At 37.1% G+C, this 53,952-nt stretch carries 46 protein-coding genes, 1 tRNA gene and 3 riboswitches; of the genes, 10 read left to right on the forward strand and 37 right to left on the reverse strand.

Going from position 1 to position 53,952, the window contains the following annotated elements; translation table 11 throughout:
• Positions 1-373 precede the first annotated feature (373 nt).
• The 3 genes from ACKVQX_RS13910 to ACKVQX_RS13920 form a co-directional block, all read right to left on the reverse strand.
• Complete coding sequence (locus tag ACKVQX_RS13910) at positions 374-1,681, reverse strand: NCS2 family permease (protein ID WP_068450726.1); 1,308 nt, start codon at positions 1,679-1,681, stop codon at positions 374-376.
• 88 nt (positions 1,682-1,769) lie between these two features.
• A riboswitch (purine riboswitch) is annotated at positions 1,770-1,871 on the reverse strand.
• Positions 1,872-2,012: 141 nt separating this feature from the next.
• Positions 2,013-2,639 (reverse strand): pentapeptide repeat-containing protein, encoded by a 627-nt coding sequence (locus tag ACKVQX_RS13915; protein ID WP_087680576.1) that lies wholly within the window; start codon positions 2,637-2,639, stop codon positions 2,013-2,015.
• An 88-nt stretch (positions 2,640-2,727) separates the two neighbouring features.
• The gene (locus ACKVQX_RS13920) at positions 2,728-3,417 is read right to left on the reverse strand and encodes a LysM peptidoglycan-binding domain-containing protein (RefSeq protein WP_325922891.1); all 690 of its coding nucleotides are present in this window, start codon (positions 3,415-3,417) and stop codon (positions 2,728-2,730) included.
• A 390-nt stretch (positions 3,418-3,807) separates the two neighbouring features.
• Between ACKVQX_RS13920 and ACKVQX_RS13925 the strand changes: the two genes are divergently transcribed.
• Positions 3,808-5,205, forward strand: a complete 1,398-nt coding sequence (locus tag ACKVQX_RS13925; protein WP_409136430.1) for an aminotransferase class I/II-fold pyridoxal phosphate-dependent enzyme — start codon at positions 3,808-3,810, stop codon at positions 5,203-5,205.
• 163 nt (positions 5,206-5,368) lie between these two features.
• On the opposite strand, the gene ACKVQX_RS13930 is transcribed toward ACKVQX_RS13925, so the two are convergent.
• The 3 genes from ACKVQX_RS13930 to ACKVQX_RS13940 all read right to left on the reverse strand — a co-directional run bounded on the left by ACKVQX_RS13930 (position 5,369) and on the right by ACKVQX_RS13940 (position 8,184).
• Positions 5,369-6,706, reverse strand: coding sequence for a radical SAM/SPASM domain-containing protein (locus ACKVQX_RS13930; protein ID WP_068450716.1), 1,338 nt, complete (start codon positions 6,704-6,706; stop codon positions 5,369-5,371).
• Positions 6,707-6,979: 273 nt separating this feature from the next.
• Entirely contained in the window at positions 6,980-7,117 is a 138-nt protein-coding gene (locus ACKVQX_RS13935) for a hypothetical protein (RefSeq protein WP_165442702.1), read from the reverse strand.
• A 119-nt stretch (positions 7,118-7,236) separates the two neighbouring features.
• Positions 7,237-8,184 carry an arsenic resistance protein gene (locus ACKVQX_RS13940; protein ID WP_409136431.1) on the reverse strand — a complete coding sequence of 316 codons (948 nt, stop codon included), beginning with the start codon at positions 8,182-8,184 and terminating at the stop codon, positions 7,237-7,239.
• A 174-nt stretch (positions 8,185-8,358) separates the two neighbouring features.
• Between ACKVQX_RS13940 and ACKVQX_RS13945 the strand changes: the two genes are divergently transcribed.
• Positions 8,359-9,102 (forward strand): DUF3800 domain-containing protein, encoded by a 744-nt coding sequence (locus tag ACKVQX_RS13945; protein ID WP_409136432.1) that lies wholly within the window; start codon positions 8,359-8,361, stop codon positions 9,100-9,102.
• A 216-nt stretch (positions 9,103-9,318) separates the two neighbouring features.
• On the opposite strand, the gene ACKVQX_RS13950 is transcribed toward ACKVQX_RS13945, so the two are convergent.
• From ACKVQX_RS13950 to ACKVQX_RS14005, 12 genes are all read right to left on the reverse strand, one after another.
• Positions 9,319-9,921 (reverse strand): DUF4166 domain-containing protein, encoded by a 603-nt coding sequence (locus ACKVQX_RS13950; protein ID WP_121178165.1) that lies wholly within the window; start codon positions 9,919-9,921, stop codon positions 9,319-9,321.
• A gap of 392 nt (positions 9,922-10,313) precedes the next feature.
• Positions 10,314-11,846: a glutamine-hydrolyzing GMP synthase gene (gene guaA, locus ACKVQX_RS13955; protein WP_121178177.1), complete on the reverse strand. Its 1,533-nt coding sequence runs from the start codon at positions 11,844-11,846 to the stop codon at positions 10,314-10,316.
• 180 nt (positions 11,847-12,026) lie between these two features.
• Positions 12,027-12,128: riboswitch (purine riboswitch) on the reverse strand.
• 34 nt (positions 12,129-12,162) lie between these two features.
• Complete coding sequence (locus ACKVQX_RS13960) at positions 12,163-14,370, reverse strand: transglutaminase domain-containing protein (protein WP_285215480.1); 2,208 nt, start codon at positions 14,368-14,370, stop codon at positions 12,163-12,165.
• Entirely contained in the window at positions 14,360-15,577 is a 1,218-nt protein-coding gene (locus ACKVQX_RS13965) for a DUF58 domain-containing protein (RefSeq protein WP_409136433.1), read from the reverse strand. The genes ACKVQX_RS13960 and ACKVQX_RS13965 overlap by 11 nt, the downstream gene beginning before the upstream one ends.
• Positions 15,574-16,524: a MoxR family ATPase gene (locus ACKVQX_RS13970; RefSeq protein ID WP_068450683.1), complete on the reverse strand. Its 951-nt coding sequence runs from the start codon at positions 16,522-16,524 to the stop codon at positions 15,574-15,576. Before ACKVQX_RS13970 ends, ACKVQX_RS13965 begins: the two co-directional genes overlap by 4 nt.
• A gap of 188 nt (positions 16,525-16,712) precedes the next feature.
• Positions 16,713-17,414, reverse strand: a complete 702-nt coding sequence (locus tag ACKVQX_RS13975) for an ABC transporter ATP-binding protein (protein ID WP_068450681.1) — start codon at positions 17,412-17,414, stop codon at positions 16,713-16,715.
• Positions 17,411-18,220 carry an ABC transporter permease gene (locus ACKVQX_RS13980; RefSeq protein WP_068450679.1) on the reverse strand — a complete coding sequence of 270 codons (810 nt, stop codon included), beginning with the start codon at positions 18,218-18,220 and terminating at the stop codon, positions 17,411-17,413. Before ACKVQX_RS13980 ends, ACKVQX_RS13975 begins: the two co-directional genes overlap by 4 nt.
• A gap of 6 nt (positions 18,221-18,226) precedes the next feature.
• Positions 18,227-18,676 (reverse strand): nitrous oxide reductase accessory protein NosL, encoded by a 450-nt coding sequence (locus ACKVQX_RS13985; protein ID WP_068450678.1) that lies wholly within the window; start codon positions 18,674-18,676, stop codon positions 18,227-18,229.
• The gene (locus tag ACKVQX_RS13990) at positions 18,673-19,950 is read right to left on the reverse strand and encodes a nitrous oxide reductase family maturation protein NosD (RefSeq protein WP_068450677.1); all 1,278 of its coding nucleotides are present in this window, start codon (positions 19,948-19,950) and stop codon (positions 18,673-18,675) included. Before ACKVQX_RS13990 ends, ACKVQX_RS13985 begins: the two co-directional genes overlap by 4 nt.
• A gap of 68 nt (positions 19,951-20,018) precedes the next feature.
• Positions 20,019-20,657 carry a nitrous oxide reductase accessory protein NosL gene (locus ACKVQX_RS13995; protein WP_082701339.1) on the reverse strand — a complete coding sequence of 213 codons (639 nt, stop codon included), beginning with the start codon at positions 20,655-20,657 and terminating at the stop codon, positions 20,019-20,021.
• Positions 20,658-20,843: 186 nt separating this feature from the next.
• Complete coding sequence (gene nadE, locus ACKVQX_RS14000; RefSeq protein ID WP_087680602.1) at positions 20,844-21,668, reverse strand: ammonia-dependent NAD(+) synthetase; 825 nt, start codon at positions 21,666-21,668, stop codon at positions 20,844-20,846.
• Complete coding sequence (locus tag ACKVQX_RS14005; protein ID WP_068450674.1) at positions 21,665-23,152, reverse strand: nicotinate phosphoribosyltransferase; 1,488 nt, start codon at positions 23,150-23,152, stop codon at positions 21,665-21,667. The genes nadE and ACKVQX_RS14005 overlap by 4 nt, the downstream gene beginning before the upstream one ends.
• Positions 23,153-23,515: 363 nt before the next feature.
• Here ACKVQX_RS14005 and ACKVQX_RS14010 point away from each other — a divergent pair, with 363 nt between their 5' ends.
• Positions 23,516-24,079: a phosphoribosyltransferase family protein gene (locus ACKVQX_RS14010; RefSeq protein ID WP_068450672.1), complete on the forward strand. Its 564-nt coding sequence runs from the start codon at positions 23,516-23,518 to the stop codon at positions 24,077-24,079.
• A 48-nt stretch (positions 24,080-24,127) separates the two neighbouring features.
• Here ACKVQX_RS14010 and ACKVQX_RS14015 read toward each other — a convergent pair whose 3' ends face one another.
• The gene (locus ACKVQX_RS14015; RefSeq protein WP_285215483.1) at positions 24,128-24,601 is read right to left on the reverse strand and encodes a methylated-DNA--[protein]-cysteine S-methyltransferase; all 474 of its coding nucleotides are present in this window, start codon (positions 24,599-24,601) and stop codon (positions 24,128-24,130) included.
• A gap of 10 nt (positions 24,602-24,611) precedes the next feature.
• On the reverse strand, positions 24,612-25,169 hold the full coding sequence (locus ACKVQX_RS14020) for an Ada metal-binding domain-containing protein (RefSeq protein WP_068450667.1): 558 nt from the start codon (positions 25,167-25,169) through the stop codon (positions 24,612-24,614).
• Between the two features lie 77 nt (positions 25,170-25,246).
• Between ACKVQX_RS14020 and ACKVQX_RS14025 the strand changes: the two genes are divergently transcribed.
• From ACKVQX_RS14025 to ACKVQX_RS14035, 3 genes are all read left to right on the forward strand, one after another.
• A complete protein-coding gene (locus tag ACKVQX_RS14025) occupies positions 25,247-25,978 on the forward strand; it encodes a phosphate ABC transporter ATP-binding protein (RefSeq protein ID WP_068450665.1) in 732 nt (243 codons plus the stop codon).
• On the forward strand, positions 25,975-26,739 hold the full coding sequence (locus tag ACKVQX_RS14030) for an ABC transporter permease (protein WP_068450663.1): 765 nt from the start codon (positions 25,975-25,977) through the stop codon (positions 26,737-26,739). Before ACKVQX_RS14025 ends, ACKVQX_RS14030 begins: the two co-directional genes overlap by 4 nt.
• Before the next feature lie 364 nt (positions 26,740-27,103).
• Positions 27,104-28,075, forward strand: a complete 972-nt coding sequence (locus ACKVQX_RS14035; RefSeq protein ID WP_068450661.1) for a proline dehydrogenase family protein — start codon at positions 27,104-27,106, stop codon at positions 28,073-28,075.
• Positions 28,076-28,122: 47 nt separating this feature from the next.
• Here the strand turns inward: ACKVQX_RS14035 and ACKVQX_RS14040 are convergent, their stop codons facing one another.
• The 6 genes from ACKVQX_RS14040 to hemG all read right to left on the reverse strand — a co-directional run bounded on the left by ACKVQX_RS14040 (position 28,123) and on the right by hemG (position 37,749).
• Complete coding sequence (locus ACKVQX_RS14040; RefSeq protein WP_068450659.1) at positions 28,123-28,725, reverse strand: response regulator transcription factor; 603 nt, start codon at positions 28,723-28,725, stop codon at positions 28,123-28,125.
• 79 nt (positions 28,726-28,804) lie between these two features.
• Positions 28,805-29,845, reverse strand: coding sequence for a fatty acid desaturase (locus ACKVQX_RS14045; protein WP_068450657.1), 1,041 nt, complete (start codon positions 29,843-29,845; stop codon positions 28,805-28,807).
• 148 nt (positions 29,846-29,993) lie between these two features.
• The gene (gene metH / locus ACKVQX_RS14050; RefSeq protein ID WP_156422322.1) at positions 29,994-33,428 is read right to left on the reverse strand and encodes a methionine synthase; all 3,435 of its coding nucleotides are present in this window, start codon (positions 33,426-33,428) and stop codon (positions 29,994-29,996) included.
• Positions 33,409-35,265 (reverse strand): bifunctional homocysteine S-methyltransferase/methylenetetrahydrofolate reductase, encoded by a 1,857-nt coding sequence (locus ACKVQX_RS14055; RefSeq protein ID WP_087680608.1) that lies wholly within the window; start codon positions 35,263-35,265, stop codon positions 33,409-33,411. Before ACKVQX_RS14055 ends, metH begins: the two co-directional genes overlap by 20 nt.
• Positions 35,266-35,357: 92 nt before the next feature.
• A riboswitch (SAM riboswitch) is annotated at positions 35,358-35,466 on the reverse strand.
• Between the two features lie 185 nt (positions 35,467-35,651).
• A complete protein-coding gene (locus tag ACKVQX_RS14060; RefSeq protein ID WP_068450654.1) occupies positions 35,652-36,317 on the reverse strand; it encodes a class A sortase in 666 nt (221 codons plus the stop codon).
• 22 nt (positions 36,318-36,339) lie between these two features.
• On the reverse strand, positions 36,340-37,749 hold the full coding sequence (gene hemG, locus ACKVQX_RS14065; protein ID WP_068450652.1) for a protoporphyrinogen oxidase: 1,410 nt from the start codon (positions 37,747-37,749) through the stop codon (positions 36,340-36,342).
• 175 nt (positions 37,750-37,924) lie between these two features.
• Here hemG and ACKVQX_RS14070 point away from each other — a divergent pair, with 175 nt between their 5' ends.
• A complete protein-coding gene (locus ACKVQX_RS14070) occupies positions 37,925-39,949 on the forward strand; it encodes a Na+/H+ antiporter (RefSeq protein WP_087680609.1) in 2,025 nt (674 codons plus the stop codon).
• A 77-nt stretch (positions 39,950-40,026) separates the two neighbouring features.
• Here the strand turns inward: ACKVQX_RS14070 and ACKVQX_RS14075 are convergent, their stop codons facing one another.
• A complete protein-coding gene (locus ACKVQX_RS14075; protein WP_068450646.1) occupies positions 40,027-41,979 on the reverse strand; it encodes an acyltransferase family protein in 1,953 nt (650 codons plus the stop codon).
• A 307-nt stretch (positions 41,980-42,286) separates the two neighbouring features.
• Here ACKVQX_RS14075 and ACKVQX_RS14080 point away from each other — a divergent pair, with 307 nt between their 5' ends.
• Positions 42,287-43,384 (forward strand): N-acetylmuramoyl-L-alanine amidase, encoded by a 1,098-nt coding sequence (locus ACKVQX_RS14080; RefSeq protein WP_409136434.1) that lies wholly within the window; start codon positions 42,287-42,289, stop codon positions 43,382-43,384.
• Positions 43,385-43,480: 96 nt separating this feature from the next.
• On the opposite strand, the gene groL is transcribed toward ACKVQX_RS14080, so the two are convergent.
• Positions 43,481-45,109 (reverse strand): chaperonin GroEL, encoded by a 1,629-nt coding sequence (gene groL, locus ACKVQX_RS14085; RefSeq protein WP_068450641.1) that lies wholly within the window; start codon positions 45,107-45,109, stop codon positions 43,481-43,483.
• Between the two features lie 53 nt (positions 45,110-45,162).
• Positions 45,163-45,447, reverse strand: a complete 285-nt coding sequence (groES, locus tag ACKVQX_RS14090; protein WP_068450638.1) for a co-chaperone GroES — start codon at positions 45,445-45,447, stop codon at positions 45,163-45,165.
• 215 nt (positions 45,448-45,662) lie between these two features.
• Here groES and ACKVQX_RS14095 point away from each other — a divergent pair, with 215 nt between their 5' ends.
• Positions 45,663-46,394 carry a CPBP family intramembrane glutamic endopeptidase gene (locus tag ACKVQX_RS14095; RefSeq protein WP_068450636.1) on the forward strand — a complete coding sequence of 244 codons (732 nt, stop codon included), beginning with the start codon at positions 45,663-45,665 and terminating at the stop codon, positions 46,392-46,394.
• 78 nt (positions 46,395-46,472) lie between these two features.
• Here the strand turns inward: ACKVQX_RS14095 and tatC are convergent, their stop codons facing one another.
• From tatC to ACKVQX_RS14110, 3 genes are all read right to left on the reverse strand, one after another.
• The gene (gene tatC / locus ACKVQX_RS14100; RefSeq protein ID WP_068450634.1) at positions 46,473-47,225 is read right to left on the reverse strand and encodes a twin-arginine translocase subunit TatC; all 753 of its coding nucleotides are present in this window, start codon (positions 47,223-47,225) and stop codon (positions 46,473-46,475) included.
• Positions 47,226-47,237: 12 nt separating this feature from the next.
• Entirely contained in the window at positions 47,238-47,465 is a 228-nt protein-coding gene (locus tag ACKVQX_RS14105) for a twin-arginine translocase TatA/TatE family subunit (RefSeq protein WP_068450632.1), read from the reverse strand.
• 93 nt (positions 47,466-47,558) lie between these two features.
• Positions 47,559-48,194 carry a redox-sensing transcriptional repressor Rex gene (locus ACKVQX_RS14110; protein WP_068450630.1) on the reverse strand — a complete coding sequence of 212 codons (636 nt, stop codon included), beginning with the start codon at positions 48,192-48,194 and terminating at the stop codon, positions 47,559-47,561.
• Positions 48,195-48,295: 101 nt separating this feature from the next.
• Between ACKVQX_RS14110 and ACKVQX_RS14115 the strand changes: the two genes are divergently transcribed.
• The gene (locus tag ACKVQX_RS14115) at positions 48,296-50,239 is read left to right on the forward strand and encodes an ABC-F family ATP-binding cassette domain-containing protein (RefSeq protein WP_409136437.1); all 1,944 of its coding nucleotides are present in this window, start codon (positions 48,296-48,298) and stop codon (positions 50,237-50,239) included.
• 378 nt (positions 50,240-50,617) lie between these two features.
• On the opposite strand, the gene tsaD is transcribed toward ACKVQX_RS14115, so the two are convergent.
• The 5 genes from tsaD to ACKVQX_RS14140 form a co-directional block, all read right to left on the reverse strand.
• A complete protein-coding gene (gene tsaD, locus ACKVQX_RS14120; protein ID WP_336664008.1) occupies positions 50,618-51,643 on the reverse strand; it encodes a tRNA (adenosine(37)-N6)-threonylcarbamoyltransferase complex transferase subunit TsaD in 1,026 nt (341 codons plus the stop codon).
• Positions 51,643-52,086, reverse strand: a complete 444-nt coding sequence (gene rimI / locus ACKVQX_RS14125; RefSeq protein ID WP_409136435.1) for a ribosomal protein S18-alanine N-acetyltransferase — start codon at positions 52,084-52,086, stop codon at positions 51,643-51,645. The genes tsaD and rimI overlap by 1 nt, the downstream gene beginning before the upstream one ends.
• Positions 52,079-52,789: a tRNA (adenosine(37)-N6)-threonylcarbamoyltransferase complex dimerization subunit type 1 TsaB gene (gene tsaB, locus ACKVQX_RS14130; RefSeq protein ID WP_409136436.1), complete on the reverse strand. Its 711-nt coding sequence runs from the start codon at positions 52,787-52,789 to the stop codon at positions 52,079-52,081. The genes rimI and tsaB overlap by 8 nt, the downstream gene beginning before the upstream one ends.
• On the reverse strand, positions 52,786-53,238 hold the full coding sequence (tsaE, locus tag ACKVQX_RS14135; protein ID WP_121178251.1) for a tRNA (adenosine(37)-N6)-threonylcarbamoyltransferase complex ATPase subunit type 1 TsaE: 453 nt from the start codon (positions 53,236-53,238) through the stop codon (positions 52,786-52,788). The genes tsaB and tsaE overlap by 4 nt, the downstream gene beginning before the upstream one ends.
• 132 nt (positions 53,239-53,370) lie before the next feature.
• Positions 53,371-53,447: transfer RNA gene (locus tag ACKVQX_RS14140), tRNA-Asp, on the reverse strand.
• Between the last annotated feature and the right edge of the window lie 505 nt (positions 53,448-53,952).

Raw genomic sequence — 53,952 nt, forward strand, 5'->3', positions numbered from 1 at the left:
CCACTTAACGTGATAAGACTTGTTTGTGATTATCTTCTTGCTTGTTTAGTTTTCAAGGTTCATGTTATTTCGTCGTTTTCTTGTGACGACTTAAAATATCTTACCACATTTCCATTTAAGTTGTCAACAACTTTTTTTAAAATGTTTTTTAGTTATTTAAAGCGTCTTTGTTAGCGACTCTTAATATTATAAACGGTTGTTATTTATAAGTCAACAACTTTTTTTAAAAGTGAATTTCTTAAACATTACTGTTTGAAAAGCACTTGTATTACTATACCTCTATAACGAATAACTGTCAACAATTTATTTCAAATAAAAAAAGCTATTTAATTGATTCTTTTCTAAGAACCAACCAAATAGCTTTGTTGTTTAATTATCGTACCCAGATGAAGTAACTTAGGAAGACAAAGAATAAGATGTACATAATCCAGTGAACTTCTTTACGACGACCTGCTAATAACATTGTTAATGGATAGAAGATGAAACCAACCGCAATACCTGAGGCAATGCTATAACCTAAAGGCATCATTAGCATTGTTAAGAATGCTGGTACAGCAATTTCGAATTGATCCCACTCAATATTTTTCAATGAACTTACCATTAGAATACCTACAATAACTAGTGCTGGTGCTGTTACTGCCGATGTGATTACATCGAGTACTGGGAAAAAGAATAGTGATACTGCGAATAACGCTGCTGTTACTACTGCTGCAAAACCAGAACGCGCTCCTGCTGCCACACCTGCTGTTGACTCTACATAAGCAGTTGTTGTTGATGTACCTAATACTGAACCTACCGTTGTACCTAATGCATCTGCCATTAATGCACGACCTGCACGTGGTAACTTATTATTTTTCACAAGACCTGCTTTATCTGCTACAGCCATCAATGTACCAGCTGTATCAAAGAAGTCTACAAATAAGAATGTTAAAACAACTACTAAGAATTGAATATTTAATAGTGACGAGAAGTCATGTAAAATCGGGTCAAGTGCAACACCGAATGTTGGTGCGATACTTGGAATTGATGATACAACTGATTTTGGAACTTCGATTACGCCAGCAATCATACCAATAATTGTTGAAGCGATGATTGTAATAAAAATAGCTCCTGGAACTTTTTTAACCATTAAGATGACTGCAATGACAATTCCAACAACTGCAAGAAGTGTGTCACCTTTTGTAAAATCACCTAATGTAACAATCGTGTCTTTGTCTGCAACGACGATTCCCGCACCTTTTAAACCAACGAATGTAATGAATAAACCAATACCAGCTGATACCGCATATTTTAATTGAACTGGAATGGCATTAATAATTGTTTCACGAATGCCTGTTAATGAAAGAAGAATAAAAATAATACCTGAGAAGAATACACCTGTTAAACCTGTTTGCCATGGAATACCATATGCTCCTACTACAGCGAAAGCAAAGAATGCATTTAATCCCATACCTGGTGCTAATGCGATTGGATACTTCGCTAAAATACCCATAATAAGCGAACCGACAATCGCTGCTAATGCTGTTGCGACGAATACAGCTCCTTTATCAATTCCAGCTGCGGCTAAAATATTTGGGTTAACCGCCAATATGTATGCCATCGCTAAGAATGTTGTAACTCCACCAATGATTTCTCGGCGATAATTCGTGCCAAGTTCTTCAAATTGGAAATACTTTTTCATGATTAAATCCTCCGAATGTCGTCAAAAATAAAAAGTGCACAACTTTTAACAGTCGTACACTTACGATTCTATGTATCCATAGTATGAATAGAATAATCTATTCAATCGTAGTCAAGTCATTTACGGTAACTTGGTAGAAACTTCTGAGCCTTATTCTCAGTTTTATACGACGACGTTATTTAATTTACATTCATAATATAGCACTGTATTTTTCAATTTGCAATACTTTTTACGAACATTTTCAATAACTAATTAATAATAGTTCGTGAATAAAGTGTTTTCTGTCACTGTAAATCTCTTTATCTATAAAACGAATATCAAATTTTGTTATCTACTCAATTCGAATACCTAATAAAGAGGCTAATATTAATGCCTGTTCCATATTGACACGACAACCTTTCAAACGTTCTAAATCAACAGTCAAATGTGTGAATTGTGAAGATCGTAAATCAAGTGTAGTTAAATCTGTTTGCTGCATCTGTAAACCTGACAAGCGACATTGTTCAAATTGTAAAAATTGATGTGTCACTGCATAGAAATCAGATTGTTCCAAATCACATTGATTAAATAATACATGCTTTAACTTTGTTTCATTAAATAACGAAAAATTCATTTTGCACGATTCAAATGTTACGTCCCCCAAACTTGACCCTTGAAAAATCGTTCCAACTAATTTGCAACGTTCAAATACAACTCGGTGAATCGAAGACTTTGAAAAATCTACATTGGATAAGTCACAATTTTCAAATCGAACATCTAAAGCATTTAATCTTTTAATGGAACTATTATTCAAACGACAATCTCGTATGATGACTTGTACAAAGCGAAGATCGCAAGCTTCATCTTCTTCGAAGTTAATACTCTCTATTAAACACTGCTCTGCTTCCCACTCTTCTTGCGCTAAGATACGATCCCATGTTGTCTCTGTTAAATGTTGTGGTAATTTTGGTTCATTCATCTTATCATCCTCTCCTTTCTTATCACTTTACACTAAAAAAGAGGAACCGCAATTGCAGTCCCTCTTTAATTCACTGTTTTAAAAAATCTTAGTACCAGCCGTTTGCTAACCAGAATTGTTTTGCTTTTTCCCATGAACCATAACGTTGTTTCACATAGTTATCCGCTACACGTTCTTGGTTTGCTGGTGAGTAGTCACCGTTTAGGTAAGATTTATCTAATTGGTATTTACCAATATATTTACCTGTTGCGCTTCGTGCATCATATGAGTTGCTTGATTCCTTTTGTGCAATCCAAGCTTTCGCTGAAGATGATGAACCTTGATAAGATGATGCATTACTTGCTTTTTGTGTTGTTTGTGCTTTTTGTGTTGATTGATATGATTTTGTTTGTGTTTGCGCTTGTTGTTTTTGTTGTACTGGCGCTTTGTAAGTTGTTTGTTGCTTTTGTTGAGATGGTGCTTTATATGTTGATGATTGTTGTACTTGTTGTACTTGTTGTTTTTGAACAGGTTGAGCTGTTTTTCTTACTGTTGTTGTACCATCAGGGATTACTAATGTTGTTCCTACATGGATTAAATTTGGATTTGAAATTCCATTTGCTGAAGCGATACTTGATACGAATGAATAGTCTTTACCAAATTTTTGAGAGATACCTGATAATGTATCACCTGATTGTACTTTATATGAAGTGTGCGCACTAGCATCTGCTCCTGCTGCAAAGCCTGCAACACCAACTGCTACTGTTGTACCTAATACTAACGTTTTTAATGATTTCATAATATTCATTTCCACCTTTTGTTTAATTTTTATATTTGTTCTCTCTATTATGTTCTTGCTGATTTTTAATATTTTTTCGCTCCTTTTCTGAAGCTGATAATAGATTAACATGATTTTTTATTACAAAAGTTACAGAAATATCACAGCTAAATGACCACCATGTATTAAAAGTTATATAAAGAACTGAATTAATTATTAAAATAATATATCATTATTATGATATAAGACCTAAAAACATTAGAATGTTGATATGACTTTGTTTTTACAATAAATTATAGGCTATTTTATTTTTCAATTTATCTAAGCAACATAATAAGAAAAAAGATAAAAATAGATGCAGATTTTTTTGTTATAGTGGATTTAATGAATAAAAAGGAGATTTTTTAGCTTATGAATCAACAACAGACACCACTTTACACCGCACTTATTCAACACAATGCGAAGCAGCCGATTAGTTTTCATGTGCCTGGACATAAAAATGGTATGCTCTTCCCTTCTTTTGCAAAATCTATCTATGAGACACTGCTAAAAATTGATGCAACCGAAATTACAGGACTTGATGATTTACATGATGCAGAGGGATGTATTGAAGAAGCACAGTCATTACTGCGTGACTTGTACAAAACAGAAGCAAGCTATTTTTTAGTAAATGGTTCAACGGTGGGAAACTTAGCGATGATTTTAGCGACATGTCAGCAAGGCGATACCGTTCTTGTTCAGCGTAATTGCCATCAATCGATTTTGAATGGATTAGAACTTGCAGGAGCAGAACCTATCTTTTTAACTCCAGCTTTTCATGAAGATGGACAACTCCCTACCTTATTAACAAAGAAAGTTGTTGAACGCGCGACTCAACTTTATCCAGAAGCGAAAGCCATCATTCTGACGTATCCAAATTATTATGGATTTTCGGATGCGATTGAAGATGTAATTCACACTGCAAAAGAAGCAGGGCTTTTCATTTTAGTCGATGAGGCGCATGGGGCTCATTTTCAATTAGAAGGTTTTCCAAAAAGTTCACTATCATTCGGCGCAGATATCGTTGTTCATTCAGCGCACAAAACGTTACCTGCGATGACGATGGGTTCATATCTTCACATCGGAACAGAACGTATTAACAAACAATCAGTTGAACGCTACCTTCGTATGCTCCAATCAAGTAGCCCTTCTTATCCGATTATGGCTTCACTTGATTTAGCTCGTTATTATTTAGCCAACTTACAAGATGTACAGGCAATTTTAGAAAATATCCAAGAATTCCGTCAGTCTCTACAAAAGATTGAAGGTATTCGTGTTTTAGAAGCATCTTCACTCGATCCATTAAAAGTAACGATTCAATCAACAACAGGATTAAGCGGTTATGCACTACAAGCTCTTTTTGAACAACAAGGTATTTTCTCTGAACTAGCTGATCCTTTTAATGTATTATTCGTACTTCCACTGGCAGTAACGGATTATACTGATACGTTGAAACGAATTAAAAGCTGTTCATTTGAAAAAGGTGAGCCACTTCAAAAAGAAAAAAACATATATATAGAAGAAACTCAAAAATTAGCACGATCTTTTCATGAATTAAAGGGTGAAACATACTATGTAACATTTGAACATGCTGCCGGAAAAATAAGTGCTGAACTCGTTACTCCATATCCCCCTGGTATTCCACTCATTATGAAAGGTGAGCGTATTACAAAACAGCACATTGAAACTATTCAGCGTTACCAACAGCTAGGAAGTCGCTTTCATGGCGGTAGTAAATTAGCATCTCAACAACTACTTGTATATCAATAAAAAAGAGGAGCCGCATGTGATTGCGTCTCCTCTTTTTTCATCATTAGTTTAAGTTACCAGGTACAGTTTTCATGATACGACCTGATTTTACGTTTTTCACAGGTTTTGTTGCTGGACGTAATACGCGCATTCGTCTCACCTCCTCTCAAATCCATTCGAACAATTATTGCTCTACTGTTTGTAAGCTGTTCTTCCAAACAAGATTCAATACTTTTTTAATGTTCTTTTTCTCTGAAGGACATGGACGTTCGCCTGATACGACACGATACCATGGGCAGTGATTCCCTTGACACGCTGGACGGAAGAAGCAAGATTGACATACTGTATCTGTTTCTTCACCTGATAGTAACCAAGAAGCAATTTTATCGTAGTCTAAATCCATCGTACCGTCTGCTTGAATTTTACCTACTTTATTTACTTCTTCATCTAAAACCGTTGTACATTTATACAATTGACCGTCTGAACCGATAACCATCGCGTTCGGTTTTGCTGCATAACATACTGCTGCTGTCGGATTCAATGCACCTTCAACCATGTTACTCATCGCAAGACCTTTATCCATCGCTGTTTCTGTGAACTCCCAGATTTTCTTATTCGCTGTAATATGCGTACAAGTTGGAATTTCTTCATCGTTCGGACCACCCCAACGACCAACAGGACGGAAGAATACGCCAAAACGTGAATCATTCGCAAAGTGCTCTTTTAAGAAATCAATTAGGTGTTCTGTTTCACGTAAGTTATCTTCATCAAAGTTAATACGGATTGTCATATTGAAGTCGCCTTCTACATCACGTAATGATTGTAAGTTCTCAACGATTTTTTCAAACGTTCCTTGTCCACCAATCATATGACGGCGCGCATCATGCACTGCTTGAACACCATCAATTGTCACCATGTATTGTGATACATTCCATGATAGTAACTTTTCAAATGTTTCACGATTTAAAAAGTAACCGTTCGTTACCACGTCTGCTGAATAATCAATATTATGTTGCTCTGCTTGTGCCATGAATTCTTTCGATAACTCTTCGATAATTCCTAACTCTAATAGCGGCTCTCCACCGAACCAACTAATGTGTAAGTTATCTAGTGTACCCGCGCGCTCTTTTACTAAAGCTTTCACACCTGCTTTTGTTTCGTCTGTCATCTTACCTTTTGCAAATGACTCATAGCAATAACGGCAACGGAAGTTACATTGCTCTGTTGTCATTAAGATTAAGTGCAGCATATCTGTACGGTGCATCGTTTGGTGTAATAAATCAGCACGTTTTAACTCATCTACTGTATCTTTTACGATAAAACCATTGTCGAATAAAGCTTGCTTTACTTCTGTATCAAGCGCTGGTGATCCTTGACGCTTTAGTGCTGTTAATACTTCTTCACGTTCTTTTTCGTCAAAATTAACGATGGCGCCTGTGTAACTGTTGTAGACAATTACGCCGCCGTCTTCTGTTTTTGTTAATGCATTAAATTTCGATGGAATGTATTTTACTTGTTCCATGTCTGTTCCCCCTCAAAAATCAATCTTTGTACATCCGATAGATGTCATCTTCTCAAACCTTTTTGAAACAGAAAAAAAGGATTGTCCCTTCTATAAACGCGCAGTATTCGCCTTACTGCGTGTTTATACGAAAGACAGTCCTTTAAGTAGAAATAATCGTCATGCTTTTGAATATGGACTTCTGCCCACAAGCAGACAGACCTGTCCTACCTATTTTGTTCACGACAAAATAGAAGGTAGCAACAGTTGTCTGCTCGATTCTCCCTCATGCGATTATTTCGATTCTGTTGTTGGTGGCTTAGAAGTAACGTCTTCTTGTACACGTAATGCGCATTCGACTTCGCCAGAAATACGTGTCATAACAAATGCAATGGTTGTACCGATTGTTTTCGTGTTCGCATTATTTCGCATACAGCTTCCCTCACAACTTTTTTTATCAATCATTCGTCCGTTTAGCTAGCCCATACATGTATGCGCTAGTGATTGAGTTTATTTTACAAGGGATTTCCGCTTTATGTCAATGTTCTATTTTATGTCCATTTGGGAACAAGTCGAATATAAATTAATTCAAAGACCAATTCACAAACCGTTTGCGTCAGAATAATCGTCATTGCTAAACTTTGCATCGCAGGTGGCAAAGCAAATGTTAATGGTAAGACAGCTAATGAATTACGTGTAAAACCACTAAAAATTAATGCTCGCTCTGCTGGCTTTTTCAAACGATATAACCGTGCAATCATGACAGATAAGACTGGCATAATCACTATGAATGCAATATAAATCGGAATCACTGCGAAAATTTCTTCCTTCATATTTGCCATGCGTTGTACTTGGGGCGCGACAATCACAAAAATTGTCAAAGCCATCGTCGGCACAGGTAACCATGCAGAGGCTTGTTGAATCTTACGAATGGGTGAATCGAATCGCAAACAATATTGGATTGTTACTGCCACAAATAGTGGTAATACGAAAATCCATAAGAATGATGTGAGGAAGGGTTTCCACTGCATGAGCGCAAGAGCTTCACTTCCAACAAAGAACCATAGTTCAAATGGCAAAATGATGAGCTGAAGAATAAGTAAAAAAGGCGTCGCAAATAACATCTGTTTGGCATCACCCTGACCAAGTGCCGTAAATACGATGACATAGTCTACGCATGGCGCAAGTAATACGAGATAAACAGCTAGTCGTAAAGCAGGTTCAGTCGGTAAGAACGTAACGAGCCCGTACACCACAAGCGGTACAACGATAAAATTCACCGCAAAAAGTGCAAAGAAAAAACGTAAATTCACGCGGAAATCATACTTTGTAAAGAATGGAATTTGTGAAAACATACTGTACAGTAAGATAGCTAAAACAAATGGAATCCACTGCTCTAATAAGCTACTACTCGTTTGAAAAAAGTAACCATAGATGAATGCAAATCCTAATACAATAAAATAAAAAGTAGCTTGTCTCTCTTCTAATCTTTCACGCATCGAATTCTCTCCTTTCTTCATGTTATAGTGAACACATACTTATTCATTGTGACGGAGGGATGCAAAGTGCGCAACCTCCAAATTCAGTACATTCTTTAGCACAGACCATTATTTTCTTTTTCCAAACAGATGATTTACAATAAAGAAAAGTAGCTCGGTTTCGGGGGTGGGACGATGTTTTATTTAGATGAGTCAGGCACAATTTCAAAGAATAAGCCACACGCTAGTAATATGCGTGATGTGTATTTCATCATTTGCTTCGTGCATACTCATGACCCTGAACAATTGAAAAAAGTATATCGTCGCACGATGAAAAAATTACGTCGTACATTTGCTGACTATTTTGCAACGCATGTTCGCAATCCACGCGAACCAAAAGGCTCTGAACTCACACCGATTATGAAGCATTATTTTATTTCGGAACTCATTCAAAAAACGGATATTACTGTATCCTATGTTGTGATTGATAATCGTCATGTAAAAGATGTCTTCCGAGAAAATGATGCACGTACATTCAATTTTTTCGTGAAATATTTACTTCAATTAAAAGAGTTAGACGCACGCGATCAAGAACACTTACATCTAAATATTGATAACCGAAATGTGTCACTCATGAATATGCATCAATTAGAGGAATATCTTGCGACGGAACTTGTTTTAACAGAGAAAGTAAGACATGTGCAAGTCGAGTATTTAGACTCACGTGATAGCTACGGAGTTCGTACAGCCGATTTGTTTGCGAACTTACTCTATCAACGATTACGCTATCGTCGTAATCCGTTTCCAGACTACCACTTACAAGATCGCATACGAAAAAAATCACCGATTCATCCCGCTTCACTCGAATGGGTATTCCAACAATTTAAAGCGAGCGGACGACTTCAGAATTATTTTTACATCCCTACGCAAAAAAATTGACGCTTACTTTTCGCGGTGCTACTATAGATTTAGGCGTACAAGTAAATCCTGAATCTACGCAATTGTGTCGAAAGACGACTGTAAGCTGTCTCTGTTTGGCAGCCGTACTCAGGTCAGTATGCCTTGAATTGAATACACGCGACATTTTGTCGTCACATAGAAGAACCCCTGATTTTAAAAAAATCAGGGGTTTTGTTTTATATAAAAAGCTAATCTCTATTCTGTTATTTCTTCGAATTCACCCGCATACATCATGATCGTACCGAGTAGATCGTTAAACACTGTCGCATGAACGGTATATACACCACGTTCATCATCATAACCATCTTCAACAATCGCTTGTCCTTTGAAAAAAGAAGGAAGTGGCACGAGTCCAAATAAGTGTTGGGCATTCGTGCGTGTAATGAGTTTGCCCTCTTTTGAAACATTCAATAATAAATTCGAACGCATCATTGCGGGTTTTCCGAGTAAATCGTAAGCTGTATTCGTATTCAAATCAATACGTGTTGTCGAGTTGAACGCACGTGTTTTCTTTGGAAAATAAAAATTACGCGACCAATTCATATCGACAATACCATTCCCCTGATCCACCGTTTCGTACATCATATCAAATGGCACATTCGAGCCCTGCTCTGGAAATAAAAAATCCATCAACGGCGCTGCATAGTAAAAAGGCATAAGTAACGGACTCCCATGCTTCACCGTCGACATCACCCCTTTTGCGCGGAATGTTTCACCAGGAGCTGTATGATAGCGGTGTTGTAACATCGGATGCAATCGTTCAAAATCCTCACCAAGTAATTGCTTATAGACAGACATAGATTAGCCTCCTTTCTATAATGATTCCCGATTTAGTTGAAAACATACTATGAAAGCATGCGCTCAAATAAATCTCTGGAATGAGATGAATCGCTAAAATATGATGCTTTACAATATGAAGCTTTACACTGTTATTATAATATGAATGGAAGGGGAAATATAGTTTGGGCGGTTGGGAGGGGGGACTTCTTATTTTATAGCATAAAAAGCCTACACCTCTTGCGAGGTATAGGCTTTATTAAAGTTCTTGTGCTCCTGCGGTGCTTACGCATCCTCGTCGCAGATTAGCCGTGCGCTTATGCGCACTGAACGACTTCGTCGTTCCAACAAAAAAAGGCAATGCACTTGCAAGCGAGCTTGCGGTGCATTGTCCTTTGTTTTGTTGCGGCTAATTACTCCCACTCAATAGTTGCTGGTGGCTTAGATGTAATGTCATACACGCAGCGGTTGATGTGGTCTACTTCGTTTATGATACGTACTGAGATTTTTTCTAATACGTCCCAAGGGATACGTGCCCAGTCAGATGTCATACCGTCGATTGATGTAACAGCGCGGATTCCGATTGTGTAATCGTATGTGCGTTGGTCGCCCATTACGCCAACAGAGCGAATGTCAGGTAATACAGTGAAGTATTGCCAGATGTCGCGGTCAAGGCCAGCTTTTGCGATTTCTTCACGTAGGATGAAGTCAGATTCGCGAACGATTTCTAATTTTTCTTCTGTTACTTCGCCAAGTACACGGATTCCAAGACCAGGGCCTGGGAATGGTTGACGCCATACTACTTTTTCATCAAGACCTAATTCAAGACCTAATTGACGTACTTCGTCTTTGAATAGTGTGTTTAATGGCTCGATTAATTCGAATTGCATGTCTTCTGGAAGACCACCAACGTTATGGTGTGATTTAATTGTTTGAGCTGTAGCTGTACCAGATTCAATAATGTCTGTGTATAGTGTTCCTTGTGCTAGGAAGTCCATACCTTCTAATTTTGAAGCTTCTTCGTCAAATACGTAAACGAATTCGTTACCGATGATTTTACGTTTTTTCTCTGGGTCAGAAACGCCTTTTAATTTGTTCATGAAGCGTTCGCGTGCATCAATTTTGATCACGTTCATGTCGAAGTCTTCAGTGAAAGTTTTCATTACTTGTTCAACTTCACCTTTACGGTTTAAGTTGTGGTCTACGAACATACAAGTTAATTGGTCGCCGATTGCTTTGTGGATTAATACCGCTACAACTGATGAGTCAACGCCACCTGAAAGTGCGCAAAGTACTTTTTTGTCGCCAACTTGTTCACGAATTTTCTCGATTTCTACTTCGATGAAGTTCGCCATTGACCAGTCGCCTTTTGATTGGCAAATGTCTAATGCGAAGTGACGTAGTAAGTCGTTTCCATAAACAGAGTGACGTACTTCTGGGTGGAACTGTACTGCATAGAATTTGCGGCTTTCGTCTGCCATTGCAGAGATTGGGCAAGATTCGCTTGTTGCGATTGTAGTGAAGCCTTCTGGTGTTTCTGTTACAAGGTCACCGTGGCTCATCCATACAACTTGTTCTGTTGGAAGGTCTGCAAATAATGCATTCTCTTGTAAAATTTTAATTTCAGCTTTACCGTATTCACTGTTACCTGCTTTTTCAACTTTACCGCCTAGTGTATGTGCCATTAATTGCATACCATAGCAAATACCTAAGATTGGTAAACCTAATTCGAAAATAGCTGGGTCAATGCTGAATGCACCTTCACCATAAACTGAGTTTGGGCCGCCTGAGAAAATAATCCCTGTAGCGTGCATGCCTTTGATGTCTTCAGCTGTAATTGTGTGTGGGTGTAATTCACTGTATACACCGAATTCACGAATACGACGTGTAATTAATTGATTATATTGGCTACCGAAATCAAGAACAACAATCTTCTCTTGATTCATTAAATTTGTACTTGCTGACAAAAGTTCCACCTCTTCATTAATAGTTAAATTGATTACGTACTCATACGGTAGGACGGATGTAGTTCATCTCAATTGATTCGAAAAGAACGCGTATGAAAATATCACTATTTTCCACGCGTCCTCACTTCACATAAAAGATGATTTACTAAGCCTCTATATATACCGTTCATCCACCTTCATAGTCAAGTTATTTACGGCAACTCGGTAGAGACATTCGAACCATATTATCGAACATATATGAGGGTAATTCAATTATTATACTTTGCACTTAGTTTAACTGTAGTAAGGCTTAAAATCAACCTCTTGTTTCATTAATTAAATTTTTCCAACATTCTTTAAATTCATCCCATCTAGCCGAATCAGCATTCGGATCATATAAGCGTCGTTCCATTAAATTTGTCAATTTCGACATATCTTCTGTACGGAGCTGTTGATCCACTCGTTTTGCAAATGTTGCTAGTGTTTCACCGTCTTCTCTCACAAGTAGATTATGACGCGCTAGTCGGCGAAGTAGTACACGATAAGCTTGTTCAATTGGTGGTTTTTTCTGATTGTAATACCAGATGAACAAGTTCACATACCAGCGATGACGTGTAAAGAATAAGACAATTGCTAGTACTATGACACTAATACTGAATGCGATTGGTAACCAATTATTCGTATTCGTTGTTGTTGCTTTTTGTTCTTTTGGTTGTTGTTCTTTTTTCGTTTCTTGCTCTTTCTTTGGTTGTTCCTTCTTTTGCTCTTCTTGCTTTTTCTGTTCTTCCTGCTTCTTTTCTTCTTCTTTTTTCGCAGGTGCTTCGTTTTGTGTCGTTTCTTCTTCGACTTGTTCATCGAATCCTTCAAAACCGATTGTCGGTTCAAATGGCATCCAACCAACTTCTGGAATGTAGACTTCTACCCATGAGTGTGCGTTATTGTTCGTTACACTATATTGGCTCATACCATCCTTTAATACTTCCGTTGAAGCGGTTTTATCGCCTGGTGAGAATCCTTTCACCCAGCGAGTTGGTACACCAATTGAGCGCATCATCATGACCATCGAAGTCGAGAAGTTATCACAATACCCTACTTTTGTGTCGAATAAGAAGCGATCAACATAATCTTCATCACCTGTTGGATAACCGACATTTATATTTGAATAGCGATACCCCGATGTTTTAAAGTAATCGACCACTGCGTTTGCTTTATCATATACACTTTTTTCGTCTTTCGTAATATCTGTTGCTAAGTCGCGTACTCGTTTTGGCAAGGTTGCAGGAACTTGTAAATTTTCTTTTTTCTCTTTCGGTGTAATACCTGTGTCTTTTGCAATCATTTGCATGCGTGATGCATCTAATTCTTTTTGTTTATAGATTGGTTTCGTATAAACATATTCATAGCTTAATAAATCAACGACTTTACGATCTTTACCTTTCGTTGCACGAATCTTACCTGAATCTAACTCGATATAAAATTGATTGTTCTTTTCATTACTGCGTAAGATTTCTTTAATTCCATACGGTTGTACAAGGAAGCTATATTTCTTATCCATCTTCACTCGCATATCTAATTCATTCTTTTTCTTACCGCCTGGAATTGATGTTTTAATCGCTTCACCATAGTCAAATGTAGAGACAAGAATTTCGTCCTGTGCATTCTTCCAACCTCGTCCTGTATAGTAAGACTTCGATTCTACACGCATGTACTGCGGTTCTTTTGCAGTGTATTGAAAGACCGGTGTACTATCGCGTTCAAAGTCTCCCCCTAGTTGGTCGTCATTTTCAACATAACCAATTTTACCAACTGTATTAATATTAGCATTCGTCCACTTTACTAAATTTTCAATTGGCTCTGGTAAGTTTGTTGCTGCTTTTTGTTTTGGCATTGCATAAGCAAATGCCGCACTCACACCAATCAATAAAAATAACGGAACCAGTAGTTTTAAATAGTTCCCAATCGTTTGCTTCATTTTATTTTCACTCATCAGTCGCTCTGTGAATAATAAGCCCGTCAATAAGAAACCTAAAATCATCGTGCGTATAATACTTGCATCCGCATTATATTTTGTAAATGTATCAATGAGTGCTAAAAAAAGTACAGTTAAAATGAAGAAAAATAGAATAGAACGTCGAATCGTCAACCAATGGTGAATTAAATAAATGGTCATCCATAATAAAATTAAGAAGAGCATCGTTTTAAATCCATCTGACATATCTGTCCAGTTACCTGTAACAAGTGCACGCATACTTTCTGTTATACTCTGGATAAATGGTCCGTCTTGTGGCTTTTGTATGTATAACATAAACCAAATAATATAGGCGACTTTAATTCCAACAGAGATACCTGTATGTACGTGCGCAATATTTGTTACTAAGCAAATAACGATAAATAACATTAATAAACCGTAATGACCTGTATTCGTCAATTCCATAACGGGTAGTAACCATTCTCGTAACATAAAGAAAATAAGTACATATAAAAAGAGCAGCTTACTCCACTTCAACAAATCTTTATTCTCCATATCTACCCTCCTGACCCACTAAAGAAAAGCGTCCGCGTTCTACATAGACAACTTGAATACCTGCTTTTTCAGCATGATACTCAACAACTGGATCAGCTTTCCATGTTGTTTTATCATTTGGTTTTACGACATAGATGATTGGTTTACTACCGCGCGTGGCATTCATCTTTAATAAATCAATCCAATCCACATCTAACTGTGATGTAACGAGCATGAGTGCGTTTGAACTACGAACTAATTCATCATGTCCATAGATTTTCTTCGGCTCATAAATTGATGGTTCAATTGTCGCCAAATAATACATCAATTGCTCCAAATCATTCTCTGAACGAAACTCAGCTAATGAGAAGCGGTGTTCTCCTGCTCCTAAAAAACAAACAGGCTCCTTTTGGCGATGTGCCGCTTGCATAAGTGAAGCAACAAACGAAATCTGCCCTTCAAAATTCGCACCTTTTGATGTATCTAACACAACACATACATCATCTGATTGTTGATATTCAAATTCTTTCGTATAGAGCATGCCAGTTTTGGCAAAGCTCGACCAGTGAAGCCACGCCATACGATCTCCTGGGGCATAATCTCGAATACTTGCAACCATTGTTGACTGCTGCGGTTGTTTTTGTGATGTATAACCTAGCATTCCCTGTTCTTGTGAGAATCGTCTAGTGAAGGACATGTTCTCGACTTTCGGATAGACAATCAACGTCTTTTTCGCTTCAATGTATTTCGTCTTTTGAATCCACCCTAATACATCGGCTACTTGTACTTGAATACCTTCTAATTCATGGCGACCACGCGCTAGTTTTGGAACGGTATAGCTCCAACTTACTTGTCGCTTAAAGCCCATCGGTAATAACTTGTGTAAATCACGTGTCTGTAGTTCAGCAAAGGCACCTTTTGGTTCCATTTCTTGTACAACAATGAACAAGATGGGAAGCCATGATTGTCTTTTTAATGTGACTTGAACTTTTAGTGCGTCACCTTCTACAAAACGCTTATTTAAAACCTTTCGTTCGACTGTCATATGACCAATTGGCGTTAAAAAGACAAGGAAGGAATACAGTGCAAATGGAATGACCATAAAGAACACAAACCATAACACGAATCCTCCTTGAATCGTTGCAAATAATAAACTGCCTAGCACAAGTAATAGGACGAGTAACATACGTGTGACAGACGATGTAATTCGTCTTAACCTCGATTTCATCGTGCTTCCGTCTTTCCAACAGGTACAGGAACACTTGCTAACACGCGTGCTACAATATCCTCTGCTGTTAAGTTTTCATAACGAATCTCTGGTTTTAAAAGAAGACGATGGGAGAATACGAATGGTGCTAAATATTGTACATCGTCTGGTGTCACATAGTTTCTTCCTTTTAAAAGCGCATAAGCTTGTGAAGCTTTCATTAAAGCAATCGAAGCACGAGGGCTTGCTCCTAAATAGATGGCTGTATGTTCACGTGTCGCTTGTGCAATCGATACAATATACTCTTTTAATAAGTCTGATACAGCTACTTCATCCACTTGTTTTTGAAGACCAATCAATTCTTCAATCGTAATCACTGCTTGTAGATTTTTAAGTGGACTTTCTCCCTCTGCTCGTCTTAACACTTCAATCTCATCTACTTTTGTTGGATAACCCATTTTCATTTTTAATAGGAAACGATCGAGTTGTGCTTCTGGTAATGGATACGTCCCTTCATACTCCACAGGATTCTGTGTCGCCATGACAAAGAACGGTTGACCAATATCGACTGTTTCACCATCAATTGTGACAGAAGCTTCTTCCATCGCTTCTAATAAAGCAGATTGTGTTTTAGGTGATGTTCGGTTAATTTCATCGGCAAGTACGATATTCCCCATGATTGGACCAGGACGGAAGTGGAATTCCATCTCTTTCGGATTATAAATTGAAACACCGACAACATCAGAAGGAAGTAAATCGGGTGTAAATTGAATACGCTTAAATTCCGCACTAAGTGACTTCGCTAAAGCACGAACCATGACTGTCTTACCTACCCCTGGCACGTCCTCTAGTAATACATGCCCTTTGGCTAGTAAAGAAACGAGGCTTAATTCGGCAATATGTTTTTTACCAATCATCACTTTCTCGATGTTTTCAATGACTGCTTGTAATTTATGTTGTGCTTCCATCCATATTCCTCCTAATATTACTGATTACTTCTATTTTGAAGTTATTTTCATTTTTCGTCAATCTAAGCGCAAGAAAACGAATTAAAATATACTTTTGATGTCTTTATTCTATAAAAAAGAGAAGATGCGCTCCAAATGTCACATCTTCCCTCTTTCCACCTAGAACATTCATCCTGTGTGAAACAAACTTAGTATTTTTTGTTTTGCGCACGAATAAGACCGATTTTACGCATGAAAAGTTCCTCCAAGTGTTCAGCTTCACCTTGAGCTAATACCTCTTCTAAAGGACCATTCATTAACACTTCACCATCATGTAGTAGAAGTACATCGTCTGCCAATTCTTCTGCGAATGATAGTAAGTGTGTAGAGAATAAAACCGTCTTACCTAAATCTTTTTGTTCTTGTAAGATTTGTTTTAACTCTGCAATCCATAATAGATCCAGTCCGTTCGTTGGTTCATCTAAGATGAGTAATTTTTCATCACCTAGTAAACTTTGTGCTAAGTTCAGGCGTTGACGCATCCCTTTAGAGAACTGACGCACATGCTGTTTTCTAAATTCCCATAGACCAACGCGCTTTAATACTTGTTCTACATCAGACTTTGGTAATTTTTTCAGATGCGCAAGTAGTTGTAAAATTTCATACGCTGTTAACGTTTGTGGGAAGTTTACGTCATCTGGCATGTACTTAATCGATACGCCATCTTCCCATTGTAATTCGCCTGACTCTAAATCTTCTTGACCGATTAATAAGCGAATTAGCGTACTTTTACCCGCACCGTTACCACCTGCTAAAGCAATAATTCTTCCGCTATTTAACTCAAAGTTAATGCCATGTAAACCATTATTAGAGGAATAGACTTTTTTGACATCAATACCTTTTACAATCATTCTGCTTTCCCCTTTCTAGATAGAATCCACTGTGCAAACAGTAGGGGACCTAAAATCCAAGCAACACAAACAACCATATAGATTAGATAACCAAAAACAGAATTATAGAATTCTGTAAAGTCAAAGAAAGCAGGTCCTAAAGCAGTTGTTTGTCCAGAGAATAGGAAATAACCGAAGCGAATCCATTCTGCAGGGTTTAAATGCATCATAATAATCGTTAATGTTAACGTTAATTTACCTGATACGAATGTACCGATTGCCATTAATAAATATGAAATTAATAGCAGTGCAGCTGCCCAGACAACGAGTGAGAGAGACAGTGCGTGTAGTCGGTTTTTTGCAATGACACCGCATAGTACGGCAATTGCTGCAAAAATTAAGACGAGTAGGATTGAGAGTGTAACGAATACTAAAGGTAATTGCACAGAACCTGCAATACCACTCATAATTAATACGACTGCAAACGATAGGATTAAGATTAAGAAGAACGATAAAACAATGGAGATGTATTTACCGAAAATGTAACTTCCAAGTGACAGAGGATATGTTTTTAGGAGTGAGTACCATCCTGACTCCACATCGCTCGCCACACTCATACTACCGATTGTTAAGATGAATAGTGGTAGTAAGAAAAGTAATAGATTTAAAAAGCTTGCTGTTTGTCTCGTAAAACCATCAACAGGTAATGCGAGTTGTTGAATCAATGCAATTGCTGCAAAGACTAGAATGAACAGAACACCGACAAGTTGCATCCAGCGACTGCGGAGCATCTGCTTCCATTCTAGTTTAATAAAAAGTTGGTTCATGATGGATTACGCTCCCCAATTAAAGCTTTTTAGTTCGTCAAAGCTCATTACTTTTCCAGAGCCATTCTTTTCAACATATTTTTTTGCTGCTGCTTCATCTTTGAATGCAATGACACCATAACTCATTGGTGTTGGTACTTTTTTATCGTAAACGAATGTTGATTTTTCAACGTCTAACCATTCGTCACTGTCATTATCTTTAATGAATGCTTCACCAATATCATCTTTGTTCATTGTTTTATAGTAATCCATTAAACAACCGAGATCATCGAACATTTCATAATCGCCATTTTTCAAAGCGATTTGTCCAGCGTATTTTTCATTCGCTAAACTCATGTTACAGATTTTGCAAATGTCTGTTTGTTTATTAATTTCTTTTGCTTCATATTCTTTATTACCACAAGCAGTTAATAAGAGACTTGTTGCTAAAAGTGCGCCTAACCATTTTTTCTTCATATTTTAACACTCCTTCTCCAGCCATAAAGACTACCAATAAATAAAATACCACCTAAAATAATGAGCCAAATTTTCATTGGGCGATCTGTTTCAAATTCTGTAATGGATTTCATACGTGGTTTTTCATCCACTAATTGACTTGTTTCTGTCTTATTTGTTTGTTGGTCCATCTGATTCAGTAGTACAACACTTGGTGATTCAATGTAGTATTGGTAAGCAGGTTCACGTACCATCCACTGTCCAAAACTTTGAAGTGCTACATATTTTGAGTCGCCAATACCATCATCTTCTATGTCAAAACCAGAATAATCATCATAGTAGTTTCCGACAATATTACTCGCTGTACCATCTGAACGAATGTTCACGATATTCCCCAGGAAATCATTATGCTCTACTTCGTTCTCTTTATAAGACCCTGTGAATTCAACTGCTGTTTGATTCGTTAAAAATGTATTATCAAGAATCGTTGATTTTTTCATATTTTGACTTGAAATCGCTGTTCGATTCCCGATTAATTCATTATTTTTCGTCACGATATTCTCTGCATTATAAAGTGTAAAACCTGAACTATTCCAATCACTTTGATATTGGATTTTGTTCTTCTCTAATAATGCATTTTTTGCAATCATGAGCATAATTCCTGTCACATTATTTTCAAGTGTATTTCCTGTTGCATAAATATCTTTTCCGTACATATAGTGAAGACCATAGCGACTAAATGTAGCAATATTATTAATGATTCGTGATCCTGTTACACGTTCTAAATAATAAGCATCTAGCACTTCTGTAATGTCACTATCGGAGATATTAATGCGCTTACTATCATATGCCGCAATCCCTGTCCCCTTATCTGCATACTGTCCATCAATACCACGCATCTTAAAGTTTTTTACGTGGACATCCGATGAGTTTCGAATGTTTACACCGCTGAACATATAGACCATCTTCAGGTTCTCAATATGTATTTGTGAAGATTTCTTCACATCTATGGCAGACTGAGAACGTGAAAAATTCAAATTTTTAAGGGTGACATCTTTTGTGTTTTCGATTGTTAATACTGTCTTATCATAGCCAGCTTTCAGCAGTGTTTTTTCACCACCGACAATCGTAATCGGCTTACGAATCGTTGCCTGTTCTCGGTACACACGATCAAATAGTTTTAACGTGCCTCCGCTTGGCGTTTTGTCGATTTGTTTTTGTAGTGATTCAGCATGGGCTTGTGCTGAAAAGCCAATTAGGCTAATGAAAAAAACGAGTAAAAAACGCCATTTCATATTGGTGCCTCCATTAACTACAAAGGGGAATTGCCCAAAAGGACAACTCCACTTCATGTATTATTTACTTAATGACCGCTGTTATCTGAATGTTCTTCGCTGTCTTTATGGTCTTCTTTGCTATCACCGTGGTGACCGCCACCATTGGCTGCTTTGTACTTTTCGTGTGCTACATCATCAATGTCACTTACTTTTACGATTTTTGCACCTTTATGTTTGTCTGTGAAAGCTTTTGCACTTGCATCGTCTTTGAAGTAAGCAAAACCATAATGCATTGGTGTTTTAATGTCGCCTTTGACAACAACTGCATCATCAAGTTTCATCCAACTCTTATCATCGTAGTTTCTCACATATTTATCAAGTGTTACGTCGTGCTTTCTTTCATAGTTTAACATACAACCTGCATCATCAAAGAATAAATTCTTCCCGTCTTTGTCGACAGCTTGAGCTGTAAATGCGCCCATTTCATCCGACTTTTGATAAACAGTCATATTACAAAATGCACACACTTCATCTTTCGCTGGCTCTTTTAATGTGATGCCATCCACTACAGTTGTACCATTTGAATCTTTTGTTTGATTTTCAGTTTGTGTTGTTGAAGCAGTTGTCTTTGGTGATTCCTCTTTCTTCGCTTCATCTTCTGTATTTCCGCAAGCCGTTAATAATGACATAGCAATTAATGCACTAATTCCTAAACGATATTTCATATATTTTCCACTCCTTTTTTTCATTCACTTTATACTCTAACGGTCAATTGTGAAATAAGATGAAAGTTCATGTGACTTTTTTTCGTCAAAAATGAAATCTATTAGAAAAAAATCATCGAAACTTTTCACATAAAAAAAAGAACCGTACTTAATTTTGTACGGTCTCTTTCATTCTACACGAACATACTATTTCCAAAAATCATCGTACACGGTAATTGGTAGATGACGTTTATGTTGTGAGCGTAAATAATGCTTTTCAAGTGTTTCTTGTGCTGCTTTTGGAATTTCCTTACCTTCCAAGTAATCATCAATTTCATCATATGTGATGCCAAGCGCTACCTCATCTGGCAGAGAAGGACGATTTTCCTCAAGATCGGCAGTTGGTGTTTTTTCATATAGATGTTTTGGACATCCGAGTTCCGCTAACATCGCGCGACCTTGACGCTTATTCAAACGCCATAAAGGTGTTAAATCTGCACCACCGTCACCGTACTTTGTATAGAAACCTGTTACTGCCTCTGCCGCATGGTCTGTGCCAATGACAACTGCTTGTTTCGCAGCCGCAATCGCAAACTGGACTTTCATGCGTTCACGTGCTTTTTCATTTCCTTTGATAAAGTCAGATAATGTAATACCTGCGTCTGCTAAAGCTTGAACACCTGCATCTACTGCTGGTTTTACATTCACTGTATAAACCTGTGTTGGATTCATAAAAGCAAGCGCATCATTACAATCTGATTCATCTGCTTGTACACCGTAAGGAAGGCGTACTGCATAAAACGTATAGCGCTGTTCACCTGCTTCATCATTCAATTCATCCACAGCCATTTGTGTTAGTTTGCCTGCCAATGTTGAATCTTGTCCACCTGAAATACCTAATACGAAGCCTTTTACGAACGAGTGCTTGTATGCATATTCCTTTAAAAAATCAATTGTACGACGAATTTCTTCATGTACATTAATCGTTGGTTGTACATGTAATTCTTTTATAATCTGTTGTTGAAGTGTCATTTTTCAAAGCCCCCAATTCGATCATTTACCACCTTAATCATTTCTTGTACTTCTGCGATATTACGCATTTTGTTATCCCAACATTTTTGGCTTAAATCAACAGGATATTCTTCTGGATTCAGTGAACGCTTATATTCATCCCATAGTAATTGTAAGTTGTCTTTTGCATATTGCTTCATCTCATGCACTGTTGGGCTTGTGTAGATGACTTCCCCTTGTTCAATCACTTTTGTGTGTAAGTTCTTCGCTTCAAAGTTTGTGACAAATTTTGAGATGAATGTGTGAACAGGATGGAACATCTTAATTTTCTCTTCTGATTGTGGGTCTTCATCATACATCGTAATATAATCACCCTCAGCCTTACCATTTTCACGATCGATAATGCGATATAGCTTTTTGCGTCCTGGTGTCGTTACTTTTTCTGCGTTTGCAGAAATCTTAATTGTATCGACCATCTCACCATGTTCGTCCTCAATTGATACAATTTTATAGACTGCGCCTAATGCTGGTTGGTCATAGGCTGTAATAATCTTTGTACCGATTCCCCACATATCCACTTTTGCATCTTGTGCTTTTAAGTTCAACATCGTGTATTCATCTAAATCATTTGAAACAACGATTTTTGCGTCTTTGAATCCTGCTTCGTCTAACATTTTTCGAGCAGCTTTTGATAGAAAAGCAATATCACCGCTATCTAAACGAATACCGATAAAGTTAATTTTGTCACCTAATTCTTTTGCAACTTGAATCGCTGAAGGAACACCGGATTTTAACGTATCGAATGTATCAACTAAGAATACGCAGTCTCGGTGACGACGTGCGTATGCATGGAACGCTTCATAATCACTACGATAAGATTGAACAAGTGAATGTGCATGTGTTCCAGCGACAGGGAGGTCAAATAGTTTTCCTGCGCGCACATTACTTGTTGATTCAAATCCACCAATAATAGCAGCACGTGTACCCCAAATCGCTGCATCCATCTCTTGCGCGCGACGTGTACCGAACTCCATTACAATCTCATTTTCTGCTACATGTTTAATACGACTTGCTTTTGTTGCGATTAATGTTTGGTAGTTCACAATATTTAAGAGAGCAGTTTCGATTAATTGCGCTTCTACAAGAGGCGCTTCAATGCGTACAATTGGTTCATTGCCAAAGACAATCTCACCTTCTACCATTGAATAAACATCACCTGTAAAACGTAGATCTTTCAAATACTCAATAAAATCTTCTTGATAACCTACTTCATCACGTAAATAGGCAATATCAGATTCACTGAATTTAAAATCTCGTAAATACTCAAGCATACGTTCCAAACCGGCAAATATAGCGTATCCATTGCCAAATGGAAGTTTTCTAAAATAAAGTTCAAACACTGATTTTCGATTATGAATCCCATCCGCCCAATAAGATTCTGCCATATTAATTTGATATAAGTCTGTGTGTAACGCTAAGCTGTCGTCAGGGTAAGTTGCTTTCATCTTTATACTCCTTCTTCCACTGTTTCATTTAGTCATTTAATACTTCATTTAGCGAATTACTCCGTATACTACCCGAATGGCTCCATTTCAAGTCATTTCTCATATATTTCAACGCTAAAATAAATATGTATGTCTATTATCATAGCAAAAAATAAGAGGTAAGTCGTCTATCTTGTCATAACTTTGACACATACACATTTTGTAAGTGCTATTATACCATGTAAAAAGTAAACCACTTACAAAAATCATTTGAAGTATTCGACTATAGCGATTAAACTAAATAGGCACCATATTTTCCTATTCCTTACATATGCTTTTTTGACGTTGTGTTTGGAATTTAAAAGAGGAGAGGAAGAAGTTCACATGAAGACCTATACGGTTCAAATTGCTGGATTTACACGTCATTTACCCATCGTTCAAATCGAAGAAAACTTATCAATTGCAAGTTTTGATTTACTTGGGGATGTAGAACTTGTTGAAGTAGCTGCACAAAAACTGGCTGAAAAATTACCGCATGTTGATGTACTTATCACAGCAGAAGCAAAAGGTATACCACTTGTTTATGAACTATCGAAGAAGTTACAGTTACCACGCTATGTTGTCGCACGCAAACAAATAAAAAGTTATATGAACCAACCCATGATTCATGAAGTAAACTCAATTACAACGTCGACACCTCAGATTTTAGCAATTGGCTATGAGGATGCTGCTTTTTTAAATTATAAACGTGTTGCCATTGTTGATGATGTTATTAGCTCAGGTTCTTCTCTTGAAGCATTAGAAGCTCTTGTACAAAAAGCTGGCGGTGAAATTGTTGCAAAAGCTTGTATCTTAGTAGAAGGCGACTCCATTGGTCGTTGCGATGTGATTCATTTAGACAAGCTACCACTTTTCACTAATCACATACCAAATCCATCACATACATAACAAAAAGAGGACAGAATGATTTTATAATCATCTGTCCTCCTTCATCATTTATATTTGAATTTTTTCATGTTGTAGCAAACGCTCTTTCAGTGGTAAACCGCTACGAAATCCTGTTAGTTTACCATTCTTTCCAATAACACGATGACATGGAATGACGATGAGTAAAGGATTTTTTCCAATTGCAGATGCTACAGCACGTATCGCAGTTGGCTTACCAATCGCTTCTGCTATTTGTGCATAATAACGGGTCTCACCATACGGAATGTTTACGAGCTCTTGCCAAACTTTTTTTTGAAAATCTGTTCCCTGTAAATCCATTGTTATCTGATCCAATTTGAATACTTGCTCTTTTGCATATGCTTCAAAATGGTTTATGAATGGCGCTAACTTCAAATCATCTCGAATCAGATGATCTGCGTATTCATTCAATTCATCCCAATCATTCGTTACAAAAGACAGCCCTTCTTCTGTACAAGCAACATAAAATTTCGTTTCTAGCGCTTGCCATTCCGTATAGTACATAACATCACACTCAACTTTCTAACGTTTTTTTATATTGTTTAGGTGTTGTACCAACCAAATTTTTAAATAATGTTATAAAATAAGACGTGTTATGTAATCCCACTTGATGTCCAATTTCTTCAACTGATAAATACGTGTGTTTTAATAACTCCACTGCACGCTGAATGCGTACTTTTTGTAAGTATTCTGTTGGTGTATAACCCTTTACACTTTTATATACACGTTGTAAATGATAGGGGCTACTATGAAATTCATCTGCTAAGACACGTAATGTGATATGTTCTTGATAATATTGATCCATATAAGCATTCATCTGATTCGTCCAGTCTTGATTACTTAGTTTTAAGCCACCTGGTTTACAACGTTTACATGGATAATAACCTGATTCCATTGCTAAGTCACTATTTTTATAGATGCGTACATGTTCTACATCTGGCTTACAAGATGGACATGACGGCTTACAAAAAATCTTTGTTGTCGTAATTGCGTAAACAAATTCACGGTCTACACTTGAAGTTCTCATTTGAATTGCTTGCCATTCAAATTCTGTTGGCGTACGTCCTAACATATAATCATCACCTAATTTCTTTTTTCTTTCTAATTAAACATCTATTTTATCGAACTGATTTTAAAGGAGTGGTTTTTTTGAATTCAATTTATCAACCTGCTATACATTTTCAAGATGTTCATCTAACAATTGATGGACAAACGATTTTAAATGGCATTACAGGATCTATTCCAGATGGGAAAATCACCACATTCGTTGGTCCTTCTGGTGCTGGTAAAACAACTTTACTCAAGATGTGTAATCGTCTCATCTCCCCAACAAGCGGAGAGATTCAAATCTATAATAAAAATGCACAGGATTATAACCCTGTTGATTTACGCAGAGAAGTCGGAATTGCCCTTCAATCTGCTCCTATGATTAAAGGAACAGTCTATGATAACTTGAATCTTCCACGTACACTTCAAAACCAACAATTATCACGAGAAGATGCCATCTCTATCTTACAGGACGTCGGACTAGACGAAACGTTTCTTAAAAAGGATGCATTGGACTTATCTGGCGGGCAAAAACAACGTGTATCCATTGCACGTACACTCGTCAATCGCAATAAAATTTTATTATTAGACGAGATTACTTCTGCACTCGATCGTATTTCTGTACGTGAAGTTGAGGAGCTTATTCAAAAGATTAATAAAAAATACCATGTAACAATTATTTGGATTACACATAATTTAGAGCAAGCGATTCATTTAGGTGATTATGTATGGGTATTGATGGATGGCCAATTGATAGAAGCAGGCGAGAGTTCCATTCTAAAGTCACCGAAGAATGAGCGAGTTAAACAATTTATTGAGGGGGTAGATGCATGAGTTATACAGCACTTGCGATTACTTTATTATTCGTTTTAATTCCTTTAATTCTTTCAAAAACGCTACACTTACAATTAGAAAAAGACACAATCATCGCAACGATTCGTTCGATTGTTCAACTACTCATTGTCGGGTATATTCTAAAATTTGTTTTTACAAGTGATGGTTATCTTTATACAGGACTGATGATTGGTTTAATGGTTTTAGCCGCTACATTAAATGCGCGAAAAAAAGGTTCACATATTGATGGGATCACGTGGAAACTTGTCGTCACATTTTTAACAGTTGAAGTGATTACAATGTCTATTTTAATTGGTCTAAACGTAGTACCAGCTACACCTCAATATATGATTCCCCTAAGTGGTATGGCAATTGGAAATGCGATGGTTCTCTCTATTCTATTTTTAAATCGCTTCTCTTCTGAAATTGAAGCCTATGAAGACCAGATTGAATTAATCTTGTCATTAGGTGGTACACCAAAACAAGCGATTCATAGACAGTTGATCTCTTCGATTAAAGCGAGTATGATTCCAACGATTGAAAGCCAAAAAACAATCGGATTGGTTCAACTCCCTGGTATGATGAGTGGTCAAATTATTGCAGGAGCTGATCCTATTCAAGCGGTGCAATTCCAGTTACTCGTTCTTTTCATGCTACTATCTACAGCTGCATTATCGAGTGTTATTTTAGGATTTTTATCGTATCCAACACTGTTCAATAAACAAATGCAAATGATTCATGAGAAATTTTCTGGTGAATGAAAAAATCGTCTTCCCATTCCATGTGAGAAGACGACTTTTTTGTCATAATATTAATTTTGTACCTAGTAACAAGTTACAGATTTTGAGACTCAATTGCAACTCGTTTGTCATAAAACAGTGTAAATTCTGTAACAAAATAGTCCAAAAAGGTTTAAAATCATTAGTTTTCAGCTACAAGTCTATCTTATAATGGATAGAATTCGTTCTCAATTTTTATGCTCACATTTGCTTTTATATAAAATATAAATTCTTTCTATTCAAAAGATTCTCTACATCTACCATAAAATTTATGTTTTTCTAAGAATTTTATGTTTTAATTAAAGAACAATAAACTTTTAAATTCATTAGCGAAGGGGTCTGCTATATGGCACTTAAAGATTTTTTCATCGCATTATCTGAAAATCAATTTTTAAATGACAACGCAAAAAAATATGGTTTAAAGCTTGGCGCACAAACTGTTGTTGCAGGAACAAATTTAGATGAAGTCATTATAAGTATTCAGAAACTAAACGCACAGGGGATTTCTTGTACAGTCGACCATTTAGGGGAATTTGTTCAAAATGAAGCAGAAGCGATCGCTGCAAAAGAAGAAATTCTACGCATGATTGAAGTGATACATGAGCATCAACTCGATGCGCACATCTCACTTAAGCCTTCACAGCTTGGTCTCGACTTAAATGTTGATTTTTGCTATCAAAACATTGAGGAAATCGTAAGTTGTGCGCAACAATACAAACTATTCGTGAATTTCGATATGGAGAACTATGAACGTTTACAAGTGACACTTGATTTCGTTTTACAACTTTCAAAAACGTATGACAATGTGGGAACTGTTATTCAATCCTATCTTCATCGCGCTATGGATGATTTAGAAACATTGAAGAACACGCGTGTCAGAATTGTAAAGGGTGCTTATAAAGAGCCTGAAACGGTTGCTTTTCAAACAAAAGGTGAAATTGATGCCAACTTTATCCGTTTAGCTGAATACCATCTATTAAACGGAAAATTCACATCGATTGCAACACATGATCATCGTATCATCGCGCATCTTCAAACTTTTATTCGAGAACAAGCGATTGCAAAAGAAAAATATGAATTCCAAATGCTCTATGGTTTCCGAACAGATTTACAAAAGTCACTTGCAGATGAGGGTTATCCATTCTGCACGTATATTCCATATGGCGAAGATTGGTATGGATACTTTATGCGTCGTTTAGCAGAACGCCCGCAAAATATAAATCTTGTTGCTAAACAAGTGTTCAATAAAAAAACAAATACATTGATTGGCATTGGTGCAGCCGCATTTTTATTGGGCCGCCTCACCAAGAAAAAATAGTCGATACAAAAAAGAGAGGTAGGGTTCTTATTCCCATCCTCTCTTTACTATTTGTTCCAACCTTTTTCTTTAAAACGCGCAATCGCCTCAATGCGATTACTTACATCTAACTTATCCAGAATTGTTGAGATATAATTTCTTACTGTTCCTGGCGATAAAAACAATTCTTTTGCAATTTCTTTCGTTGTTTTTCCTTCGGCAACAAGACCAAGTACTTCAGATTCACGCTCTGTTAAAGGGTTCGAATCATCTTCATATACGATGTCAATTAATTCAGGCGCGTAAATACGACGACCATCCACAATCACGCGAATTGAGTTGACAAGTTCCTCAATTGGACTGTCTTTTAATAAATACCCACGTACTCCTGCTTTTTTCGCTCGTTCAAAGTATCCTGGGCGTGCAAATGTCGTTAAAATAATAATTTTATATTCTTGATCTTTTAATTGCTCTGCTACATCTAGCCCTGTTTTACCCGGCATTTCAATATCCATGATGATGATGTCTGGTTGATGTTCTGCAATTTTCTCAAGTGCTTCTTCACCGTTTTGAGCGATTGCCACAACGTCCATATCATCTTCCATATTAATTAATGCCTTCATAGCGCCTAGTAACATGCCCTGATCTTCTGCAATGACAATTTTAATCATGCTGCTCACACCTCTCGTCTCATTCTCCATATTATAACAAAAAGCGAGGAATATAAAAGCATTCATCCTCGCCCCCGTACTATACAATTTTTTTAATTGGTAAAATTGGTTTTACTGATGTTTTACGGATATGTTGTGGCAACTGCTTAAATGTAATAAATTGATATGTCTCTGGATCATATAATTTGAACTTAAGTGATGCCAAACTTAATTTTAATGTAATCGTCGTTGCATAGTGTAATGGTGGTGTTTTTTCATGCGCTTCTTCTAGTGCATAGTTTGGAATACGTGGCGCTAAATGATGTACATGGTGGAAACCGATATTTCCTGTTAACCATTGTAAAACAGCTGGTAATTTATAATATGAACTACCTTCTACTGCTGCTTTCACATAACTCCATTCACTCTTCTCTTCGAAGTATGAATCTTCAAATGTATGTTGAATGTAGAATAACCATACACCTAGCATCGCTGCGATATACATTGATAATCCGGTTACAAGCAAGAATGGTACAAGACCTAAGAAATAAATGACTGCACCATATAGCACGACTAATACGATATTTGTAAAATACGTATTCATACGTTCTGGCATACGCGCACCACGACGATTTTTACGGTTTACTACTAATAGTAAGAATAGTGGCCCTAGCCCAAACATAACAAGTGGGTTTCGGTATAAACGATAGCCGATTTTCTTCATTTTTGATGCTTGTTGATATTCTTCTACTGTCATCATCCAAATATCGCCTACACCGCGTGCATCTAAATTTGAGCTTGATGCATGGTGTAAAAGATGTTCATGACGCCATTGTGAATAGCCAAACATCGTTAAAATCCCTGTAATTGTTCCCCATACTGCGTTTGCTTTTTTGTTTTTAAAGAACGACCCATGTGTACAATCATGGAAAATAATAAAGGTACGAATTGCGAAGAATGCTGCACCAATACTCAGTGCAATCGCTCCTACAACTGTCTGGTCAATAATCATATATGCAATTACCCACATAGCTACTAGTGGAATAATAGTGTTCATCAATTGGAAAATACTTTTGGTGCGATCTGATTTTGCAAACGGTTGAACCGCTTTGTGTAACTCTTTTGTTCTTTCACGTTCCATTCTTTTGCCCCCATCCCTATTTCCTTAATCTTAAAGGGGTATGGACTATTCACATAGGGGTGATTGTCATAGATGTCATATGACAAATGTCACTTAAAATGACCCATTGGAAAAAGCGTTCAATATCTCATATCGAACGCTTTTCATTTTATACGTTAAAGTAACGAGCATCTGGGTGGTTAAATACCATCGCAGAAACAGATGCTTCTGGTTGCATCATAAAGCCTTCTGTTAACTCTACCCCAATATCCTCTGGTCGTAACAATTTAAATAACTTTTCTTGATCTTCTAAATTCGGACATGCTGGATAGCCGAATGAGAAGCGCTGACCTTGATACTTCGCTGCAAAACGGTCGCGCATTGTAAAGTCTGTCGCATCTGGATAACCTGCATGGTCACGCATTTCTTGGTGAATACGCTCTGCAAATCCTTCCGCAAGTTCAAGCGCTGTTGCTTGGAACGCATGACTTTCTAAAAACTTCCCTTGCTCTTTTAATCGTTGTGCATATTCTCTTACACCATGCCCTGCTGTCACTTGCATAAAACCTACATAATCCATCTCTCCACTATCTTTAGACTTTAAGAAGTCTGCTAAACATAGGAATGGTGCTTTTTCTTGACGTGGGAATGTAAAACGCTCAATCTCTGTTTTCTCATCTTGTGGATCATAAATGACAACATCATCTCCATCAGATTGCGCTGGGAAGAATTGATACATACCTGAAGCCGATAATAAATCTGACTGTAAGTATTCTGTCACTAAATCATATAACTCATTCGCACGTTTGTCGCCGCTAAGACGTAAGTCCTCACTATAACCTCTCAGTCCTAAATGGTGACCGATTAGTGTACGCATATTCACATATGGATATAAGTGCTTTACAGAATAGTCACGAATAACACGACGTTCTGTATCATGCGGTTTATATACTTTAAAGTCACTGCTTACTGTTTTAACAGGACGTGTTGCTACGGCTACAGCTGTACCTCCTGCTGGTTTATTCGCTTCTTTTTCAGCACGTTTTTGTTGTGCTGTAGCGATTTCAGCGAGTAATTCTTCTCGTTCCTCACCTTGTAATCGGTTGATAATTTCAAGCCCTGCCATTGCATCTTTTGCATACATCACAGGTCCATCATAGTTTGCTGCAATTTTCGTATCAGTGAAGCGACGCGATAATGCTGCTCCTCCAACGATAATCGGTGTATCGATTCCGGCTTCTTTGAAGTCCTGTGCTGTTATAACCATTTGTTGTGCTGATTTTACAAGTAGTCCTGATAACCCGACAATATCTGGCTTCTCTTTACGTACGGCTTCAATTAATGTTTGCGGTGCAACTTTAATACCTAAATCTACAACCGTATAACCATTATTACTCATAATAATCTCTACTAAGTTTTTACCGATATCATGTACATCACCTTTTACGGTTGCAAGTAACATCTTACCCTTACCGACATCATCTACTTGTTTCTCCATGAACTGTTCTAGATGGGCAACCGCTGCTTTCATTACGCCGGCTGATTGTAATACTTCTGCTACAATCAATTGGTTTTCATTGAATAGCTTGCCGACTTTCGCCATCCCTTCCATTAACGGTCCATTAATAATATCAAGTGGTGTATCGTACATCTCACGCGCTAATTCTAAATCTTCAATTAGCCCCTCTTTTGTACCTTCTAAAATATAGTAAGCTAAACGTTCTGGTACAGTTTTCGGAATATCATCTTCTGATTTTTCTTTTTTCTTATCTCGGTAAAAATCAGTGAATACAGCTAATGTTTCGTCTGTTGTGTTGAATAATAAATCATTCGCTAAATTGATTTCTTCTTCTGGAATCGATGCATAACGCTCTAATTTTTCAGTATTCACAATCGCATAATCAAGACCAGCTTGTGTACAGTTATATAAATATACTGCATTTAACACTTCACGTCCTACAGGTGGTAAACCGAACGATACATTCGATACACCTAGAATCGTTAAAGCACGTGGCAGCTCCTGCTTAATTAAGCGAATTCCTTCGATTGTTTCAACAGCTGAACCAATATACTGTTCATCACCTGTTCCAACAGGGAATACAAGTGGATCAAAAATAATATCTTCTGGTTCAATGCCCCATTTATTCACAAGTAAGTCGTATTCACGCTTGGCAATCTCAAGTTTGCGATGACGGTCAACAGCCATCCCCTTCTCATCAATTGTTCCAACAACAATTGACGCACCATATTTTTTCACGATTGGAATAACAGCATCAAAGCGTTCTTCGCCGTCTTCTAAGTTAATGGAGTTAATAATCGCTTTACCTTGTGAATACTTTAAAGCTTCCTCAATTACTTTTTCATCTGTTGAGTCAATAACGAATGGTACTTTTACTTTTTGTCCGACTTCTTTCATGAAGTTAACCATATCTTCTAATTCTTCTCGGTCAGGATTCGCTAAACAGATATCAATAACATGCGCACCGTTTTTCACTTGAGCACGTGCAATTTCAGCTGCTTCTTCAAACTTCCCTTCGATAATTAGACGCTTAAATTTACGTGAACCGATTACGTTTGTACGTTCTCCTACAAATAGTGGTCGCATAGAGTCATCATATACAAGTGCTTCAATTCCTGAAACTGTATGATGCGGTTCTTTTTCTTCTAATGGTCGTGGCGGTGCATTTTCTACCACTTTACGAATCGCACGAATATGGTCCGGTGTCGTTCCACAACAACCACCTACGACATTTAACCAACCTTTTTCAACGAAACCAGCAAGCTTTTTCGATAAGCTGTCAGGTGTTTCGTGGTAATGCCCTTCTTCATCTGGTAAACCCGCATTCGGATAACAACTAACATAACTTGTTGCTAGTTCAGATAATGAACGTAAGTAGTCAGTCATAAACTCTGGACCCGTCGCACAGTTCAAACCAACTGATAGTGGTTTAATATGTTCAATTGAAATATAGAAGGCTTCAATACTTTGACCAGCAAGTGTTGTTCCCATCGGTTCAATCGTACCTGAAATCATAATTGGAATTTCTTTACCGAGTTCTTCAAAAGCTTGCTTAACACCAAGTGTACCTGCTTTTACATTCAACATATCTTGTGATGTTTCAAGGAGTAGTACATCTGCGCCGCCTTCAATCAAAGCTTTCGCCTGTACATAGAAGTCATGCTTTAACGCGTCAAATGTAATACCACCTGTTACAGATAATGTCTTCGTCGTTGGGCCCATCGCACCTGCAACAAAACGTGGCCACTCAGGTGTCGATAATTCCTCTGCTACTTCTTTGGCAATTTCGACAGCACGTTTATTAATTTCAACTGCTTGATGACCTAAATCATATTCATTTAATACGAGTGGTGTACCACCAAATGTATTCGTTGAGACAATATCCGCTCCTGCTTCAAAATAAGCACGATGAATTCCTGCAATAACATCCGGTCGTGTTAAATTCAAGTTCTCGTTACAACCATCATATTCATCGCCCCCAAAGTCATCTGGCGTTAAATTCGCATTTTGTAACATGGTACCCATCGCACCATCTAATACGAGAATATGATCTTTAATTCTTTCTTCAATGAGATGTTTCGACAACGTGACTTCCTCCCTTAACCTTTTCATCTAATTCCTTAATGTAGTGAATTAATTCAACAGACATATCGTAGCGCATGAACGGTGTAATCAGATAAATACCGTTAAAGAGTGATGCAGCTGTGTCAATTAATTCTTTCGCAATTTGGACACCCTCTGCCTGTGCGCGTTCTTTATCGCCATCTGCTGCTTTCATACGTTCAAGTACTTCATCTGACAACTTAATGCCTGGCACTTCATGGTGTAAAAACTCAGAATTTCGTAAACTTGTTAGTGGCATGATTCCGATGTAAATCGGTGTATCTAAATGTTTTGTTGCTTCATAAATTTCAATAATTTTCTCTTTTGAGTAAACAGGCTGTGTAATGAAATAATCCGCACCTGCTTCAATCTTTTTCTCTAAACGTGGAATGGCACGTTCGACGACACGTACATTCGGATTGAATGCTGCCGCTACAGAGAAGTTTGCCTTTTTACGTAGTGGTTTTCCCGAGAAAGAAATACCTTCGTTTAATTTTTTAATTAATTGTAGTAATTCAATGCTCGATACATCATAGACGCTTGTAGCACCTGGGAAATCCCCTACCTTTGTTGGATCACCTGTCACAGCTAAAATATCGTGAATACCTAATGCATCTAAGCCCATCAAATGAGATTGTAGCCCGATTAAATTACGGTCACGACATGTAATATGTGCTAATGCTCGTACATTCTTTTCATATTTTAAAATCGATCCCATCGCCACATTCGATACACGCGGTGAAGCAAGTGAATTATCTGCCATTGTGACAATATCGGCGCCCGCTTTTTGTAAAATCGCTGCTCCCTCTAAAAACTTTTCCGTTTCTAAATGGCGCGGTGTATCAAGTTCAACGATAATGGAACGCCCTTTTTTTACTTTCTCGTGAAGTGGTTCAAATTTAGACACATTAGCTTCACGAATCACTTCTTCTTTAGTTGTGATAACTTCTTTATTTTCCATTGGTAAAACATCTGATAAATGTTTCTTCACTTCGTGAATATGTTCAGGTGTTGTTCCACAGCATCCACCAATTAAGCGAACCCCTTCATCACGTAATTCAACTGCAGCGCGCCCAAAATATTCTGCTTCTGATTCATATACCACTTTTCCTTCTTCTACATCGAGTAGACTTGCATTCGGATACGCAGATAAGAACGAGTTCTTTGGTAGCTCAACATTTTCAAGCGCCTTCACTGTATGGTACGGGCCTAACCGACAGTTCACACCGACAACATCAGCTCCAGCTCTTTCTAAATGTTGCAGTGCATCATTCAACTTCATTCCATTTAATAAAACCCCTGGGTCATGCATCGAAACTTGCGCTACAATCGGTCCATCTGAGAATATGCGAATTGTTTTCACTAATGTTTCAAGCTCTTCTAAGTCGTAAAATGTTTCGAGTAGTAAACCATCTACACCTGCATCAAGTAATACTTTTGCTTGTAAAACAAGTGATTCAATAATCTCATCTAGTGAATGTTCATCCTTACGAATACCTCGAATTCCACCAATTGTTCCAAGTACGTACTCGCCATTCTTTGCAGCTCTTTTCGCTACCTCTACACCCGCACGATTCAGTGCTTCATATTCATCTTGAATACCGTAGCGAGCTAACTTAATCGTATTCGCTGTGTACGTATTCGTCTGAATGACATCAGCGCCCGCTTCAATATATAGTTTATGAATATTCTCAATTACTTCCGGCTTTCGAACATTCAGTTCTTCATAACAAAAATCAATCCCATATGAATAGAGCAGTGTCCCCATTGCGCCATCTGCTGTTAATACCTTTGTCTTTAAATCTTCTAGTAACCCCATACACTCCCCATCCTTCCTTCATTTCAAAAAAGCTATAAAAAAACCTTCTTACATTGCATAAGAAGGTTTGAACTGACACTTGAAAATTAGCCTTCTTATCTTTTAAGAACCATAAGTCCTTCTGGAATTAGCACCTGACCATCTAAATGGCTGGTTGCTGAAGCGTCGTCGGGCCAGTCCCTCGGCTTCTCTTGATAAGAAATTATTGAATTTTTAAAATATTAAAAGAATCATACCTCTTAAATAGAGTACCGTCAATAGCTTCTACCACTTTCAGCTAAATATTGTACGAAAAAGCGCTTACTTTATCACAATATTTCGTAAATTCAGTAATAGGTATTAAAAAAAGCGTATGAGATTTTTTCACATCTCATACGCTTCATATTTTATTTTTTTATCGTAAATGCATCGCCAGCATTTGAATCAAAATCACGCGCATTGACATACTCACCTTGTACAATTAATCGTTTCGAACCATCATAATTACATGTAACGAGCGTAAGTAGTCTTTTTTTAGCTTGATTTTCGATAACTTGAACGTCAGTTGCTTCTGTAATAAAGATTTTTGTAATTTTATACGTATACACGCGCTTATAGTCCGTTGTGTACATAAGCATTCCTTTTTTTGCTTTCGTTAAAGGGCTAAATAATGTTTTATCATTATTCATATTATGACCTGCTAATGCATAATTACCTTGCCCCATTTTCATATCCTTCTTTAATGTACCTGCGCCAATTGCTAGATTTGTATTTGAAATTCCGTATAAAATAGGCAATTGTAAAGATACATCGGGAACACTTAATGCACCAATTGAATGTACATCACCTTGATTCATTTGTGCCTTTAATACATCTTGTAAGCTAATATTTTCCACATTACCAAAATCAAAGCTTACGTCATCCGCATTTTGTGCTTTTTGTTCATCAAACTGCTCAATTGCTTGATTACTCATATGTGACACGATGAACCCCATAATTTGTTTATTGAAAATTAGTGCAACACCTAAAACAAACAAAACAATGCCAATCGTTAAACTTAATTTCCTGTTCATTATGGAATCCTCCTTTCACACTTTATACGAATTCTCGTTGTCTTTGAATAAATTGATTCATAACTCGCGTAGCAACTTCTTCACCATTTTGAATACATAAACCAATCCCCACACCATAATACGAACAACCAGCTAAATGTACATGTGGATGATATTTCACCATTTGTTTTTCAATACGTTCAACTGCTTGTTTATGTTGTAAATTATAAATTGGCATCGCATCAAACCATTTTTTTACATCAATCCATGTTGGTTCATCTATTATTTTTAAGCTTTTTTCGATGTCTTGACGTGCTATTTGTGCTAATTCATCATTTGTCATCTGACAAAATTCTTCAAAACGAGGATTATTCTTTTTATAAAACATACGGATAAGTAACTTATCCTCTTTAGAAGTATGACGCCATTTGCGACTTGTCCATGTACATGCATTACAATCTACATCATTACCTGATGATACAATATATCCTGTACCATCTGCTGGTAGCACATCATTCGGTAAATCATAAGCCAAGTAAACTGTAATAATAGAACCCGTTTGTAGTTCTTCAAAATCACGTTGGAAAGGCTCTTCCTTCAATAGTTTTTGTGCGACTTGGTGCGGTACAGCTAATACGACTTCATCTGCATCTAACCATTCACCCGTATCTATTTGAATCTTATACCCATTCGTGTCTTGTTTTAACAATTCCACCGACGTATTTTTTAAAATCGTCGCGTTCTCTAGTGTTTCTTCGATTCGTTCAAATAATTCTACTAGGCCATTTTTAAACGAGATGAATTTCTTTTTGGCATTCTCTTGGTAGAACGCTTTATTTGCTTCAAATCCACGCATGATACTTCCAAATTCATTTTTATATTCAAATAAATAGGGTAAAGTAGAAGCAATTGTTAATTTATTCAAATCACCTGAATAGACACCAGATAAAACAGGTGCGACTTGTTTTTGAACAATTTCTTCACCTAAATAATATGTTAAAAATTCTCCGACCGAATGATTTGTTGTAAAAGGAAGTTCGGTTTTTTCTAAGTCTTGTAAAACAGCTTTTTTTCCTTCTTCTGAAATAAGCGTACTTTTATTTAATGCTTGTTCATTCATAGGAATTCCAAACACGCTATCTTCTGGAATTGCATGTAACTGATTTTCAGTTAAAATATATGAAACGCCTGTGTCATTATAAACAACTCGATCTTCTAATTGTAATTCTTCGATTAATTTTCGAACACTCGCATGGCGCGACACGATGGAATCTGCACCAACTTCCATTAAGTAACCATCACGTTGTTTTGTGACCATCTTACCACCGATTTGTGCGTCTTTTTCAATCAATGTCAAAGCGAGGTCCAACCCTTGTTCTTTGGCTTGTTTTTGCAAGTAATGCATCGTACTCATTCCGGTAATACCGCCACCAATTACGACTACTTTTCTCAACGTCTGTCATCTCCGTTCATTCATGTTCTTCCTTAGTATAAATCAAATTGACTCGGAACCACATTGTTTTATCTTACAAACTCTTGAACACTTTTCAAATACGCAAGCGTTTAATTTAGCTTTTTGTTCCATTTACGGTAACCTTAAATTAATCCTATTTTGAAAGGGTCTTGCTATGAATTTATTAATGATTACACTCTTTTTATTAATCGGTTTACTAGCGTCTAATATTATTAGCCACTATGTAAAATTTTTACCGACTGCTTTAATTCAAATTGGTCTCGGTGTTATTTTAGCACTTTTCGTTCCAAGCTTAGACTTAGAACTCGATACCGAATGGTTTTTATTACTTTTTGTTGCGCCGTTATTATACAATGATGGACGCTATTTTCCACGCAAAGAATTATGGAGTATGAGACTACCTATTTTAGGGAATGCCATCGTACTGGTACTCATCACAACGATCGGCGGTGGGTATTTTATTCACTGGCTTGTGCCAACAATTCCACTCCCTGCTGCCTTTGCACTTGCTGCCATCCTATCTCCTACTGATCCTGTTGCAGTAAATGGCATTGCAAAACGTATTCGAATACCTGAAAAGATTTTAAGTGTTGTACGCGGGGAATCACTTATCAATGACGCTTCAGGGTTAGTAGCTTTTAAATATGCAGTTGCTGCAGCTGTATCAGGGTATTTTTCATTCCAAAGTGCCATTTTAAATTTCTCTTATACGTTTTTAGCAGGAGGGATTTTAGGTTTAGTTCTTGGATTTGTTCTAATTGAATTACGATTTGCTTTTAGACGTGCTGGCATACGAGATGCTGTTTTCCACACACTTTATCAAATTTTAACGCCCTTTATCATTTATCTCATTGTGGAAAATATTTTTCATGCTTCTGGCGTTATCGCCGTTGTCATTGCAGGGATTATTCAAGCTATTTTTAAAGAACAAACCGAAACTGTCCTTGCAGAAGAACAAGTACTAACAGAGAGTGCTTGGGAAATCGTTTTATTCGTTTTAAATGGCGTTGTTTTCTTATTACTTGGTTTAAATATTCCATTATCTATGAAGCAATCGATTTTAGATACACAAATCGATAATTGGATTTTAATTCTTTATGCATCTGCAATTGGTGCAATCATTCTTCTTATACGCTTCGTTTGGTCACATTTATTTGCACTGTGGCAATTCAAGCGAAAAAGAGATGAAAAACCAACGCTGAAAATGAGTCTAATTAGTAGTTTGGTTGGTGTACGTGGTGCTGTCACAATGGCGGGGATTTTATCATTACCATTCTTCCTCGATACAGGAGAACCATTTCCAGAACGATCTTTAATCTTATTTTTAGCTTCTGGTGTTATTCTTTTCACACTGATTATTGCTACAGCCTTCTTACCGTTACTAACGGATAAAGAAGAAATGACGGTTGTAAAAGAAGGTCAGCTGTCATTCCATGAGGCGAAAAGTTTTGTGTTAGTGCAAACTGTAAAAAAGATGCAATCAAAAATTAACGAGGAAAATCGTTATATTATTTATGATTTAATTGATAATTTACAACATCTATTCAGACAGACACAATTAGAAGCCAATGCAGATGATTCAGGTAGTTCAAAACATGCACCAAAATTAGAACGTATTCGCTTGAATGCATTACAAGTTGAACGTGACTATATCAATGGATTGTATAAAGATCATAAACTTGATGAACATATGTACCAGTCATTACTACATTCTATATCTGATCGCGAAAAAATGCTGTCGATTAGCACTTGGAAACGTGGATTGTTTACATTACGAAAAGTTTTACGCGAGTTATCTATTGCTAAAAAGCATTATAATAACGAAAAAGAAAAATATCTATCGTATGTTCTCATGCGTCAAGATGTTCGTCGACACGCTTATAAAAAAGCAATCGATTATTTAAAAGAAAAACGAAAAAAATCAGATCATCCTGAGCTATACACCGTTATTCTTTTTGAATATCAAAAAGCATACGAACGCCTACGAAAAAAAGTCACAATGGACTCTGTACGCGAAGAAGAACTAAAAGAAGAATTAAATTTAGTGATGCTCGAAACAGAACGTCAAGAAATTCACTTATTATATGAAGAAGGCAAAATTACACGCGATCAAGAAAAAGACTTACGTCGCCTTGTAAACTACATGGAAAATATCGCATTATACGAACATGTGGAATAAATAGCAAAAGAGCTTCAGCATATGAAAATGCCGAAGCTCTTTTGCTTTTAGCTAGAATTTTGTTCTAGTCTCTTGTATTATTTTTTCTTTTTGTACTTTGCAATTTCATGAACTACTAAATTCGAATAGAATTTACCACCTTCAGGGTTCGGGTGGATATGGTCATTATAAAAGATTTGTGGTTTATTTTTAGATGCTTCATACCAATCAATCTCATGTACATTATCATATTCTTTCGCTGCATTTCGAATCGTCTTATTCACACTATCTTGCCAACTACGACTCACGCGCACATTCATTAAGAATATTTGACGTTTTGATCCAAGTAATTCATAAATCTCTTCCCACTGCGTTTTTGTAAATGTACCATTCGAGCCTAAACCAATTAGTACCGTATTCGATACCTGTCCTTGATTCACCTTTGTACGCAATTTATCAATCGCTGCATCAACTTGTAATGCCACTGTCGCATCGACATCAATACGCGGTAAATCTGCTTGTAAAGCACTAGCAGCACTCAGCATAACAGAGTCACCCAATGCAGTAATCGGTGTGTTAGCTAATGCAATCTTACCATTGGCGACATCTTTTTTATATTGCGCTTCTTTTTTCGCCTTTTCATCAGCTTTTGCTTTTTTCTCAGCTACAGCTGCTTCTTTTGCTTCTTTTTTAGCTTTTGCAATGGCTTCTTCTTTTGCTTTTTTACGTTCTTCAGCGGTTTGCTCTTTTTTCGCTTTTTGCTGTTCTTCTTTTAACTTCTGCTCTTCTTTTAGATGTTGCTCCAGTTCATTCTCTTTAGAAGCTTGTGGAGCAGGTTCGACAATCATACCGTACGTGAAAACAATCGCAATCGCTGAAATAGCAAGCATTGTAAAGCGCTGTTTCATGTTTTGCTGTTTCCACTTCCACGACCATGTACCGTTTCTAAAGACAGCCAACCAATTACGCCATTCCCCACGACGAATTGGATTTTCCACAAAACGATACGACAATGCTGATAAAATAAATGTTAAAACCAATGCTAATAGAATTTTCATACCGCTAATCTCATCTGTTTTAACTGCAATTCCTAATAATACAATGATTGGGAAGTGCCAAATATAAATACCATAAGAGCGTTCACCAATCCATAGTAACGGCTTAATACTAAAAATCTTCGCAATGGAATTAGCTGGATGTACAATAACAGCGATTAATACTGCCGTTACTGCCGAAGCCAAGTACATACCACCATAATATAAGAAGCTACCGTCTTCTTGTGTGAAAATCATTAAAATGATTAAAATCCCTAAACTGACCAAACCTGCGATATTCAATACTTTTTTCAAATCAGGTGTTACATTCGGACTCAATTTTGCACTTGGCCATACGAATGCCAATGCCGCACCTAGTAAAATTGAAAAGGCACGTGTGTCCGTCCCGAAATAAACACGACTTGGATCCGCATCAGGACTATACATGAATGCCATTGCCTCTGCTGAAATAAACGACAGTAGGACAATAAATATTGCAAGCTTTCCTTTTGAACGAATAAATGTTAACGCTAGTAACATTAAAATCGGCCATATAATATAGAATTGTTCTTCTACCGCAAGTGACCACATATGTTGCAGTGGTGAAGGCGGCGCAAACTTTGTAAAATATGAGTGATCTTGAAGTATGTAATACCAGTTACTCACATAGAAAAAAGCCGCAGCAACTTCTTCACGTAATCCTTCTAAGAAAGAACGCTGGAATAATGTAATCCACGTCACTAATGCAACTAACATTAATACAAGTGCTGGAATGAGCCTTCTAAATCGCTTAATCCAGAAACTCTTAAAATCTATTCTTCCATTCTTTTCGAATTCATTAATTAATAAATCTGTAATAAGATAACCTGACAATACGAAAAATACGGTTACACCAAGAAATCCACCATCAATTCCATCAATATGTAGATGATATAAAATAACAGCTAATACTGAAATAGCTCGTAATCCGTCCAATCCGCTAATATATCTGCGTTTTTGCTTTCCAGGACGCGGCATTGAAATACCTCCTAAATAATTGTTTCATCTCTCTCTATTTAATAAGACGTTTTATTTCTACATTAAGTTTTCTTTTTCATATTTTTATTGTAATTTCTATTCTAATAATAGCTTAAATTTATACATGCGTTAAGTTTTTTCATTCTTTGAATTAGCTATAAGATACGTTTTTTCAAAAATTAAAATCAATTATGCATCACCCGACTATTTCATATATGTTACAAATAATACAAATTTATCACAATTCCCTTTTTTATACTATTTTATACATCATTAATATTATGATTAAGGAAATAGGAGGGAAATTATGCAATTTAAAAAGAAACACACCATGTCATTCTTGCTCAGTATTTGTTTAGTCTTTACGATGTTCTTCTTACCTACTGAACAAGCTTCAGCAGCATCTATTCAATTAAAAGTCGCAAATACAAATTCATTAAATCTTCGTACAGGTCCTAGTACAAAATATAAGGTTATAAAATTACTTAAAAAAAATACAGTTGTCACACAAACTGCAAAAAAAGGTACGTGGTCGAAAGTAAAAGTAGGTAAGACAACTGGTTATGTATCTTCCAAGTACTTAACAAAAATTATACTCTCTACTAGTAGCACAAAGGTTGGAAAGTACTACTCCATCACTGCCGCTACACTTAATGTCAGAAAGACAAGTAGTGTTACGTCAAAAAAATTGGCTACTGTTCGCTTTGGCGATCAATTTAAAATTAAAGCCCAAGCTAAAAATGGTTGGTTTAAAATCGAATACGCAAAAGGCAAAACAGGTTATGTCTCACATAAGTACGGTATTATTTCTACTTCCAAAGAGAACGCATATCCAGAAGGCACGATTTTTGGTCCATTAAGTGGTCGAACATTCGTCGTAGATGCAGGACATGGTGGCGCGCAAAAAGGTGCTTATTATTATGGTATCGCTGAAAAAGATTTAAACTTAAAAGCTGCTAAAACTTTGCAACAACAACTTAAAAAAGATGGTGCGAAAGTCATTATGACACGCACAACGGATAAAACATTATCACTCGAAAAACGCGTACAAATTTCAAAATCTGCTAAACCAGATGCCTTTATTAGTGTTCATCACAATGTATATAACAAAAAAAGTGAGGAAGGCTATTTAGCTCTTTATACAAAAAAAGCTGAAAAGACATTTACGAAATACTTATTTAACGCATTAGATCGACCAGTTTCAGCTGTTTCAGACGTACCTGCAGAAGAATATCGCTATCAAAACTTACACGTTCTACGCGAAAACCCATACATCGGTACACTGTTAGAATACGGTTATATGAACCGAAAATCTGAACTAAAAAAGATTAATACAGATAGTTATCGTAAAGCAATGGCACAAGGTATTTCAACTGGTCTAATTAACTACTTTAAAAAATATTAATAGTTAAAAAGACTTTAATTGTTTTCAAATACAAAAAAGGAATCGCACATATTTTGGCGATTCCTTTTATTTGTGTAGTAATCGATTAAATTCCGATTACATCATTCCTGGCATGCCACCCATATCTGGCATTGCTGGTGCTGATGAGTTATCTGGAAGGTCTGCTACTACTGCTTCTGTTGTTAGGAATAATGAAGCTACAGATGCAGCATTTTGAAGTGCTGAACGTGTAACTTTTGCTGGGTCTACGATACCTGCTTCAATCATGTTCACCCATTCACCATTCGCTGCGTTGAAGCCTGTTCCAACTTCTTCACGTTTTAGACGATCTACGATGACAGACCCTTCTAAACCTGCGTTATTTGCAATTTGACGTACTGGTTCTTCTAATGCACGTAATACGATGCGCGCGCCTGTTGCTACGTCGCCTTCTGTACTATTCGCTACGGCTTCTACTGCTGCATGAATACTTACTAATGCAACACCACCACCAGCTACAATACCTTCTTCTACTGCTGCGCGTGTAGAGTTAAGAGCATCTTCAATACGTAGTTTACGTTCTTTTAGTTCGATTTCAGTTGCTGCACCGACACGAATTACGGCAACACCGCCAGCTAATTTTGCTAAGCGTTCTTGTAATTTTTCTTTATCGAATTCAGAAGTTGCATCTTCGTATTGGTTACGAATGTTGGCAATGCGATATTCGATTGCTTCTTGTTGACCAGCACCTTCAACAATTGTTGTATTGTCTTTTGTTACAACTACTTTTGCTGTGCGTCCAAGTTGGTCTACAGTTGTCTCTTTTAAATCTAAACCAATTTCTTCTGTAATCACTTGTGCGCCTGTTAAGATCGCAATATCTTCTAACATCGCTTTACGACGATCACCGAATCCTGGTGCTTTTACAGCAACTACGTTGAATGTACCGCGTAATTTGTTTAATACAAGTGTCGCAAGTGCTTCACCTTCAACATCTTCTGCGATGATTAACATTGGACGACCTTGTTGTACAACTTGTTCAAGCACAGGTAAGATTTCTTGGATGTTTGAGATTTTTTTATCTGTAATTAAGATATATGGATTATCTAATACTGCTTCCATTTTATCTGTATCTGTTACCATGTAGTGAGATAGGTAACCGCGGTCAAATTGCATACCTTCCACAACTTCTAGTTCTGTATTAAAACCTTTTGATTCTTCTAATGTAATAACACCATCATTACCTACGCGTTCCATTGCTTCTGCGATTAATGAACCTACTTCGTCATCTGCAGCTGAGATAGAAGCTACTTGTGCAATTGCTTCTTTGTTTTCAACTGGTTTTGAAATCGATTTTAGTTCTTTGATTGCTGCTTCAACTGCTAAGTCAATCCCTTTACGGATACCGACAGGGTTTGCACCAGCTGTTACGTTTTTTAAACCTTCTGTAATCATTGATTGTGCTAGTACTGTTGCAGTTGTTGTACCGTCACCAGCGATTTCATTTGTTTTTGAAGCTACTTCAGAAACTAATTTTGCGCCCATGTTTTCATATGGATCTTCTAGTTCGATTTCTTTTGCAATTGTAACACCGTCATTTGTAATAAGTGGCGCACCGAATGCTTTTTGTAATACAACATTACGGCCTTTTGGTCCTAATGTTACTTTTACTGTATTCGCTAATTTATCCACACCTGCTAACATTAAACTACGTGCATCTTCGCTAAATTTAATTTCTTTTGCCATTGTATAATTCCCTCCTAGAAAATCAATCCGTTCGTTTATTTGTATATGTTAGATTACTCTACGATTGCTAAAACATCGCTCTCACGTAGAATTAAATAGTCTTTACCTTCGTATTTTACTTCCGTACCTGCGTATTGAGCATAAATTACTTGGTCGCCTGCTTTTACGCTTAACGGCACCACTGTACCACTATTTGTTACGATTCCAGAACCCACTGCTACAACTTTACCTTGCTGTGGTTTTTCTTTTGCAGAGTCGGGTAGTACGATACCGAATGCTGTTTTTTCTTCTACTTCTACTACCTCAATAATAATACGGTCACCTAATGGCTTTAACATGTTCTAATAACCTCCTAATTTCTATGCGTCAATATTGTTTGTTGGCACTCTTATACAATGAGTGCTAACTTATAGTCTTAATAATAAGCACTCTCGATTTTTTTTGCAAGTCATAACATTTATTTTTTTATAAAAAGATGACCGATTTACATTTTCTTTTTGCTTCAACTTATTGGTAGAATAGAGATACCAATATTTCCGGAAAGGATTTGCTTATGAAAACTAAAAAAACACCACTCTATATATTAATTACATATATACTCATGCAACTATCACCTATCATCTTTTTAAAGCCGATTGCTTCTATTATTCAATGGTTGGAACCAGGCATCACTAATGATGAACTGTCCGCACAAGCACGCGGTTGGACCATCTTCTTCACGTTCTTTCTCGGTACACTTGTAACGATTTTCTTCATCTTACGTGACAAAAACTTTTTCAAAAATGCTTTTGTCGGTGGCAAGCGCTATTCTACTATGGGAGCGATTGGCTGGGGCGTTTTAGGATTCTTCATGATTTTAATTGGCCAATCACTTGCTGGTTTAATCGAAACGTCACTTGGTATTACACCTGGTTCTGAAAATACAGCACAACTTTCTGCAATGGCTAAAGCAGCCCCTATTGCGATCATCAGTATTGTATTCTTTGGACCATTCCTTGAAGAAGTCGTATTCCGTCGCGTCATCTTCGCATCGTTAAACCAAACAACGAACTTTTTCATCGCAGCGAGTGTCAGCGCCGTTGTATTCGCAATCGTGCATATGGATTTTTCTCATATCATCATCTACGCAACTGTTGGGTTCATCACTGCTTTTCTGTATAACAAAACAAAACGACTGCTCACAACGATTATTGCACATACGATGTTGAATGGTTTTGTTATCATCATGAATCTCAATTTAGACAAAATACAAAAATACCTCGAAACGCTACAATCTATGCAATAAAAAGAGCCTCTTTTTTTTTAGCGTTCGCAACAAAAAACTGGAATCGCACAACAGTACGATTCCAGTTTTTCTTTTATATTATGCAGCTAGCTCCATTTCTCGCTGCTGCTCTGCTTTCAAATAACTTCTATAACCTATACGCGAAATCATGATACTGATTTCGTATAAAATGCATAATGGTAATGTGACAATCATATGTGACACGATATCTGGAGGTGCGATGACTGCTGCTACACAGAGTAGCGCAAAGTATGCGTACTTCCTTACTTTTGACATGCCCATTGGCGTAATGATTCCGAGACGCGTCAAAAATAACATAATGATTGGCAACTGAAAAATCAATCCAAATGGCAATGTAATTTGCATTAAAAATTGGAAGTATTCATAGATTCCAATGGTCTGTTCAACATCCATTTCTCCTGCTAACCCCATCATCCACTTCAACATATACGGACGTAACACTAAATACGAAAATACAACCCCTACAATGAACAATAGGAATGCATACGGAATATAGCGTAATGTCGCTTTGCGCTCTTTTTCATAAAGTCCTGGGCTCACAAAACCCCATAACTGAAATAGAATAATCGGTGATGTCATAACAAGCGATAAAATAAAGATAACTTGTATGTAAACCTTCACTGGATCGGTAACACGAAAAGCATGCAATTGAAGCGATTTTGCTTCTTCAGTATGTTGTAAAAATTGTATGAGTGGTTGTGCTAAAAAGAAACTTCCAATAATCGCTAAAACAAAGAATCCTGCAACAATTAATAGCCTCTTTCGAAGTTCCTCTATATGTTCAACGACTGTTAGTTCTTCTTGTTCCATCAGATGAACACCCTACTTCGTCTCTTCGATTTTTTCGACAGCTTTTACTTCATTTGCGCTGTTTGTTTCAACTGTTTTTTGTTTTGTACTTTCAAAATCTTCGTCTGTTAAACCTTTTGTTGCAGATTTAAACTCACGGAGTGTAGAACCCATCGCTCTTCCTAGTTCAGGAAGTTTTTTGGGACCAAAAATAATGACAGCAACACCTGCAATAATCGCAATACTAGCTGGACCTACCATTACACACACCTCCTCAATTTGATAACTACATTCTACTCCACACTTCGTCATTTGTATATTATTCTTTCGGTCTACAAAACTGAATATTTAAGACTATTCTTCCACATTTCGAATAAAGTAACTAAGCGTTTGCAATTCAATCGATAAATCAATTGTATGAACGCGGAATGTCTCCGGTACTTGCAGACGAACCGGTGTAAAATTCAACACACCTTTCGCACCCATCTGAATTAATCGGTCTGTCATAAACTGTGCTGAACGTGCTGGTACAGTTAAAATAGGTAGTTCTGCTTTGAATTCTTCAAACTTCTCTTCCATCACATCTGGATGGAAAACAGGTACACCATTTACAAGCTGCCCTTCCATTGGATAGTTCGTATCGAATGCTACAACAATTTTCATATTATGGTTCTTTTGAAAATTATACTTCAGTAAGGCATGACCTAAGTTACCAATACCGATTACTGCTACATTCATACGTTGATCTTGATCAAGGACGCCTCTAAAGAACACAAGTAATTTTTGTACATCATATCCGTACCCTTTTTTACCGAGTGGTCCGAAATATGAAAAGTCACGACGAATCGTCGCTGAATCAATTTGCATGGCCTCACTTAACTCTTTTGATGAAATTCTATTCTTTCCTGCATCCGCAAAATTTTGGATGAAGCGATAATACAGCGGAAGTCTTTTCGTTGTGGCCTGCGGTATCCTATAATTCTCTTTCAAACATGTTTCCTCCTACGAATCTGGTTATACAATTTAGATAGATGACCATTGCACCAATGACAGCATTTCGTTACACTTAAGATTGAACTGAGGTGTCGAAAGTGATTGTATTACAAGTCAATCAATTATATAAATCATATATTGCAGATGAAATTTTAAGTGGCGTTAAACTCGAAGTTCAACATCGGGATCGCGTCGCACTTGTTGGCCGAAACGGCGCAGGTAAATCTACTCTTTTAAAAATTATAGCAGGTCAACTCTCATATGACTCTGGTGAGATTATTATGCCAAAAGGAATTAAACTTGGCTACTTAGACCAACATGCTGGTCTAGAATCTGATTTATCCATTTGGGATGAGATGATGACCGTATTTGAACCATTAAAACAACTTGAACAACAAATTCGTTCACTTGAGTTGCAGATGGCTGAACCTACGATTTATGAAAATGCAGAACGTTATCAAAAAATCACAGCTGAATATGACCAGCTACAACATGATTTTAAAGAACGCGGCGGCTTCCAATATGAAGCGGATACACGCTCTGTTCTACATGGTATGCAGTTTTATCCTGATTCCTATGAACAGTCTATATCTTCATTATCTGGTGGTCAACGTACAAGACTGGCTCTAGCAAAATTACTTTTAACAAAACCTGAATTACTCATTCTGGATGAGCCGACCAACCACCTGGATATCGAGACATTAAACTGGCTTGAAAACTACCTGAAAAACTACGACGGCGCTATCCTTATCGTATCACATGACCGCTATTTCTTGGACCAAGTTGTGTCTATTGTTTATGAAGTTTCTCGTCATCATGTCACAAAGTTCACAGGTAACTATTCAAGTTACTTAGATCAAAAAGCAAAGAACTATGAACGCGACCTAAAACTTTATGAAAAACAAATGGACGAAAAGGCAAAACTCGAAACATTCGTCCAAAAGAACTTAGCGCGTGCATCGACTACGAAGATGGCACAATCTCGTCGAAAAGTTTTAGAGAAAACCGAGTGGATGGATTCTCCTGATGGCGATGAAAAATCAGCTACTTTTACATTCGATATCGAAAAGCAAAGTGGTAATGACGTGTTATCCGTTGATGACCTCACAATCGGTTATGGACAAACGCCAATTTCTGAACATATTAACATGCGTGCCTATCGAAAAGACCGTATCGCCCTTGTTGGTCCAAACGGTGTCGGAAAATCTACACTATTAAAAACAATTATAAAAGATTTACCTGCTCTGTCAGGTGATATTCGTTATGGTACGAATGTGCAACTCGGTTATTACGATCAGGATTTAGCAAAACTTTCTACGAATCGTACCGTACTACGTGAGATTTGGGATGAGTGGCCACTAATGAATGAAAAAGATGTTCGTACTGTTCTTGGTCGTTTCCTTTTCTCAGGAGAAGACGTCGATAAAATCGTACACGATCTATCAGGTGGCGAAAAAGCACGTTTAACGCTCGCGAAACTCATGCTTGAGAAAAATAATGTACTGATTTTAGATGAGCCGACCAACCATCTTGATTTAGATAGTAAAGAGGTGTTGGAAAATGCACTAATTGATTTCCCGGGTACGCTCATCTTCGTATCACATGACCGTTACTTCATCAATCGCATTGCAACAAAAGTTGTCGAGCTATCGAATGAGGGTTCTTTTGAATACTTAGGTGATTATGATTACTATGTAGAGAAAAAAGAAGAGTTAGCTGAAATCGCAGCTGAAAAAAAAGCTGCTCTTATAAAAACAAAGCCAATCATTCAAAAGGAAGTACCTACATCGAATCAAGCCATCGACAAAGAGACGAAGAAAAAAGAACGTAAAATTCAACGTCAAATTGAAGATATTGAACAGATTATGAGCGACCTTGAAACAACCATTGCAAAACTAGAAGAAGAACTATGTGATCCTGACGTATTTTCAAATCACGAAAAAGCATTAATCATTCAAACACAATTAGATGAAGAAAAAGTAAAGCATGAAGAATATGAATTACAGTGGCTCGCTTTACAAGAAGAATTAGAGCAATTATAAATATAAAAAAGAAGGTGTCTTTTCCAAATGGAAACTTGATACCTTCTTTATTTTTTATTACAATAATATCTTGTGACGAATCTAGATTTTTGCGCTGATTGCTTTTCTAACAAAGCAACTACATACTACCTACAATTTCCATTTATCCACTGAAATTGTGTATAACTTGTAAAAATCTCCACAAAGTTATACACAGGTAAGGTGCTTATATAATCGGAATCCACAGCACTTGTCCACATTACCCACAGAATTTTCTGAATTTATCCACAAATAACTGTGTAAAACTCAAGTGATTTACAAATTCTTCTTCTCACATTTACACACCATTAAAAAAGCGATTTTCCCATTTCTCATGAGAAAACCGCTACTATTTCATCATTATTTACGATTCCACGATACTAATTCCATACCTGGACGACCATTTAGGCTCCAGTCACTGCGGACACCGCTTTTAAACATTTCTGTACCTGCTGCTGCAATCATTGCGGCGTTATCTGTACATAATGGTAGTGGTGGTACATAGAATGGAATTCCTTCTTCTTTAAATACTTTTTCTAAAGAAGCACGTAACCCTTTATTCGCTGCAACACCACCTGCTGCAATGACTTGTTTGACTTGATATTCTTTTGCAGCACGCAACGTTTTAGCTGTTAATACCTCTACCACACTATCTTGGAAGCCTTTCGCCACATGATGTGGATTAACTTCTTCACCACGCTGAATTGCATTATGTTGATAGTTAATCACTGCTGATTTTAAACCACTAAAACTAAAATCATATGAGTCTGCTTCTAACCACACGCGCGGAAAATTAACAGCTCCATCACTTTCATGTGCCATTTGATCAATTTTCGGGCCACCCGGATATGAAATATTCAATACACGCGCTACCTTATCATATGCTTCACCTGCTGCATCATCACGTGTTTCACCGATTAATTCGAATGAGCCATGTTCTTTCATCAATACAAGCTCAGTATGACCACCTGATACAACTAAAGCTAGTAATGGGAATTCCATCGGTTGTACAAGATGGTTCGCATAGATGTGACCTGCGATATGGTGCGTACCGATTAATGGCAACTGATGTGCAAATGCAAAGGCTTTCGCTGCATTAATGCCAATGAGTAATGCGCCTACAAGTCCTGGACCTTCTGTTACACATACTGCATCTAAGTCTGATGGCTGTAAACCCGCTTTTGTTAATGCTTCTTCAATAACGAGCGTCACATTTTCAACATGGTGACGAGAAGCAATCTCTGGTACAACACCGCCAAAACGTTTATGACTTTCAATTTGAGATGCCACAACATTCGAAACAATCTCTGTTCCGTTCTTAATAATGGCTGCGGCTGTTTCATCACAACTACTTTCAATACCTAATACATAAAAATCTTTTTCCATTATAAATTCACCCACATGACAAGAGCATCCTCTTGATTATCTGTATAGTATCCTTTACGAATACCACCTTCTTGAAAACCTAATTTACGATATAAATTTTGTGCGACTTCGTTTGTCACACGTACTTCTAAACTCATGACAACAACATTTAAAGATTTTGCATAGGCAATGACTTCACGCATCAATGCTTCCCCAATGCCTTTTCCTCGTCCTTCTGGTAATACAGCGACATTTGTAATCTGGCTCTCATCTAATACGACCCACATGCCACAAAAACCAATAACCTTTTCTTCCTCATTTACAGCAACAAAATAATGTGCTTGTGGATTCTTCTCCATCTCATAATAAAAGGAATCTAATGTCCATGGAGTCGGAAATGCAATTTGTTCAATATGATGAACAGCAGGTACATCTTCTACGGTCATTAAACGATATTTAATCATGCTGTTTTGCCTTCTGTTCTTTAATCCAGTTAGCTTCAGCTTCTGCAATTCGTTTATATGTTGGTACAAATGCATGAACGGTTTCAGCAGCTGGTAGTGGCTGTTGCTCTGCTAAATAGATTAATTGACTAGCACTTGGTAGATTAAAAGGATACGGGGCACGTAAAGCACGTTCTCCTAAGCATTCAACGATTTTTTCGTAAAAGACTTCAACATCATGACCAACAAATAAGATAGGCTGATTTAATGCGTCTAATTGATTTAATAATTGTTCTAATTCATAATGTCCATCTTCAATAATAACTTCCAATGAATCCTTACTACTATATGCACCTGCATACACATTTTGTCTTCTAGCATCTACAAGCGAGCAAATCACATGCGGAAAGTATGGTACATTTGCAGCCAATACCTTTAAACTCGATACACCTACGATTGGGATATTTAATGTCCACGCCAATGTTTTGGCAATCGTAACGCCAATTCGTACACCTGTATAAGAGCCTGGCCCCTCACTCACTGCAATGGCATCTAAATCAGCAGGTTGCATTTTTGTATGCGCAAATAAACGATCGATTGCTGGCATCGCACCACCAGAATGATTCAATTTTATATTTGCGACTTCTTCCGCAATTACTTGACCGTCTTTTACAAGTGCAATCGCAAGCGGTGTATTTGCTGTATCAATTCCTAACCAAATCATCTCATAATCTCCTCACATAATAGCGTATAACGCTCGCCAATTGGCGTTAATATAAATAAACGTTGATTCTCATCGATTCGCTTAATCGTAATGTCTAAACGCTCTGCTGGTAAGTCTGGCTCGATTAATTGTGCCCATTCTACAACTGTCGCCGCATCACCATAGAAAATCTCATCCCAACCTAAGTCCTCGTCGCTATCTGCTAAGCGATATACATCTAAATGATTGAAAGGGATACGTCCTTCATATTGCTTCATAATCGTAAAGGTTGGACTATTAACGTGGCGTTTCACACCTAACCCTTTAGCTAAAAATTGTGTGAAAGTTGTTTTTCCAGCCCCTAGATCTCCTTCAAGCGTTAAAACATCTTGAGCTTGTAAACGTGTCGCTATTTTTTCTGCTAATTGCTGTGTTTCTTCAAGTGATTGAATCGGTATTTCAATTGTCATGTATTTCGTCCTCTCACAACATACTTATCTATCTATTCTATCGAAAATTCTTTATTTCTTCAAAGTGAATGTATTCGTTTTTAAACAAAAAAAATAACACAGCACCATCTGCTGTGTTTACATAAATATAAATGGCGGTCCGGACGGGACTCGAACCCGCGACCTCCTGCGTGACAGGCAGGCATTCTAACCAGCTGAACTACCGGACCATTTCTTCTATGATATTATTCTAACATATCTTCTATGTCGTTGCAAGCTTTTTTCAAAATCTTTTTAAAGCTCACTTTGTGTCGTTTTCTCTCTTCTCGACTTCTTTATTCTAATATAAGTATGGGGGGTTTGCAATAGTTTTTTTCTAAAAAACCTTAATTATTTTTTAACCTTTATTTTATTATATTTATAAAATGAAAAAAGAATTGGATTAGATAATTAGAGCGAGTGATCCGTTTCGATGACCCAATGTTCCGTTTACTCAGGTGAATGTTCCAAACTACAGTGCGAGTGGCCCGTTTCGAAGAACCAAAGTTCGATTTCACATTAGAATAGTCAACTCAAGTCTCTTTTACTAATTAAAAGTCTTGCAGAAAGTAAAATTATGCTCAAAATCGATATTCTGCGCTGCTAAATACCACAGCATTTCCTTCAATTTTTTCAAAGGCTTCCCTCTTTTGAAACATAAAAAAAGTAACCACTCAGATGAGTGATTACTTTAGC

Source organism: Kurthia sp. ISK08 (assembly GCF_046159805.1).
Taxonomy (GTDB): Bacteria; Bacillota; Bacilli; order Bacillales_A; family Planococcaceae; genus Kurthia; species Kurthia gibsonii.

Bases quoted from the DNA above. Each gene is read 5' to 3' on its own strand.
- ACKVQX_RS13985 (WP_068450678.1), bottom strand. From the start codon at position 18,676: ATGAAGAAAAAATGGTTAGGCGCACTTTTAGCAACAAGTCTCTTATTA.
- ACKVQX_RS14030 (WP_068450663.1), top strand. From the start codon at position 25,975: ATGAGTTATACAGCACTTGCGATTACTTTATTATTCGTTTTAATTCCT.
- ACKVQX_RS14075 (WP_068450646.1), bottom strand. From the start codon at position 41,979: ATGCCGCGTCCTGGAAAGCAAAAACGCAGATATATTAGCGGATTGGAC.
- ACKVQX_RS13975 (WP_068450681.1), bottom strand. From the start codon at position 17,414: ATGATTGTAAAAGGTATTGATGTCAAAAAAGTCTATTCCTCTAATAAT.
- nadE (WP_087680602.1), bottom strand. From the start codon at position 21,668: ATGACACTTCAACAACAGATTATAAAAGAATTACATGTACAACCAACG.
- ACKVQX_RS14040 (WP_068450659.1), bottom strand. From the start codon at position 28,725: ATGATTAAAATTGTCATTGCAGAAGATCAGGGCATGTTACTAGGCGCT.
- tsaB (WP_409136436.1), bottom strand. From the start codon at position 52,789: ATGATTTGGTTAGGAATTGATACAGCAAATACACCGCTTGCGATTGCA.
- ACKVQX_RS14055 (WP_087680608.1), bottom strand. From the start codon at position 35,265: ATGGGGTTACTAGAAGATTTAAAGACAAAGGTATTAACAGCAGATGGC.
- ACKVQX_RS13960 (WP_285215480.1), bottom strand. From the start codon at position 14,370: ATGGAGAATAAAGATTTGTTGAAGTGGAGTAAGCTGCTCTTTTTATAT.
- ACKVQX_RS13930 (WP_068450716.1), bottom strand. From the start codon at position 6,706: ATGGAACAAGTAAAATACATTCCATCGAAATTTAATGCATTAACAAAA.
- ACKVQX_RS13910 (WP_068450726.1), bottom strand. From the start codon at position 1,681: ATGAAAAAGTATTTCCAATTTGAAGAACTTGGCACGAATTATCGCCGA.
- ACKVQX_RS13940 (WP_409136431.1), bottom strand. From the start codon at position 8,184: ATGCGTGAAAGATTAGAAGAGAGACAAGCTACTTTTTATTTTATTGTA.
- ACKVQX_RS13935 (WP_165442702.1), bottom strand. From the start codon at position 7,117: ATGCGAAATAATGCGAACACGAAAACAATCGGTACAACCATTGCATTT.
- ACKVQX_RS14095 (WP_068450636.1), top strand. From the start codon at position 45,663: ATGAAAACTAAAAAAACACCACTCTATATATTAATTACATATATACTC.
- ACKVQX_RS14005 (WP_068450674.1), bottom strand. From the start codon at position 23,152: ATGAAAGCAACTTACCCTGACGACAGCTTAGCGTTACACACAGACTTA.
- ACKVQX_RS14045 (WP_068450657.1), bottom strand. From the start codon at position 29,845: ATGGAACGTGAAAGAACAAAAGAGTTACACAAAGCGGTTCAACCGTTT.
- ACKVQX_RS13945 (WP_409136432.1), top strand. From the start codon at position 8,359: ATGTTTTATTTAGATGAGTCAGGCACAATTTCAAAGAATAAGCCACAC.
- ACKVQX_RS14010 (WP_068450672.1), top strand. From the start codon at position 23,516: ATGAAGACCTATACGGTTCAAATTGCTGGATTTACACGTCATTTACCC.
- ACKVQX_RS14015 (WP_285215483.1), bottom strand. From the start codon at position 24,601: ATGTACTATACGGAATGGCAAGCGCTAGAAACGAAATTTTATGTTGCT.
- ACKVQX_RS13915 (WP_087680576.1), bottom strand. From the start codon at position 2,639: ATGAATGAACCAAAATTACCACAACATTTAACAGAGACAACATGGGAT.
- ACKVQX_RS14080 (WP_409136434.1), top strand. From the start codon at position 42,287: ATGCAATTTAAAAAGAAACACACCATGTCATTCTTGCTCAGTATTTGT.
- ACKVQX_RS13925 (WP_409136430.1), top strand. From the start codon at position 3,808: ATGAATCAACAACAGACACCACTTTACACCGCACTTATTCAACACAAT.
- ACKVQX_RS13980 (WP_068450679.1), bottom strand. From the start codon at position 18,220: ATGAACCAACTTTTTATTAAACTAGAATGGAAGCAGATGCTCCGCAGT.
- groES (WP_068450638.1), bottom strand. From the start codon at position 45,447: ATGTTAAAGCCATTAGGTGACCGTATTATTATTGAGGTAGTAGAAGTA.
- ACKVQX_RS14035 (WP_068450661.1), top strand. From the start codon at position 27,104: ATGGCACTTAAAGATTTTTTCATCGCATTATCTGAAAATCAATTTTTA.
- guaA (WP_121178177.1), bottom strand. From the start codon at position 11,846: ATGAATCAAGAGAAGATTGTTGTTCTTGATTTCGGTAGCCAATATAAT.
- ACKVQX_RS13920 (WP_325922891.1), bottom strand. From the start codon at position 3,417: ATGAAATCATTAAAAACGTTAGTATTAGGTACAACAGTAGCAGTTGGT.
- tatC (WP_068450634.1), bottom strand. From the start codon at position 47,225: ATGGAACAAGAAGAACTAACAGTCGTTGAACATATAGAGGAACTTCGA.
- ACKVQX_RS14020 (WP_068450667.1), bottom strand. From the start codon at position 25,169: ATGTTAGGACGTACGCCAACAGAATTTGAATGGCAAGCAATTCAAATG.
- ACKVQX_RS13950 (WP_121178165.1), bottom strand. From the start codon at position 9,921: ATGTCTGTCTATAAGCAATTACTTGGTGAGGATTTTGAACGATTGCAT.
- ACKVQX_RS13990 (WP_068450677.1), bottom strand. From the start codon at position 19,950: ATGAAATGGCGTTTTTTACTCGTTTTTTTCATTAGCCTAATTGGCTTT.
- ACKVQX_RS14060 (WP_068450654.1), bottom strand. From the start codon at position 36,317: ATGAACAGGAAATTAAGTTTAACGATTGGCATTGTTTTGTTTGTTTTA.
- ACKVQX_RS13995 (WP_082701339.1), bottom strand. From the start codon at position 20,657: ATGAAATATCGTTTAGGAATTAGTGCATTAATTGCTATGTCATTATTA.
- ACKVQX_RS14070 (WP_087680609.1), top strand. From the start codon at position 37,925: ATGAATTTATTAATGATTACACTCTTTTTATTAATCGGTTTACTAGCG.
- tsaE (WP_121178251.1), bottom strand. From the start codon at position 53,238: ATGACAATTGAAATACCGATTCAATCACTTGAAGAAACACAGCAATTA.
- tsaD (WP_336664008.1), bottom strand. From the start codon at position 51,643: ATGGAAAAAGATTTTTATGTATTAGGTATTGAAAGTAGTTGTGATGAA.
- groL (WP_068450641.1), bottom strand. From the start codon at position 45,109: ATGGCAAAAGAAATTAAATTTAGCGAAGATGCACGTAGTTTAATGTTA.
- ACKVQX_RS13970 (WP_068450683.1), bottom strand. From the start codon at position 16,524: ATGGAAGCACAACATAAATTACAAGCAGTCATTGAAAACATCGAGAAA.
- ACKVQX_RS13965 (WP_409136433.1), bottom strand. From the start codon at position 15,577: ATGAAATCGAGGTTAAGACGAATTACATCGTCTGTCACACGTATGTTA.
- rimI (WP_409136435.1), bottom strand. From the start codon at position 52,086: ATGATTAAATATCGTTTAATGACCGTAGAAGATGTACCTGCTGTTCAT.
- ACKVQX_RS14105 (WP_068450632.1), bottom strand. From the start codon at position 47,465: ATGGTAGGTCCAGCTAGTATTGCGATTATTGCAGGTGTTGCTGTCATT.